At 61.6% G+C, this 57671-nt stretch carries 44 protein-coding genes and 1 tRNA gene; 34 read left to right on the top strand and 11 right to left on the bottom strand.

From position 1 onward, the window contains the following. The first annotated feature begins 263 nt into the window (after nucleotides 1–263). From nadA to ACQRAP_RS06055, 4 genes are read left to right on the top strand one after another with little or no spacing between them, the layout of a single operon-like run. Nucleotides 264–1289, top strand: a complete 1026-nt coding sequence (gene nadA, locus ACQRAP_RS06070) for a quinolinate synthase NadA (protein WP_427795146.1) — start codon at nucleotides 264–266, stop codon at nucleotides 1287–1289. A gap of 56 nt (nucleotides 1290–1345) precedes the next feature. Then, nucleotides 1346–2722 carry an L-aspartate oxidase gene (locus ACQRAP_RS06065; protein ID WP_427795145.1) on the top strand — a complete coding sequence of 459 codons (1377 nt, stop codon included), beginning with the start codon at nucleotides 1346–1348 and terminating at the stop codon, nucleotides 2720–2722. Nucleotides 2723–2725: 3 nt separating this feature from the next. After that, nucleotides 2726–3586 carry a carboxylating nicotinate-nucleotide diphosphorylase gene (gene nadC / locus ACQRAP_RS06060; RefSeq protein WP_427719300.1) on the top strand — a complete coding sequence of 287 codons (861 nt, stop codon included), beginning with the start codon at nucleotides 2726–2728 and terminating at the stop codon, nucleotides 3584–3586. Continuing rightward, a complete protein-coding gene (locus ACQRAP_RS06055; protein WP_427795144.1) occupies nucleotides 3586–4131 on the top strand; it encodes a transcription repressor NadR in 546 nt (181 codons plus the stop codon). The genes nadC and ACQRAP_RS06055 overlap by 1 nt, the downstream gene beginning before the upstream one ends. Before the next feature lie 236 nt (nucleotides 4132–4367). On the opposite strand, the gene ACQRAP_RS06050 is transcribed toward ACQRAP_RS06055, so the two are convergent. Then, entirely contained in the window at nucleotides 4368–4619 is a 252-nt protein-coding gene (locus ACQRAP_RS06050) for an indolepyruvate ferredoxin oxidoreductase subunit alpha (RefSeq protein ID WP_158564522.1), read from the bottom strand. A gap of 590 nt (nucleotides 4620–5209) precedes the next feature. Here ACQRAP_RS06050 and dnaK point away from each other — a divergent pair. From dnaK to ACQRAP_RS06015, 7 genes are all read left to right on the top strand, one after another. Beyond that, complete coding sequence (gene dnaK / locus ACQRAP_RS06045) at nucleotides 5210–7102, top strand: molecular chaperone DnaK (RefSeq protein ID WP_154518137.1); 1893 nt, start codon at nucleotides 5210–5212, stop codon at nucleotides 7100–7102. Nucleotides 7103–7104: 2 nt separating this feature from the next. After that, entirely contained in the window at nucleotides 7105–7947 is an 843-nt protein-coding gene (locus tag ACQRAP_RS06040) for a nucleotide exchange factor GrpE (protein ID WP_427795143.1), read from the top strand. Between the two features lie 107 nt (nucleotides 7948–8054). Further along, the gene (locus ACQRAP_RS06035) at nucleotides 8055–9020 is read left to right on the top strand and encodes a DnaJ C-terminal domain-containing protein (protein ID WP_154518131.1); all 966 of its coding nucleotides are present in this window, start codon (nucleotides 8055–8057) and stop codon (nucleotides 9018–9020) included. Between the two features lie 72 nt (nucleotides 9021–9092). After that, nucleotides 9093–9509 carry a heat shock protein transcriptional repressor HspR gene (locus ACQRAP_RS06030; RefSeq protein WP_427719306.1) on the top strand — a complete coding sequence of 139 codons (417 nt, stop codon included), beginning with the start codon at nucleotides 9093–9095 and terminating at the stop codon, nucleotides 9507–9509. Nucleotides 9510–10043: 534 nt separating this feature from the next. Next, nucleotides 10044–12344 carry a hydratase gene (locus ACQRAP_RS06025; RefSeq protein ID WP_427795142.1) on the top strand — a complete coding sequence of 767 codons (2301 nt, stop codon included), beginning with the start codon at nucleotides 10044–10046 and terminating at the stop codon, nucleotides 12342–12344. A gap of 621 nt (nucleotides 12345–12965) precedes the next feature. Then, on the top strand, nucleotides 12966–15593 hold the full coding sequence (clpB, locus tag ACQRAP_RS06020; protein WP_427727353.1) for an ATP-dependent chaperone ClpB: 2628 nt from the start codon (nucleotides 12966–12968) through the stop codon (nucleotides 15591–15593). A gap of 133 nt (nucleotides 15594–15726) precedes the next feature. Continuing rightward, nucleotides 15727–15921, top strand: a complete 195-nt coding sequence (locus ACQRAP_RS06015) for a hypothetical protein (RefSeq protein ID WP_229770727.1) — start codon at nucleotides 15727–15729, stop codon at nucleotides 15919–15921. Nucleotides 15922–16052: 131 nt separating this feature from the next. On the opposite strand, the gene ACQRAP_RS06010 is transcribed toward ACQRAP_RS06015, so the two are convergent. From ACQRAP_RS06010 to ACQRAP_RS06000, 3 genes are all read right to left on the bottom strand, one after another. Beyond that, nucleotides 16053–17540: a hypothetical protein gene (locus ACQRAP_RS06010; RefSeq protein ID WP_427795141.1), complete on the bottom strand. Its 1488-nt coding sequence runs from the start codon at nucleotides 17538–17540 to the stop codon at nucleotides 16053–16055. Nucleotides 17541–17772: 232 nt separating this feature from the next. Continuing rightward, nucleotides 17773–18780: a DUF5692 family protein gene (locus ACQRAP_RS06005; RefSeq protein ID WP_154518417.1), complete on the bottom strand. Its 1008-nt coding sequence runs from the start codon at nucleotides 18778–18780 to the stop codon at nucleotides 17773–17775. 62 nt (nucleotides 18781–18842) lie between these two features. Beyond that, complete coding sequence (locus ACQRAP_RS06000; RefSeq protein ID WP_427795140.1) at nucleotides 18843–19505, bottom strand: TetR/AcrR family transcriptional regulator; 663 nt, start codon at nucleotides 19503–19505, stop codon at nucleotides 18843–18845. A gap of 189 nt (nucleotides 19506–19694) precedes the next feature. Here ACQRAP_RS06000 and ACQRAP_RS05995 point away from each other — a divergent pair, with 189 nt between their 5' ends. The 16 genes from ACQRAP_RS05995 (at nucleotide 19695) to ACQRAP_RS05920 (ending at nucleotide 34662) form a co-directional block, all read left to right on the top strand. After that, complete coding sequence (locus ACQRAP_RS05995; RefSeq protein WP_427795139.1) at nucleotides 19695–22472, top strand: FAD-dependent oxidoreductase; 2778 nt, start codon at nucleotides 19695–19697, stop codon at nucleotides 22470–22472. A gap of 198 nt (nucleotides 22473–22670) precedes the next feature. Beyond that, nucleotides 22671–23099: a hydrogenase maturation nickel metallochaperone HypA gene (locus ACQRAP_RS05990; RefSeq protein ID WP_427719316.1), complete on the top strand. Its 429-nt coding sequence runs from the start codon at nucleotides 22671–22673 to the stop codon at nucleotides 23097–23099. 403 nt (nucleotides 23100–23502) lie between these two features. Next, the gene (locus ACQRAP_RS05985) at nucleotides 23503–24492 is read left to right on the top strand and encodes a PTS sugar transporter subunit IIB (RefSeq protein WP_154518426.1); all 990 of its coding nucleotides are present in this window, start codon (nucleotides 23503–23505) and stop codon (nucleotides 24490–24492) included. An 18-nt stretch (nucleotides 24493–24510) separates the two neighbouring features. Then, nucleotides 24511–25329: a PTS mannose/fructose/sorbose transporter subunit IIC gene (locus tag ACQRAP_RS05980; protein ID WP_055285302.1), complete on the top strand. Its 819-nt coding sequence runs from the start codon at nucleotides 24511–24513 to the stop codon at nucleotides 25327–25329. A 16-nt stretch (nucleotides 25330–25345) separates the two neighbouring features. Further along, nucleotides 25346–26266: a PTS system mannose/fructose/sorbose family transporter subunit IID gene (locus tag ACQRAP_RS05975; protein ID WP_154518429.1), complete on the top strand. Its 921-nt coding sequence runs from the start codon at nucleotides 25346–25348 to the stop codon at nucleotides 26264–26266. Nucleotides 26267–26386: 120 nt separating this feature from the next. After that, the gene (locus ACQRAP_RS05970) at nucleotides 26387–26785 is read left to right on the top strand and encodes a DUF956 family protein (protein WP_427795138.1); all 399 of its coding nucleotides are present in this window, start codon (nucleotides 26387–26389) and stop codon (nucleotides 26783–26785) included. Nucleotides 26786–27116: 331 nt separating this feature from the next. Continuing rightward, nucleotides 27117–27192: transfer RNA gene (locus ACQRAP_RS05965), tRNA-Arg, on the top strand. A 478-nt stretch (nucleotides 27193–27670) separates the two neighbouring features. Next, the gene (locus tag ACQRAP_RS05960) at nucleotides 27671–28369 is read left to right on the top strand and encodes a GntR family transcriptional regulator (protein ID WP_427727365.1); all 699 of its coding nucleotides are present in this window, start codon (nucleotides 27671–27673) and stop codon (nucleotides 28367–28369) included. A gap of 216 nt (nucleotides 28370–28585) precedes the next feature. Then, complete coding sequence (locus ACQRAP_RS05955) at nucleotides 28586–29290, top strand: triose-phosphate isomerase (protein ID WP_427727367.1); 705 nt, start codon at nucleotides 28586–28588, stop codon at nucleotides 29288–29290. A 3-nt stretch (nucleotides 29291–29293) separates the two neighbouring features. Then, nucleotides 29294–29815, top strand: a complete 522-nt coding sequence (locus tag ACQRAP_RS05950) for a YjbQ family protein (protein WP_427727369.1) — start codon at nucleotides 29294–29296, stop codon at nucleotides 29813–29815. Between the two features lie 135 nt (nucleotides 29816–29950). Beyond that, the gene (locus ACQRAP_RS05945) at nucleotides 29951–30235 is read left to right on the top strand and encodes a PTS sugar transporter subunit IIB (protein ID WP_427727371.1); all 285 of its coding nucleotides are present in this window, start codon (nucleotides 29951–29953) and stop codon (nucleotides 30233–30235) included. Between the two features lie 102 nt (nucleotides 30236–30337). Then, a complete protein-coding gene (locus ACQRAP_RS05940; RefSeq protein WP_427727373.1) occupies nucleotides 30338–31741 on the top strand; it encodes a PTS galactitol transporter subunit IIC in 1404 nt (467 codons plus the stop codon). Nucleotides 31742–31839: 98 nt separating this feature from the next. Continuing rightward, nucleotides 31840–32388, top strand: coding sequence for a hypothetical protein (locus tag ACQRAP_RS05935; RefSeq protein ID WP_427727375.1), 549 nt, complete (start codon nucleotides 31840–31842; stop codon nucleotides 32386–32388). A gap of 75 nt (nucleotides 32389–32463) precedes the next feature. Continuing rightward, nucleotides 32464–33123: a class II aldolase/adducin family protein gene (locus ACQRAP_RS05930; protein ID WP_427727377.1), complete on the top strand. Its 660-nt coding sequence runs from the start codon at nucleotides 32464–32466 to the stop codon at nucleotides 33121–33123. Between the two features lie 54 nt (nucleotides 33124–33177). Then, nucleotides 33178–34071: a class II fructose-bisphosphate aldolase gene (locus tag ACQRAP_RS05925; RefSeq protein ID WP_427727380.1), complete on the top strand. Its 894-nt coding sequence runs from the start codon at nucleotides 33178–33180 to the stop codon at nucleotides 34069–34071. 117 nt (nucleotides 34072–34188) lie between these two features. Further along, entirely contained in the window at nucleotides 34189–34662 is a 474-nt protein-coding gene (locus ACQRAP_RS05920) for a PTS sugar transporter subunit IIA (RefSeq protein WP_427727382.1), read from the top strand. A gap of 177 nt (nucleotides 34663–34839) precedes the next feature. Here the strand turns inward: ACQRAP_RS05920 and pknB are convergent, their stop codons facing one another. The 7 genes from pknB to ACQRAP_RS05885 form a co-directional block, all read right to left on the bottom strand. Further along, entirely contained in the window at nucleotides 34840–36789 is a 1950-nt protein-coding gene (gene pknB, locus ACQRAP_RS05915; protein ID WP_427795137.1) for a Stk1 family PASTA domain-containing Ser/Thr kinase, read from the bottom strand. 133 nt (nucleotides 36790–36922) lie between these two features. After that, the gene (locus ACQRAP_RS05910; protein WP_427795136.1) at nucleotides 36923–39793 is read right to left on the bottom strand and encodes an FtsW/RodA/SpoVE family cell cycle protein; all 2871 of its coding nucleotides are present in this window, start codon (nucleotides 39791–39793) and stop codon (nucleotides 36923–36925) included. A gap of 16 nt (nucleotides 39794–39809) precedes the next feature. Then, nucleotides 39810–41747, bottom strand: a complete 1938-nt coding sequence (locus tag ACQRAP_RS05905; RefSeq protein WP_427795135.1) for a Stp1/IreP family PP2C-type Ser/Thr phosphatase — start codon at nucleotides 41745–41747, stop codon at nucleotides 39810–39812. After that, nucleotides 41744–42160 (bottom strand): FHA domain-containing protein, encoded by a 417-nt coding sequence (locus ACQRAP_RS05900; protein WP_055250779.1) that lies wholly within the window; start codon nucleotides 42158–42160, stop codon nucleotides 41744–41746. The genes ACQRAP_RS05905 and ACQRAP_RS05900 overlap by 4 nt, the downstream gene beginning before the upstream one ends. Before the next feature lie 6 nt (nucleotides 42161–42166). Further along, nucleotides 42167–43174: an FhaA domain-containing protein gene (locus tag ACQRAP_RS05895; protein WP_427795134.1), complete on the bottom strand. Its 1008-nt coding sequence runs from the start codon at nucleotides 43172–43174 to the stop codon at nucleotides 42167–42169. Continuing rightward, nucleotides 43171–45024 (bottom strand): serine/threonine-protein kinase, encoded by a 1854-nt coding sequence (locus ACQRAP_RS05890; RefSeq protein WP_427795133.1) that lies wholly within the window; start codon nucleotides 45022–45024, stop codon nucleotides 43171–43173. Before ACQRAP_RS05890 ends, ACQRAP_RS05895 begins: the two co-directional genes overlap by 4 nt. A gap of 144 nt (nucleotides 45025–45168) precedes the next feature. Beyond that, the gene (locus ACQRAP_RS05885) at nucleotides 45169–45894 is read right to left on the bottom strand and encodes a hypothetical protein (RefSeq protein ID WP_427719328.1); all 726 of its coding nucleotides are present in this window, start codon (nucleotides 45892–45894) and stop codon (nucleotides 45169–45171) included. 115 nt (nucleotides 45895–46009) lie between these two features. Here ACQRAP_RS05885 and dnaX point away from each other — a divergent pair, with 115 nt between their 5' ends. From dnaX to nifJ, 7 genes are all read left to right on the top strand, one after another. Beyond that, nucleotides 46010–48505, top strand: coding sequence for a DNA polymerase III subunit gamma/tau (gene dnaX / locus ACQRAP_RS05880; protein WP_427795132.1), 2496 nt, complete (start codon nucleotides 46010–46012; stop codon nucleotides 48503–48505). 221 nt (nucleotides 48506–48726) lie between these two features. Next, nucleotides 48727–49047 (top strand): YbaB/EbfC family nucleoid-associated protein, encoded by a 321-nt coding sequence (locus tag ACQRAP_RS05875; RefSeq protein ID WP_427719331.1) that lies wholly within the window; start codon nucleotides 48727–48729, stop codon nucleotides 49045–49047. Between the two features lie 13 nt (nucleotides 49048–49060). Next, nucleotides 49061–49657, top strand: coding sequence for a recombination mediator RecR (gene recR / locus ACQRAP_RS05870; RefSeq protein ID WP_099432550.1), 597 nt, complete (start codon nucleotides 49061–49063; stop codon nucleotides 49655–49657). Nucleotides 49658–49900: 243 nt separating this feature from the next. Further along, on the top strand, nucleotides 49901–50803 hold the full coding sequence (locus ACQRAP_RS05865; RefSeq protein ID WP_427727397.1) for a hypothetical protein: 903 nt from the start codon (nucleotides 49901–49903) through the stop codon (nucleotides 50801–50803). Further along, complete coding sequence (locus ACQRAP_RS05860; protein WP_427795131.1) at nucleotides 50800–52641, top strand: serine/threonine protein kinase; 1842 nt, start codon at nucleotides 50800–50802, stop codon at nucleotides 52639–52641. The genes ACQRAP_RS05865 and ACQRAP_RS05860 overlap by 4 nt, the downstream gene beginning before the upstream one ends. A gap of 3 nt (nucleotides 52642–52644) precedes the next feature. Next, nucleotides 52645–53583, top strand: coding sequence for an FHA domain-containing protein (locus ACQRAP_RS05855; RefSeq protein WP_154518466.1), 939 nt, complete (start codon nucleotides 52645–52647; stop codon nucleotides 53581–53583). Between the two features lie 476 nt (nucleotides 53584–54059). Then, a complete protein-coding gene (gene nifJ, locus ACQRAP_RS05850) occupies nucleotides 54060–57599 on the top strand; it encodes a pyruvate:ferredoxin (flavodoxin) oxidoreductase (RefSeq protein WP_427795130.1) in 3540 nt (1179 codons plus the stop codon). The last annotated feature ends 72 nt before the right edge of the window (nucleotides 57600–57671 follow it).

Genomic DNA, 57671 nt, shown 5'->3' with positions numbered 1-57671 from the left:
GCGCACCAGCTCCCAGCGGGTCCGGATCGAGCGATCCGGACCCGCTTTTATGCCCACCGCCTCTCGGACCAAGATAAAACGGGTCGCTCGAACCGTGTGGCAGATCCATTTTCGACTGTCCTCAGCTTGCCAGTTCGAAAATGGACCCGCCCCAAGATTGAATCCTTATTTCAACTTTACACCTGGCTTTACAGCTGTCTTGTCAGCTGTAAAGCCAGGTGTCATACTAAAGCCCCAAGATTCGCCAAAAGAGAGGGGCCTTGATGGCACAGAGCGCGAACATGGATGCATCGGAGCTTGCACGCGATATCGCGGCCGGCCTGGCATCGGCAACGACGGCAACGGAGCGCGCGGCACTGGTGCCCGCAGAGCTCGTCGAGGCCATTCATCAGCTAAAAACCCAACGTGACGCAGTGATCCTGGCGCACTATTATGTGGCGCCCGAGGTCCAGGCCGTGGCCGATTTCGTCGGCGACAGCTTCTACCTGGCAAAGCTCGCCAAGAGCCTGCCGCAGCAGACTATCGTGCTGTGCGGCGTGGAGTTTATGGGCGAGAGCGCCAAGCTGCTCAATCCCACCAAGACCGTGCTGCTGCCCGAGCCGGGCGCGGACTGTCCCATGGCGCACATGGTCAAGCACGAGACGGTCGACGCGGCGCGCGCCGAATATGGCGACGACCTGGCCGTGGTGTGTTACGTCAACTCGACGGTCGAGATCAAGAGCTGGAGTAACGTGTGCGTTACCAGCTCTAACGCCGTCAAGATCGTCTCCGAGCTGCCGCAGCAGCACATCTTGTTCATTCCCGACCAGAACCTGGGCCGCTTTGTGGCCGAGCAGGTGCCCCAAAAGCACGTCATCCTCAACAACGGCTACTGCCCGCGCCATCACATCATCACCGTCGAGCAGATCGTCGACGCACAGGAGGCGCACCCCGATGCGCTCGTGCTGGCGCACCCCGAGTGCAAGGCCGACGTCCTGGCCGAGGCCGACTACATCGGCTCCACTGCCGGCATCATCAAGTATGCCGAGGAGTCGGACGCGAGCGAGTTTATCATCGTGACGGTCCGCGGCGTGCTCTACGAGCTCGAGCGGCGCTGCCAGGGCACCGGCAAAAAGTTCTACTTCCCCGCGGTGCAGCCCACCTGCGTCAACATGGATCTCATCACGCTCGAAAAGCTCGTGCGCTGCCTGGAGACGGGCGAGGGCGAGGTGCAGATCGGCGTGTCGGATGAGGCCGCCGACCAGGCCAAGCTCACGCTCGACCGCATGCTCGAATACGCGGCGCGCTAAGCCAATGTGACATGAGGGACCATCCCTTATGCCACATTACAAGGGAGAGGATTCCTGTGGAAACCAAACAATGCCCCGACATGGAGTGCGACGTCGTCATTGCCGGTTGCGGCGTGGCGGGCCTATACGCGGCCCTCAATCTGCCGACGAGCACGCGCGTGATCATGCTCTCCAAGGGCGCTGTCGACGAGTGCGATTCGATGCTCGCGCAGGGCGGTATCTGCGTGCTTCCCGAAGGCTCTGACTACGACGCCTTCTTTGAGGACACTATGCACGCCGGCCACTACGATAACCGCCGCGAGAGCGTCGACATCATGATCCGCTCGAGCCGCTCGGTCATCAACGACCTGCTGGCCATGGGCGTGGACTTTGAGCGCAAGGCCGACGGCAGCCTCAACTTTACCCGCGAGGGTGCGCACAGCCGCCCGCGCATCGCCTTCCATGCCGACATTACGGGCAAGGAGATCACGACCAAGCTCCTCCAGGCCGTTCGCAAGCTGGATAACGTGCAGATTTTGGAGCACGTGGCCATGACCGACATCCTGACGGGCGAGCGTGATGGCGCCACGGCGTGCCTCGGCGTCGTCGCCGTTCCCGTGGATGAGGACAACTCGGTTCGCCCCGCCGACGAGCTGGCAAATGCCGCCGACGGAGTGCATGCCGGCGAGCCGTTTAAGATCCATGCCCGCCACACGCTGTGGGCGACAGGCGGCATCGGCGGCGTGTACGACCACTCGACCAACTACCCGCAGCTCACGGGCGATGCCTGCTACATCGCCCAGGAGCATGGCATTAAGATGGAGCACCTGGACTACGTGCAGATTCACCCCACGGGACTGTTCTCGCCGCAGCCGGGCCGCACCTTCCTGATCAGCGAGAGCTGCCGCGGCGAGGGCGCGATTTTGCTCAACGCCGCCGGCGAGCGCTTTACCGATGAGCTTCAGCCGCGCGATGTGGTCGCCGCCGCTATTCGCGAGCAGATGAAGCAGGATGGTACCGAGCACGAGTGGCTGAGCTTTGCCCCCGTTGAGCGCGACGTGGTGACCGGACACTTTGCCAACATTCGCGCACGCTGCCTGGAGGACGGCCGCGACATCTTGGACGAGCCCATCCCCGTCACACCCACGCAGCACTACTTTATGGGCGGCGTGTGGGTCGACAAGGACGGCCGCACCTCGATGCCCGAGCTCTACGCCGCCGGCGAGACGGCCTGCAACGGCGTTCACGGCAAGAACCGCCTTGCATCAAACAGCCTGCTCGAGGCGCTGGTCTGGGGTCGTCGCGCCGCGTGGCACATGCGTACCGGCCAGTCGCTCGCCGTGGAGCAGGCGGGCGAGCCCGCGCTCGATGGCCGTCATCGCGCCCTGAGCGCCGACACCCTGGCAATCGATGATTTGGCCCGTGCCGCCGGCACGCAGGCCGTGGAGGAGTAGACCATGAACCCCATTACCATGAAGCTCGTCGTCGATGATCTGATTCTGCAGGCTCTGCGCGAGGACATTACGTTTGAGGACGTGAGCACGGCGAGCGTGTGCCCCACGGCGCGTCCCGCCACGGTGGAGCTCATCGCCAAGGCCGATGGCATCATCGCGGGCCTGGATGTGTTCGCTCGCACCTTTGAGCTGCTGGATTCGCAGAGCTCGGTGCTGTTTGACGTTGCCGATGGCGACGAGGTGCACGCCGGCGACCATGTGGGCCAGGTACGCGGCGATGCGCGCGTGCTGCTTTCGGGCGAGCGCGTGGCGCTCAACTACCTGCAGCGCATGAGCGGTATCGCTACCTATACGCACCAGATGGCTGCGGCGCTCGAGGGCACCAAGACCGTGCTCGTCGACACGCGCAAGACCACGCCGGGTATGCGCGTCTTCGAGAAGGCCGCGGTCGAGATCGGCGGCGGCAGCAACCACCGCTACAATCTGTCGACGGCCGTCATGCTCAAGGACAACCACATCGACGCCGCCGGCGGCGTGACGCGTGCGATCGAGATGGCGCGCGCCCATGCATCGTTTACCGCGACGGTCGAGATCGAGTGCGAGAACCTGGACATGGTGCGCGAGGCCGTGGAGGCCGGCGCCGACATCATCATGCTCGACAACATGACCCACGATGACATGGCTGCCGCGATTGAGCTTATTGCCGGTCGCGCCAAGACCGAGTGTTCGGGCAACGTGGATGCCAGCAATATCCGTGCGCTTGCCGACCTGGGCGTTGACTTTATTAGCTCGGGAGCGTTGACGCACTCTGCGCCGATTCTCGACCTCTCGCTTAAGCACCTGCGTCTGCTGGACGGTAAATAATGGACGCCCGCGAGCGTCGCCGTTCCATCATGGGCGTGCTCGAGCGAGCCAAAGACCCCGTCTCCGGCAGTACGCTTGCTCGCGAGGTGGGTGTGAGCCGCCAGGTTGTCGTGCAAGACATCGCCCTGCTGCGCGCCGATGGGCACGATATCGTGGCGACCAATCGCGGCTACGTGCTGCAGGAGGCCCCCAGCAGCCCCGCCGTGCCCACACGCCTGGTCAAGGTTCGCCATAGCGTGGAGCAGGCAGGCGATGAGCTCACGAGTATCGTCGACGCCGGAGGCGCCGTGCTCAACGTGATCGTCAATCACCGCGTGTACGGTAAGATCACGGCCGACCTGGACATCCGCAATCGTCGCGATGTTGAGCGCTACCTGCACGATATCGAGAGCGGCAAGAGCTTTCCGCTACTAACGGTGACGAGCGGCTATCACTTCCATCGCATCGCGGCAGAGGATGAGCAAACCCTCGACGAGATCGAGGCTATGCTCAAGGAGAAGGGCTATCTGGCAGACCTGATGCCCTACGAAGACGATCTATCGTAGCCGACGCTGCAAACGCCCCTAAGCGGCAATCTGACGTTCAATCGTCGGTCGCGTACAAAAGTACGCTTCCCTCCTCTTTCACGTCACCTTGCTCGCTTGGGGGCGTTTTCGCTGACTTATGCTCAACCTGCGACGGTGCCAAATTAGCTATCCGCACAAAAAAGAGGCCTCTGCGGCGATGCGGAGGCCTCCTTTTTGTGCACGGTGTACTTGTGAGTGTGCAAGTGGGGGAGTTGTTACTCCTCGACGATCTCGGTGATCGCGCCGGCGGGGCAAGCGTCCTGGCAAGCGCCACAGGCGACGCAGGAGTCCTCGTCAGCAACGGTAGCGACGTCCTGGAGCTCCAGAACGCCAGCGGGGCAGGAGTCGACGCAAACGCCACAAGCGATGCACTCGTCGGCATCAATTACGGGATGAGCCATGGTAGTTTCCTCTCTGTTGACCGACGCTACAGGCGATGCGCGCCGGTTTGATTCGGGCAAAAACATACCACGTGAGCGACCGTTTGCAATACCCTCTGGCCGGCATCTTCATACCATTCGCCGAGTATGCCACGGCTTACTAAGAAACGCACAGGTGAGGCTGGTGAGCTGTGCAGATGTTAGCTAAAGGTGACTCGAATTATTGAGCAATTGAGTGGGCTTTCGGAAAGCGCATCCCGTTATCTGGTCGAAAAACGGGTCGCAGTTTCCGGTTGGGCCCGCTAGCGGAAACTACGACCCGGTATCAGCTCTCAAAACGGGATATTGTTTCCGGTTGAGCCTTCAGACGGAAACTACGACCCGGAATCCACACTCAAACCGGGACGAGCTTTCCGTAAAGCAGCCCCAGGCACCCCCGGCCCAAACCTCAGCCATCTCTACATAGATCTCGATAGATTTGCCGAGAACTCAATCAGCGCATCTACCTGCGTATTCGAGAACCTAAACTCTAAGTGATAAGAAATCTTATATGAATTGACTTAGATTTTGTATATTCCGGTCCATAAGGGGATACACTACATCCTGAAAGACAAACCGAAAGACCGCTTGGCAGACCGCCGAGTCGGTGCAAACGCACAAGAGAGAGGGAATTTCTAATGGGCAAGATTCTTGGTATCGACCTTGGTACTACTAACTCCGCAATGGCCGTTCTCGAGGGCGGTTCTCCGACCATCATCGTGAACGCCGAGGGCGACCGCACCACCCCGTCTGTCGTGGGCTTCCGTGCCGACGGCGACCGCGTCGTGGGCAAGGCCGCTAAGAACCAGGCGGTCACCAACCCCAAGAACACCGTGTTCTCCATCAAGCGCTTCATGGGCCGCAAGTACTCCGAGTGCACCTCCGAGCTCAAGACCGTGCCGTATGAGGTCAAGGAGGGCCAGGGTGGCCGTGCCGTCGTCGACATCGAGGGCAAGGAATACACCGCCGAGCAGGTGAGCGCCATGACGCTCGCAAAGATGAAGGCCGACGCCGAGAAGTATCTGGGCGAGACCGTCACCGACGCCGTCATCACCGTCCCGGCCTACTTCAACGACGCCCAGCGTCAGGCCACCAAGGACGCCGGTAAGATCGCCGGCCTCAACGTTAAGCGTATCGTCAACGAGCCGACCGCTGCCGCTTTGGCCTATGGCCTGGACAAGCAGGGCTCCGACCAGCGCATCCTGGTCTTCGACCTGGGCGGCGGTACCTTCGACGTCTCCATCCTCGACCTCGCCGACGGCGTGTTTGAGGTTCTGTCCACCTCGGGCGACAACCACCTGGGCGGCGACGACTGGGATCAGCGCGTCATCGACTGGATGGCCGATAAGTTCCAGCAGGAGAACGGTGTCGACTTGCGTCAGGACCCCATGGCCCTGCAGCGTCTGAAGGAGGCCGCCGAGAACGCCAAGAAGGAGCTCTCCGCCGCCCAGCAGTCCACTATCAACCTGCCGTTCATCACCATGAACCAGTCCGGCCCGCTGCACCTCAACTACACGCTGACCCGCGCCGAGTTCGAGAAGATCACCCGCGACCTGCTCGAGCGCTGCAAGCAGCCTGTCACCAACGCCCTGCGCGACGCTAACCTTAAGCTCTCCGATCTGACCGAGGTCATCCTCGTCGGCGGCTCCACCCGTATGCCCGCCGTCCAGGAGCTCGTCAAGACCATGACCGGCAAGCAGCCCAACATGTCCGTGAACCCCGACGAGGTCGTTGCCGACGGCGCTGCCGTCCAGGGCGGCGTGCTCACCGGCGACGTCGAGGGCATCCTGCTGCTCGACGTTACCCCGCTGTCGCTGGGCGTCGAGACCATGGGCGGCATCATGACCAAGATGATCGACCGCAACACCACGATTCCGACCTCCAAGACCGAGGTCTACTCCACCGCTGCCGACAACCAGACCAGCGTCGAGATCAACGTGCTCCAGGGCGAGCGCGAGCTTGCCCGCGACAACAAGTCGCTCGGTAAGTTCCAGCTGACCGGTATCCCGGCTGCCCGCCGCGGCGTGCCGCAGATCGAGGTCACCTTCGACATCGACGCCAACGGCATCGTCAAGGTCTCCGCTAAGGACAAGGGCACCGGCAAGGAGCAGCAGATCACCATTTCCGGCTCCACCGCTCTGTCCGACGAAGAAGTCGATCGTATGGTCAAGGACGCCGAGGCTCATGCCGAGGAGGACAAGAAGCAGAAGGAAGAGGTCGAGGTCCGCAACCAGACCGACAGCCTGTGCTACTCCACCGAGCAGACCCTCAACGAGCTGGGCGACAAGGTTTCCGCCGACGTGAAGTCCAAGGCCGAGGCCGCTATCGCCGATGCCAAGAAGGCGCTCGAGGGCTCTGACGTCGAGGCCATCAAGGCCGCTGGCGAGTCCCTGCAGTCCGTGGCCTACGAGCTGGCTCAGGTTGTCTACGCCGACGCTCAGCAGCAGACCGACGGTGCCGCCGGCGCCCAGCCTGCCGACGATGACGTCGTCGACGCCGACTACGAGGTTGTGGACGACGAGGACAAGTAATCATGTCCGCCCGTAAAGCTCGCACGGAGGCGGCTGCCGTTGGAGCCGCCCCCGTTGACTCTGAGGAGAAGGACGTGAAGATTCCCGTAGAGGCCGTCGACGATACCGAGGCCAACGAGGCCGAGGCCGCCGAGGCTGTCGAGAACCAGGTAGAGGATTCCAACAAGGAGGCGACGATGACCGAGGACGAGATGGTGGAAGCCGCTATCCGCGCCGGTGAGGAAGCCGCCGACAACGACTTTAAGCTCAAGTTCGAGCAGGCCCAGAAGGAGCTTGCCGACGTGCGCAATGAGCTCGATGCTGCGGCAGAGGCTCAGAAGGCTGCCGAGGACAAGGCGAAGGACGCCACCGAGCGCACCGCCCGTCTGCAGGCCGACTGGGAGAACTTCCGTCGCCGCACCGCCAGCGAGCGTATCGCCGAGCGTGAGCGCGCGACAGAGAAGCTTGTCACTGCGCTGCTGCCGGTGGTCGACGATATCGAGCGTGCGATCGACCATGCCCGCAGCCAAGAGCTTGCCGACGACTTTAAGCAGTTCGTCGACGGCGTCGACGCGGTACATGCCAAGCTACTCGATGTGTTTGCGCACGAGGGCGTTGAACCCATCGACCCCAAGGGCGAGGCGTTCGATCCGCTCGAGCATCAGGCCGTGGGTCGCGTCGAGGACGCATCGCAGTACGACGAGACCGTCAACGACGTGTACCAGAAGGGCTACCGCATGGCGGACCGCATCCTGCGTTCCGCGATGGTGACGGTGACCTACGGTGGCGAAAAGCGCCCCGCACCGGAGCCCGAAGCGGCGCCCGAGGATGCTGCGGCCGATACGGCCGAGAGCACCGAGGAGTAATTGAGAAGGGCCCCGGGGCAACACCCGGGGCCCTTTCTGGCCTAGTGCCATATGAAAGCATGAACCGCCGCCCGCTGGGCGACGGATAAAACAGGAGAGGAGCTACGATGGCTGCAGGCAAAACCTTCTATGACATCCTGGGCGTATCCAAGAGCGCCTCCGACAAAGAGATCAAGAGCGCGTTTCGCAAGCTCGCGCAAAAATATCACCCCGACGCCGGCGGCGACGAGGCCAAGTTCAAGGAGATCAGCGAGGCCTACGAGACGCTTTCGGACGAGAAGAAGCGCAAAGAGTACGACCAGATGCTCATGTTTGGCGGCATGCCGGGCGCAGGCGGCGCGTATGGCGGCGGCTACGGTGCCGGCGCGGGTGCCAGCGGCTGGGGAGACATCTTCGACAGCATCTTTAGCGGCAACGGCGCCTGGGGCAGCGATTGGGGCTCGGGCTTTGCCGGGGCTGCGGGCGCTGCCGGTGCCGGCGCGGGTCGCAGCCGCGCTCGCAAGGGCGGCGACCTGTCGCTGACCGTCGATGTGACGGCCGAGGACGCGTTTCGCGGCGTGACGCACAAGGTCACCTATCGCATTCCCTCGACAGGCGAGCAGCAGACCATTACGGTCTCGGTGCCCGCGGGCGCGGTCGACGGCGGCAAGCTACGCTACAAGCGTCGCGGCGAGTATGGCGTCGCCGGTGGCGAGCGCGGCGACCTGGTCGTGACCACGCATGTGGAGGAGCACCCGCTGTTTAAGCGCAAAGGCGCCGACGTGACCATGGAGGTACCGGTCTCGGTCTACGAGGCGGCGCTCGGCTGCACGGTGGACGTGCCCACGCCCGGCGGTGCGACGGTTCGTTTGAAAGTGCCTGCGGGTACCCAGACGGGCAAGAAGTTCCGCTTTAAGGAGATGGGGGCGCCCGACGTTAAGCACCGTGGCCGTACGGGCGCGCTGCTCGTCGAGATCAAGGTGCAGGTTCCCACGAACCTATCCGATGACGAGCGCGATGCCATGACCAAGCTGCGCGAGGCCGACACGCGCGACTACCGCGAGAAAGTTAACCGTTACAAGGCGACGTTCTAGGGCGGTCGCGGTGCACGCCCACGCCCGCGGGCTTATGATGGACGATAACGAGACGGAAAGGGGTCAGGTAGCATGGCCGAGGACAATAGGAACAAACCGCTGTACATGATCAGCGTGGCGGCCGAGCTGACCGGCATGCATCCGCAGACTCTGCGCGTCTACGAGTCCAAGGGTCTGGTGAACCCCCAGCGCTCGGGCGGCAACACGCGCCTGTATTCGCGTGCCGATATCGAGCGCCTGGAGCTCATCAACCAGCTGACCGACGAGGGCATCAACCTTGCCGGCGTGGTGCGTATCCTCGATATGAAGGAGCGTGCCGAGGAGCGCGAGCGCGAGAACGAAAAGCTCCGCGCCCGCATGCGCCAGCTCGAGGACGAGCTGCACGAGTACAAGATGCAGAAGAAGATCACCTCCCTGGCCCCGCGCGATGGCTCGGTTAATCCCGAACAGGTCATGCGCAAGCTACTGGGAGCCGGCGGGGATCTCTAGGTTCCGCCGTTCTAACGAACGGCGGACCGGCCGACGCTGCGCGCCGCCCAGAGCGACAATTTGTCATTCAAAAGGCAAGGCATGACCAGAAGGTCTATGCCTTGCCTTTTTCATGCCAACTTGTTCGCTCTGGACGTCGCTCGCTGTCCGTCCTCTACCTGCGGCGTTGCCTTGCTCCGAATGCGGCACTTGGGGACGTTCCTCACTTTGGAAATGCGGCCCGCTCGCTGTCCATCCTCTACCTGCGGCGTTGCCTTGCTCCGAATGCGGTAGTCGTTGGTAGTCATTGGGGCCCGCTCGCTGTCGTTGCCAAAACATCGGTGTTGCCGGAGTAGTCATTGGGGACGTTCTTAAATGACTAGTCGTAAGGGACGCTCTTGCACCAAATCTGCTGACCCACATCGGGCTCGTCCTGTACTTTACCAAGATAAAGTGAACGTGCAGATTCGTAACCCATTCGCAACCGTTCTATGGCACGATATTGAACGAATGCATGCTATGCGCCCAAATTTTTTGGGCAGAGTGGGAGACAGTATGGTCAAGCTGTACGAGGACGGCATCTACCTGCGCGGCGGCAGCGAGGTTGTGCCTGCGGCCGAGGCTGCCGAGCGCGGTATTACGCAGACGCCCGAGGATGCCAAGCGCGGCACCATCGCGTATTCGATCCTCCAGGCACACAATACGTCCGGCGACCCCGAGGCGCTCAAGATTCGCTTCGATGCCATGGCGAGCCACGACATCACCTTCGTCGGCATCATCCAGACGGCGCGCGCCTCGGGCATGGAGCAGTTCCCGCTGCCCTACGTGCTCACCAACTGCCATAACTCGCTGTGCGCCGTGGGCGGCACCATCAACGAGGACGACCACGTCTTTGGCCTTTCCGCGGCTAAGAAGTACGGCGGCATCTTCGTCCCGCCGCACATCGCCGTCATCCACTCCTTTATGCGCGAGAACTTCGCCGGTTGCGGCAAGATGATCCTGGGCTCCGACTCGCACACCCGCTATGGCGCCCTGGGCACCATGGCCGTGGGCGAGGGCGGCGGCGAGCTGGCAAAGCAGTTGCTGCGCGACACCTACGACGTTGCCTATCCCGGCGTCGTCGCTATCTACCTCACGGGCGCCCCGCGTCCCGGCGTCGGCCCGCACGACGTGGCGCTCGCCATCATCCGTGCCGTCTTTGCCAAGGGCTATGTCAAGAACAAGGTCATGGAGTTTGTGGGCCCGGGTATCGCGAGCATGACGACCGATTACCGCAACGGCGTCGACGTCATGACCACCGAGACCACCTGCCTGTCGAGCATCTGGGCCACCGACGAGGACACGCACGCGTTTTTGGCCATGCACGGTCGCGGCGACGACTACCGCGAGCTCAAGCCCGCCGATGTCGCCTACTACGACGGTTGCGTCGAGGTCGATCTGTCGAGCATCAAGCCCATGATCGCGCTGCCATTCCATCCTTCCAACGGCTTTGAGATCGAGGAGCTCAACGAGAACCTCGAGGACATCCTGCATGAGGTGGAGCTCGAGGCCGCCAAGATCGGCGAGGGCAAGACGCACTTTAGCCTGCTCGACAAGATCGTCGACGGCAAGCTTCGCGTGCAACAGGGCGTTATCGCCGGCTGCTCGGGCGGCAACTACGACTCCGTGGTCCAGGCTGCCCGCGTGCTCAAGGGCGCCAACACCGGCTGCGGCGAGTTCTCGCTGTCGGTCTATCCCACGAGCCAGCCCGTGGCGCTCGAACTTACGCGCCGTGGCTATATCTACGACCTTATGGAGGCCGGCGCGATCGTGCGCACGGCGTTCTGCGGTCCGTGCTTTGGCGCCGGCGACACGCCTGCCAACAACGGCCTGTCCATCCGCCACACCACGCGCAACTTCCCCAACCGCGAGGGTTCCAAGCCGGGCAATGGTCAGCTGAGCGCCGTGGCCCTAATGGACGCTCGCTCCATTGCGGCGACGGCCGCCAACGGAGGCGTCCTGACGCCGGCGACCGACCTGCCCGAGGAGACTTGGGACGAGGCCTGCGAGTACACCTTTGACGACGCGCCGTACAAAAAGCGCGTGTACTGGGGCTTTGGCAAGGCAGAGCCTGCCGACGAGCTGGTCGAAGGCCCCAACATCAAGCCATGGCCCGCGATGGAGCCTCTCGGCGACGATATCCTGCTCAAGGTGTGCTCCAAGATCATGGACCCGGTCACCACGACCGACGAGCTCATTCCCTCGGGCGAGACGAGCTCCTTCCGCTCCAACCCGCTGGGCCTGGCAGAGTTTACGCTCAGCCGCCGCGATCCGGCCTACGTGGGTCGTTCCAAGGAGGTCGACGCCGTGGAGAAGCGCCGCGTTGCCGGCGAGGCGGCGGGCGATCTGGCGGCACTCGATGCCGAGCTTGCCGGTGTGTTTGAAGCGCTGGCCGGCGCCGGCGTCGCGGCAGATGCCAAGGCGACCGAGTACGGCTCCATGCTCTATGCCAAGAAGCCCGGTGACGGTTCTGCCCGCGAGCAGGCCGCGAGCTGCCAGCGCGTGATTGGCGGTCTGGCCAACATCGTCCACGAGTACGCCACCAAGCGCTATCGCTCCAACGTGATGAACTGGGGCATGGTGCCCTTCCAGATGGAGGCCGAGCCCAACTTTGAGGTGGGCGACTACGTCTTCGTGCCGGGTATCCGTGCCGCGCTCGACGGCGATCTGCAGAACATCGCCGCCTACGTGGTGCGCGCCGATGGTGCGGTCGAGCAGATTGAGCTCTACATTGCCGATATGACGGCTGAGGAGCGTGCCATCGTCAAGGCCGGCTGCCTGATCAACTACAACAAGTTCAAGGCCGCTGTCGAGTAACGCACTTAATTGTCCGCCCGGGGCTTATCCTTTCCCGCCCGCTCACGCGCTTCGCGAGGGTCGCCCGAGGGAAAGGTGTGGCAGGGGCTACCGCGACGTTCTCGTTGGGTCTTGAGGGACGCTAATAAATAGACTTGCTTGATGCCGCCTCTGTTAATGGGGCGGCTTCTTTTTTGTCGAAAACCGCCACAAAGGGGACAGGCACCTTTGTGGCGGTTCTCGGTTTGTCTCGATCTGTAACATCTTGGCTGCTAAAAGTGGGCCTGGTGTTACAGATTTAGATTTTCGATTCGGGTGTCTTCTGTTCGTCTCGATTTGTAACAGATAGAGCTCTATTTGCCGAGTAGATGTTACAGATTGAGACAAACGGGTGCCGCTGGCCATTTCATCTTGATTTGTAACATCTGGAGCCATAAACAGTCGCTAGATGTTACAGATTGAGATAGTAAGGGGACAAGTCCGCAGCGGGTGAGCGTGCCTGCTCCCTATCGCTTAATCACTCAGAAAATCTTATATATAGAGACTTAGATTTGTGTATAAGATCGTACAAAGCTGGCAACAATACTTCTCGGACAACGTGAAGCCGCCCCGTAGGGCGGCCGCCCCAAGAGAGGTGATTCCATGAGAATCGATAAGCTAGCAATGACGTCGCGCGAGGCGTTGCAGACCGCCATGAGCACGGCTGCCGACGCGCAGGCCGGCGCGGTGGAGCCGATTCACCTGCTGTCCGCCCTGCTCGGTGCCGGCGAGCGCAATATCTCCGTGATTATCGAGCGCATCGGCGCCGACGCAGCCCAGCTTGCACACTCCACGCAAGATGCCATCGACCGCGCACCCAAGGTTTCGGGCGAGGGCCAGCAGATGGGCCTGTCCAACGAGCTCGTCCGTGTCATCGAGAAGGCCGAGAAAAAGGCCACCAAGATGGGCGACAGCTTTGTAGTGACCGAGCATCTGCTGATGGCGCTTGCCGAGGACAAAGGTGAGGCGGGCCGCGTGCTGCGCGATGCCGGCGTTACCAAGGAGCGTATCGAGCAGGTCTACGAGGAGCTGCGCGGCGATGACCGCGTGACGTCCGCCGAGGACAAGACCCAGTTTGAGGCACTGGAGCAGTACGGCCGCAACATCTGCGACCTGGCCCGTGCCGGCAAGCTCGATCCGGTTATCGGCCGTACCGACGAGATCCGTCGTACTATCCAGGTCCTGTCCCGTCGCACCAAGAACAACCCTGTGCTCATCGGTGAGCCGGGTGTCGGTAAAACGGCCATCGTCGAGGGCATCGCCCAGCGTATCGTGGCCGGCGACGTGCCGAGCACGCTGCGCGACCGCGACCTCATCGAGCTCGACATGAGCGCGCTGGTCGCCGGTGCCAAGTACCGCGGCGAGTTCGAGGACCGCTTGAAGGCCGTGCTCAAGGAAGTGCAGAAGTCCGAAGGCAAGGTCATCCTGTTCATCGATGAGCTCCACACCATTGTGGGCGCGGGTGCCACCGAGGGCTCCATGGACGCCGGCAACATCCTCAAACCGGCGCTCGCCCGCGGCGACCTGCACGCGATCGGTGCGACCACGCTCGACGAATACCGCAAGTACATCGAGAAGGACGCAGCGCTCGCCCGTCGTTTCCAGACCGTGATGGTCTCCGAGCCTACCGTCGAGGACACCATCTCGATTCTGCGTGGCCTCAAGGAGAAGTACGAGATCTTCCACGGCGTGCACATTACCGATAGCGCGCTCGTGGCCGCCGCCGATCTTTCCGATCGTTACATCGCCGACCGCTTCCTGCCCGACAAGGCCATCGACCTGGTCGATGAGGCCGCAAGCCGCCTGCGCATGGAGCTCGACAGCATGCCGGTCGAGATCGACGCCACCACGCGTCAGCTCACCCAGCTGCAGATCGAGGAACAGGCGCTCATGAAGGAGACCGACGACGCCTCCAAGGAGCGTCTGGAGACCCTGCGCCAGGAGATTGCCGAGGTTCAAGAAAAGCTCAACGTGCAAAAGGCCGGTTGGCTCAACCAAAAGAACGCCATCGACCATGTGCAGGAGCTCAAGGGCCAGCTCGATGAGGCCAAGAGCGAAGAGGAACGTGCGACGCGCAACGGAGACTTGGGCCGTGCGTCCGAGCTGCGTTACTCCGTGATTCCGGGTCTGCAACAGCAGATTCAGGATTCCGAGGCCGCGCTCGAGGCACAAAAGCAGCAGGACGGTGAAGGCCTCAACGAGCAGGTGACCTCCGACGAGATCGCCGAGGTCGTGAGCGCCTGGACCGGTGTGCCCGTCTCCAAGATGATGCAGGGTGAGCTCGACAAGCTGAAGGGCTTGGAAGGCGAGCTGCATAAGCGCGTCATCGGCCAGGATGAGGCCGTCTCCGCCGTCGCCGCGGCCGTGCGCCGTAGCCGTGCGGGCCTCTCCGATCCGGACAAGCCCATCGGCAGCTTCTTCTTCCTGGGCCCCACCGGTGTGGGCAAGACCGAACTCGCCAAGGCGCTGGCCGAGTGCCTGTTCGATGACGAGCGCGCGCTCGTGCGTATCGACATGTCCGAGTACATGGAGAAGTTCAGCGTTCAGCGTCTGATCGGTGCGCCCCCGGGATACGTGGGCTACGACGAGGGCGGACAGCTCACCGAGGCCGTGCGCCGTCGTCCGTACTCCGTGATCTTGCTCGACGAGATGGAGAAGGCTCATCCGGATGTCTTCAACGTGCTGCTGCAGGTGCTCGACGACGGTCGTCTGACCGATGGTCAGGGTCGTCAGGTGTCCTTCAAGAACACGATCATCATCATGACGTCCAACGTGGGCTCCAAGGCTATCGCCGATCTTTCGGGCAAGGACGAGGAGGAGATGCGCCATCAGGTTGACGCGGCCATGGCTCAGACTTTCCGTCCCGAGTTCCTCAACCGTATCGACGATATCGTGGTGTTCCATCCGCTCGGCATGGCGCAGATCGAAAAGATCGTCGATATTCAGCTCGCCGACGTCCGCGCACGTCTGGCCAAGGAGCGCATGACGCTTGCCATCACCCCGGCGGCCAAGCAGATGCTCGCCGTGGGCGGTCTGGACCCGGTCTTTGGTGCCCGTCCGCTCAAGCGTCTGGTGCAGCGCGAGGTCGTGGACGCCATCGCCGCCGCTATCATCGACGGTACGGTGCGCGAGGGCGATCAGGTGACGGTTGACGTCGACAAGGACGGTGCCTTTACCGTCGTGTGCGATAACACGCCGTCTGCCACCTACGAGGTGCCCGACGCCGAGTAGATTGTTGGGCCATGCCTTAAAATCTACCTTTTGAGCCAAACGCCAAGGGCGGCGGATCCAATTGGGTCCGCCGCCCTTTTTCGTGCGACAATCGATGATGTTGAACGTGAGTACATGGCAAGGAGCTATGCAGATGAAAGACGAGAACGAGACGAACGCACCGGCGCCTGAGTCAGCGCCCGCCGCACCCAAGCCTGCGCCTAAGCCGGCACCCAAGCCGCGCGACCCCTACATCCGTGCCGAGAACGAGGACGACGACGGCTACGATCCCTACAGCGATCGCCGCCCCGAGCGCGAGCCGATGTTCGAAGCCGATCCGTGGCGCTAACTCCTGCAGGGTAGCTAATTTGGGACGGGGCTTTTTTAGCTGCCCCGGCTGGTAATGTGCCGGTTTAGTCGATTAACGGTCGGGGCAGCTAAAAAGCCCCGTCCCAAATTAGCTACCCTCGCTGCGGCCGGCTAGTCTTGGGCCTTGATGCTTGGCATCAGAATCTGGGCGAGGTAGTCGGTCTCGAGTTTGGTGGCAGCGTCGGCCTTGCCGTCTTTGCCGACCAGTACGTTCTTGATCTGGCTATAGGTATAGCGGTTGCCGGTTGTAAGCTCGACAAGATCGATGGCCGTGTCCATGGGGTAGGTCGACACGGGGTCTTGCGTGCGCCCGTTGATGGTCTGGGGCACCACATACGGATAGACGGGGCCGCTGGCGTAGACCGTGTAGCCGTTGCCAAGGCTTGCCGCACCCAAAACCGTATCGCCCTTATCGGGCGTAAAGCTCTCGCCGTCGCGCACTGCGACAAGCGTCACGATCGGTGTATTGCTGTCGCTGGCAAGATAGATGCACAGCGTATTGCCGTTTTGCCAAGTCGCGACTTTGCCGTACCACTCAACGGGAATATCGAGCTGATACAGGTTCGTTGCCTTATGCCGAGCATCGGCGTCGCGGGCCGCCTGCGCCTCGCGGGAACTCATGGCATTGACGGCGGCGTCACGGCGCGCGGTTGCCGCCTGCTGGAGCACCTTTGCGACCGCGGCAGAGCTCGCGCCGCCCTCCTCGGCGTACTTGGCCGCGGCATCGATCTGGTCGTCGGTCACCGTGTCTGCCGAAGGTACCTTAAGCTTAAAGGATGCCTGAGCGCTCAGGTCCTGCCCGTCGCTCTTTACGCTAACCTGCGCCTTGGTGGTCGGCACGGTGTAAATGGTGCCGTCGGCTGCGATGGGGGACCCAGCGATGGAGAGCGTATAGTCGCCAGGCAGCAGCTTAATACCGCGACCGTGCTCGTCAACGTAGAGCGTTTCGCTCACGGAGGAGCCGTCAGAGTCTTGCCCGCTCACCTGCACGGGAATCTTGGAGCCGGTGGAACAGTCGAGCCCTGCGGCATGTACGCCAATCTGCACCGACATCATGGTGTGGGCGTTGACGGCAGCGACGGCGGCCTGTTCTTGTTGGTATCCGTTCCAAGCGGCATAGCCCGCGCCGCCGGCAACAAGCGCGGCGGCAACGACGCCGGCAACCATCAAATTGCGTCGCTTGGGCGACATCTTGTGATGGCGAGCCTTGGCTTCGCGTGCCGAGGGAACGGACGGCAGGGGAATATCGCCCATGGCGATGGTCTCGTCGACGGCCGGCGCAGAACCCAGGCCAGGAAGCTCGCGGGTGAGCGAGTCATCGGCAGGCAAGCTGCCAAGCAGGGCGGTCTCTTCTCCCGAGGCAGATTCCGACTGGACGTCGTCCTTGCTATCGTCCTCTTCGGCTTCGGCCTCGTCAGAAGCGTCTTTGGCGTCGCTGCCTTCGTCCTCAGTGCCTTCGCGCACCTCGTCCTGCGCGTCGACGGCCAAATCGCTCAACGAGAGCTCGTCTAGCGCAATCCGGTCAAGGCTCTCCAGGGCCTCGGCACATGCTTCCGCATCCTGGGCCGCATCCTCGCGGCCACGTGTCTCATCGCTCATATATCCCCCAATGCAATATCGGCTCAACACTGTACCCAAAAATGGAGCCATATAAAGCGCATTCGAAATATAAGATCCGATTTAACCCGAGCGTATCGTTCAGCCGCATCCTCGCGGCAGCAAAAGGCCCCCGGAACGCGAACGAATCACGTTTTGGGGGCTCTGCAGTGCGTTGAGTTGCGCGGAGCCGGCTATGCCGCTTCGTGCTCAAGCGATGTTTGCGTCAGGCGCGTTACTCGGCGTGCGCGTAATCAACCTTGGCACGACGGGCAGTGGCCTTCTCCCAATCGCTGGTGCCCTCAAAGACATCCTGCTTGTAGGGGTTGCGGCCGAGCTTCTTGGCACGGTAGGCGACGTAGATGATCGCGGCGATGTTGGCGACCAGTGCGACGATCGAGACCGCGGTGGCGGCGCCGGGGTCGAGCGTGGAGTGCGTCACAAAGATGGACTCCTCCTGGAAGTAGGGGAACACCTGGGCAAACATGCACCAAATGGCCAGCGTAAAGGCGCGGTTCTGGATCCAGCCGCCCTTGTTCCAGATAAAGGCGGCGACGGTGGGCGCCAGCAGCAGCGCAAAGCCGCAGAACCAGGAGTGGGTGGGCAGGCAGTTGTAGGTGTAGCAGAAGTTCCAGATATCGTAGGCGATGATGTAGACCCAGGTCATGTCGGGCCACAGCATGTCGGTCTTGTCCTCGGAGGCGTAGACGCTCCACCAACCGGTCATGCAGAAGATGTTGATGATGCCCGCGATGCCGTTGAACACGTTGTTCCAGCCGGCCAGCTGCGTAGCACCTTCGGAGGTGACCCAGGTGGACTCGCCCAGGACAAAGAAGTGATAGGCGCTCTCAAAGTCGGACACGACGGCGATCAAGATGTTGATGGCGACGATCACAAACGGCCATGCGCGGAACCAATGCGCCTTGCCGATCTTGCCCCACTGGTACTTAATGGCAATGAAGCCCCAGCAGCCGGCCAGCGCCGCGTATACCTTGGCGTAATGGAACCAGCTGTTCTGGTATACATGGGTGGGGTTGGTGAGCGCCCACTCGGCACCCTGCGAAACGCCGACGGCGATGGCGATGCAGTAGATGGTCATGGCCAGCGGAGCCACGCCAAAGATGATGGCCGCGCCGAGCTTGGTACGGCGGCCGACCTCGTTGAGTACGATCAAGCCGATAAAGACCATCGCCCAGCCGGCCCAGTGGATAAGGGTATCGCTACCCCAAACATCGAACAGCATGCTGCTCTCCTTTCATACGCCCGCGGCCCCTCTTCCGTCGCGGGCAGTTTGGCCAAATGTCATCAGTTCCTGGGCTTGCGCTCGGAATACTTGGCGGTGTAGCCCTCGATGTGGAGTATCGAGGCGATAATCTCCTTAACCGTCTCGTCGGGCACATCGGGGTGCGTGCGGATGTACATCAACAGCCCCATGATGAGGGTGTAAAACGTCTCGTAGACATGGTCGATGCGCAGGTCATGATGGGCGACAAAGTCCACCACGGTGGTGTCGCAGATGTATTGCGCCACGCGCTGGACCACGTTGTGCAGAAAGCCGCCGTAGAGCGCGCCGCTGCTCGAGGTGAGCGTGCTCGGCAGCTCGTGGCCGCTCACAACCAGGCGCTTAAAGAGCGGGGCGACGGTGTCGAGCGCGCCCTCGATATCACCGACGATGCGGCTGGCATTCCACTGCTCGAGCTCGGAGATAAAACCGTCGATTGCCTCGTCCATGACGGCGGTGACGGCGGCGTCCATGTCGACGAAGTAGTGGTAGAACAGCGAGCGCGTGCAGCCGGCTCGCTTGGTCACGGCCGAGACGGATAGATGGGACACGCCCAGCTCGGAGCTCACGGCGCGCACGGCGGCGAGAATCTCGCGACGGCGCTCGTCACCTGTCAGGCGCTTTGCCGCGCTGTCGGGCGTGGGGACGGCGTCGGCCACAGGGGTGTTCGCTGCGTTATCGCTCATGCGCTTGCCGCCTTTCATCCGTTTGGGCCCGACCGTTCGCCTAATAGTCTTGAATAGTGTTGACGGTTCGTCAATACTATTTTTGACATAATGTCAACAATGGCGGGTGAACGGCATGGGGGCATGCCCGGCCTGCAAAAAAGAGGGGCGCTGCGGCCTCGTCGGGCTGCGGCAAGAGAAGGGACAACCATGATTCTCAACGGACCGGGAATTAGCTACACCGAGCCCGACATCGGTTCGGAGTTCGTGCCGCCGCTGCCGGAGCATCCGCGCGAGGCCATTGTCAAGCTGTGCGAGCATTGCACCAACCGTCTGCTGCATCGCGACGAGCTGCTGGGCTACGAGTACTGGTCGTTTGCCGAGGCCGCAACCGACGAGCAGGCCGAAGTGCTCTGCAAGATGAAGATGCGCCGTCCCTATACGCTGCCCGAGATGGTCAAGCTCACCGGCATGCCCGAGGCCCAGATCGAGAAGATGCTCGACGACATGAGCTACACGGGTCTGCTCGAGTACAACTGGGAAAATCCCGAGCGCGCCAAGCAGTGGGTGCTGCCCATGCTGGTACCGGGTTCCGCCGAGTTCCTCAACATGCGCGTGAACCAGCTCGAGGAGCATCCGGTCTATGCCAAGTTCTTTGAGCAGGCGTCCAAGGGGCCGCTGTCCAAAGCCACGCCGATGGTGCCGCCCGGAGGCGCCGGCATCGGCATGCACGTCATTCCGGTCGAGAAGGCTATCGATGCTTCGAGCACCTCGGTGCCGATCGAGCATATCGAGCATTGGCTCGACAAATACGAGGGCAAATATGCCGCCAGCACCTGCAGCTGCCGCGCGAGCCGTCGTGTGATGGGCGAGGGCTGTGCCGACGACCCCGCCGACTGGTGCATTGCCGTGGGCGATATGGCCGACTATGTGGTTGAGACCGACCGCGGCCATTATGTGACGCGTGAGGAGGTCTATGACATCTTGCGCCAGGCCGAGGACAACGGCTTTGTGCACCAGATCACCAATATCGACGGCGAGAACAAGATCTTCGCCATCTGCAACTGCAACGTCAACGTGTGCTACGCCCTGCGCACCTCGCAGCTGTTCAACACGCCCAACCTGTCGCGCTCGGCCTATGTCGCCAAGGTCGAGAAGGACAAGTGCGTAGCCTGCGGTCGCTGCGTTGAGGTGTGCCCGGCTGGTGCCGTCAAGCTCGGCCAGAAGCTCTGCAGCAAAAAGGCCGGCGGACAGGTGCCCGAGTATCCGCGCCAGGAGCTGCCTGATGCCACCAAGTGGGACCACACCAAGTGGTCGCCCAACTACCGCAACGACAACCGCATCGAGACACACGATTCCGGCACCGCGCCCTGCAAGACGGCCTGCCCCGCGCACATTGCCGTTCAGGGTTATCTGAAGCTCGCGGCGCAGGGCCGCTATGACGAGGCGCTAGCGCTCATCAAGCGCGAGAACCCGCTGCCCGCTATCTGCGGCCGTGTGTGCAATCGCCGCTGCGAGGATGCCTGCACCCGCGGTCGCGTGGACGAGGCCGTGGCCATCGACGAGGTCAAGAAGTTTATCGCCCAGCGCGATCTGGATGCCGCGACCCGCTATGTCCCACCTGTGGTGACCCCGACGCGCGCCGGCGGCTTCGACCAGAAGATCGCCATCATCGGTGCCGGTCCGGCCGGCCTGTCCTGCGCTTTCTACCTGGCCGAGAAGGGCTACAAGCCCGTCGTGTTCGAGAAGAATGAGCGCCCGGGCGGCATGCTCACCTATGGCATTCCCAGCTTTAAGCTGCAGAAGGATGTTATCGAGGCCGAGGTCGAGGTCATTCGCCTGATGGGCGCCGAGTTCCGCTATGGCGTGGAGGTCGGTCGCGATGTGACGCTCGACGAGCTGCGCGAGCAGGGCTTTAAGGCCTTTTATGTTGCCATTGGCTGCCAGGGCGGCCGCCTCGCCGGTATTCCGGGCGAGGATGCCGAGGACGTGACCGTGGCCGTCGACTTTTTGCGCAAGGTCAACAGTGGCAAGATCGACGCGCTGTCCGGCCGCACCATCGTGGTGGGCGGCGGCAACGTGGCTATAGACGTCGCGCGCAACGCCTGCCGTCTGGGTTCCGAGCACGTTGAGATGTTCTGCCTGGAGAGCGAGGCCCAGATGCCCGCCAGCGAGGAGGAGCGTCGCGAGGCCGTTGAGGACGGCGCCCACATCAGCTGCGGCTGGGGCCCCAAGGAGGTCCATCTGGACGAGGCCGGTCGTGTGTGCGGTATCACCTTCAAGCGCTGCACGCGTGTCTTTGACGACGAGGGCCGTTTTGCGCCCGAGTACGACGAGAACGACCTGCGTCGTGTCGACGCCGACCGCGTGGTCATGTCGATCGGTCAGTCCATCGTGTGGGGCGACCTGCTGGCTGGCTCCAAGGTGGAGCTTGGCCGCGGCCAGGGTGCCCTTGCCGATCCTCAGACCTACCAGACCGCTGAGCCCGACATCTTTGTGGGCGGCGACGTCTACACCGGTCCGAGCTTTGCCATCAACGCCATCGCTGCCGGTCACGAGGCCGCCGTGTCCATCCACCGCTTTGTGCAACCGGGCTCCACGCTCACCATCGGCCGTAACCAGCGCCGCTACATCGCGCTCGACCGCGACGATGTCGTGATCGAGAGCTATGACAACGCGAGCCGCGAGGTGGCACATGTCGACCGCGAGCGCGAGAAGGCCGCGCCGTTTAGCGAGTACGTCGAGACCTTTACCGAGGAGCAGGTGCGCGCCGAGACCGCCCGTTGTCTGGGTTGCGGTGCCTCGATCGTCGACCCCAACAAGTGCATCGGCTGCGGTCTGTGCACCACCAAGTGCGCGTTCGACGCCATCCATCTGAATCGCGACCGCCCCGAGTGCTCCACGATGGTCAAATACGAGCAAAAGCTCCCCAGCTTGGGCAAGTACGCGCTCAAGCGTGCCATCAAGATCAAATTCGGGAAGAAGTAATGAGGTGCCGCCGTTCTAACGAACGGCGGCACTGCCGACGCTGCGCGGCGCCCAGATACCCCATCTTGCCCCTCAACTGCGGCGCCGCGGGCAAAAAGCCCAGCGGACGCCTTGTTTCGGGGCAACCTGGGGCACCTGGATCGCCGCTCGCTGACGTTTGGCTGACATCGCATCAACCGTTGCTGAAAGGTTTCTACCTTGCATGAATTGGGAATCGTCTATCACATTATTCGCGATGTCGAGAACGTGGCGCGCGCCAATGGCGTGAGTCGCGTTTCGAGCGTCACGCTGCTGCTGGGCGAGGTCTCGGGCGTCGTTCCCGACTTGCTGCTCGACGCTTGGCGCTGGGCGGCAGATAAAAAGCCTATCACCGAGGGCGCGGAGCTTATCGTGGAGCCTGTCGAGGCCGTGACGCATTGCGAGGCGTGCGGCCGCGACTATGCGACGGTCGAGCACGGCAAGATCTGCCCCCATTGCGGTAGCGGCGAGACATACCTGCTGCAGGGCCAGGAGGTCATGATCAAGCAGATTGAGACCCCCGACGAGGACCCGCCAGATGCTGCTCCCGACGGCCTCTCCGACGCCCCCGATGCCGTCGACGCTGCCAACCCCCTCCACATCGTCTAGCCCCTAGTCGTTGGGGACGTTCTTGTTTGACTAGTCGTTTAAGAACGTCCCCAATGACTACTTGTAAGAACGTCCCCAATGACTACTTACGTTAGTGCATAAGTCACGCTAATAGTCAAGTTATGTCTGTTTAAACAAAATAACTGCAGTACAAGCGCATTCGCGCTTGCCTAAAATCGATATTAATGACCATCCTGCTTGTATCTGTAAAATGAATGGCTTGATAAGTGACGCCTTGGCGTGTAATCCGTCAAAAAGCAGTAACGTAATCAACTTGTAACAAACCTAGACGTTTAAACAAATTATCCAATCATTCGCATTTTTTTCTATAATTTTACAGGACGAACAGGTATACTCCTTTCATGTCGTGTAGGAAATACGTAGACAAAGAGGAGGTTATGTGATGGTAAGTATTGTTCTTGCTAGCCACGGGGACTTGGCAGCCGGAATCAAGCAGACGGGCTCGATGGTCTTTGGCGATCAGCCGTCTGTGGCCGTGGTCTCGCTCGAGCCGAGCATGGGCCCCGACGACTTCCGTGCCAAGGTCGAGGAAGCAATCGCTTCCTTCGAGGACCAGGAGCAGGTGCTCTTCCTCGTTGATCTGTGGGGCGGCACGCCGTTCAACCAGATCAGCGGTCTCATCGAGGGCCACGATTCCTGGGCTATCGTCACCGGTGTCAACCTGCCTATGCTCATCGAGGCATATTCGCAGCGCTTTGACGCAAAGAACACTGCACATGCGATCGCAAAACATCTCGTGACTGAGGCTAAGGCTGGCGTGCGCGTCAAGCCCGAGTCTCTGGAGCCCGAGGAGAAGAAGCCGGCCACGGCCGCCGCTGCTCCTGCAGGCGCCATCCCTCCGGGAACGGTCATCGGCGATGGGCACATCAAGATCGCCCACGTCCGTATCGACACCCGTCTGCTGCATGGTCAGGTGGCCACCACGTGGACCAAGCAGATCAACCCCAACCGCATCATCGTGGTTTCCGACGGCGTTGCTCACGACGAGCTCCGCAAGACCATGATCGAGCAGGCTGCCCCTCCGGGAGTCCATGCCAACGTCGTGCCCATCAAGAAGATGGCCGAGGTTGTCAAGGACACGCGCTTTGGTGACACCAAGGCCATGCTGCTCTTTGAGAACCCGCAGGATCTGCTCAAGGCTATCGAGGCCGGCGTCGACATCAAGGAAGTCAACATCGGTTCCATGGCTCACTCCAAGGGCAAGGTCGTCGTCACCAACGCCGTCGCTATGGGCGATGACGACGTTAAGACTCTCGAGGCCCTCAAGGCCAAGGGCGTCAAGTTCGAGGTCCGCAAGGTTCCTTCGGATTCCTCCGAGGATCTCGACGCCATGTTGAAGAAAGCTAAGGCCGAACTGGCCGCTCAAGCATAGTAAAGGAGGGTCCGATACATGTCTGCAATCACTATTCTGCTTGTTGCGATTGTCGCGTTGCTTGCCGGTATGGAAGGCATTCTGGATGAGTTCCAGTTCCATCAGCCGCTCGTGGCATGCACGCTTATCGGTCTCGTAACCGGTCACCTTCAGGAGGGCATCCTCCTGGGCGGTTCGCTCCAGATGATGGCCCTTGGCTGGGCTAACGTCGGCGCTGCCGTCGCGCCTGACGCCGCTCTGGCCTCGGTCGCTTCTTCGATTATCATGGTGCTCGCCCTCAACGGTGGCGCCACCGATTCGGCCAAGGCCGTTACCGCCGCCATCGCCGTCGCAGTCCCGCTGTCGGTCGCTGGTCTGTTCCTGACCATGATCTGCCGTACCCTGGCTACCGCTATCGCTCACGCCATGGACGGTTGCGCCGAGAAGGGCGACTTCTCCGGCATCGAGCGCTGGCAGTACGCCGCCATCCTCATGCAGGGCCTTCGTATCGCCATCCCGGCAGTACTTCTGTGCATCATCCCGGCCGAGGCGGTTACCAACGCGCTTAACGCTATGCCCGACTGGCTGTCCGGCGGCATGGCTGTCGGCGGCGGCATGGTCGCTTCCGTCGGTTACGCCATGGTCATCAACATGATGGCCACCAAGGAGACCTGGCCGTTCTTCATCCTCGGCTTTGTCCTTGCTGCCATCCCTCAGCTCACGCTGATCGCTCTTGGCCTCATCGGCATCTCCCTTGCCCTCATCTACCTTGGCCTCAAGGATCTGGCCAAGCAGGGTGGCGGCATGGGCGGTGGCTCCGGTGATCCGCTCGGCGACATTCTGAACGATTACGAGTAGGAGGGGAGTGATACATATGGCAGAGAACAAGATTCAGCTCACCAAGGCTGACCGCAAGAAGGTTTGCTTCCGTCATCAGTTCCTTCAGGGCTCGTGGAACTACGAGCGTATGCAGAATGGCGGCTGGTGCTTCGCAATGATCCCTGCGATCAAGAAGCTCTACACCAGCAAGGACGACCAGATTTCCGCGCTTAAGCGCCACCTGGAGTTCTATAACACCCATCCCTATGTTTCCGCCCCCGTCATTGGTGTTACCCTCGCTCTTGAGGAGGAGCGCGCCAACGGTGCACCGATCGATGACGTCGCCATTCAGGGCGTCAAGGTCGGTATGATGGGCCCGCTCGCCGGCGTCGGCGACCCCGCCTTCTGGTTCACCCTTCGCCCGATCCTGGGCGCTCTGGGCGCTTCCCTGGCCCTGTCCGGCAGCATCGCCGGTCCGCTGCTGTTCTTCTTCGCGTGGAACATCATCCGTTACGCCTTCCTGTGGTACACGCAGGAGTTTGGCTATAAGGTCGGCTCCTCCATCGCCAAGGACCTCTCCGGCGGTCTGATGGGCAAGGTCACCGAGGGTGCTTCCATCCTGGGTATGTTCATCATCGGCGCCCTGGTCGAGCGCTGGGTGTCCATCTCCTTCACCCCGGTCGTCTCCAAGGTCACGCAGTCTGCCGGCGCCTTCATTGACTGGGCTAACCTGCCTTCCGGTGCCGAGGGCATCAAGGAAGCGCTGACGATGTACAACTCCGTCGGTGCTACCGCCCTTGATCAGGTGAAGGTCACCACGCTTCAGGCTAACCTCGATCAGCTCATCCCCGGCCTTGCTGCCGTGTGCCTGACGCTGTTCGTCTGCAAGCTGCTCAAGAAGAAGGTCAGCCCGATCGTCATCATCCTGGCTCTCTTCGCCGTCGGTATCATCGGTCGCGTTTGCGGCTTCATGTAATCGCGCTTCGGCTTAAGACCGAGAGTTGCTAGGCAAGGGCTTTTGAGCCATTGAAACGGACCGCACCCGGTGGGTACACTGGATGCGGTCCGATTGTTTTATTTGGAGGGCGAGGCGCGCATGGCGCAATCTCAGAACAGCACGGTCGATCTGGCAACACCGGCAACCTGCCTGATGGGCCTTACCAGCCACGGTAACGTGATGGTGGGCAATAAGGCGTTCGAGTATTACAACGAGCGCAATCCCGAGGATTTTATTCAAATTCCGTGGGACGAGGTCGACTATATTGCCGCCGAGGTTTTGCGCGGCACTAAGAAGATCACGCGTTTTGCTATCTTTACCAAGGATAACGGCCACTTTACGTTTTCGACGCGCGACGACAAAGAGACGCTTCGTGCAGTTCGCAAGTACGTCGACGAGGATAAGCTCGTGCGTTCGCCCGACTTTATCGATGTGACGGCCAAGGGCGCCAAGAGCATCCCCTCCGTTATCAAAGGCCTTTTCCACAAAGGCAGCTAGTCGCCTGCGACGTTCTTATACGACTAGTCATTTAAGAACGTCCCCAATGACTACCTGTAGCTCTTCGCGGGATTCGCTGGGGAAATATCATCCCAGTTTGAGCGCCTATTCTGGGATGCAGTTTCCGGAACAGGCTCATTTGGGAAACCATATCCCGTTTCGAGCTCAAATTTCGGGTCGTAGTTTCCTAGAGAGGCCCCATCCGGAAAGCCCGTCCCAGAATTCGTCTGGATAGTGGGACACGCTTTCCGGAAGGCTGTTCCACCGTAACTTCGAAGAGTGGCTATGCGCTGCATGGCAGTGGCGCAAATCTGCTACACTAGTACAACATGCCTCCGTAGCTCAGGGGATAGAGCACCGCTCTCCTAAAGCGGGTGTCGACGGTTCGAATCCGCCCGGGGGCACCAGAGCAATATCGAGCCCGGTACCGCTGCGGTACCGGGCTCTTCTGGTTTAAAGGCCGGATTCGGGCCGTCGACACCCGCGTCACCGATTTCCCCGCGGGGGGAGTTTTCGAATCCGCCCGGGGGCACCAGAGCAATATCGAGCCCGGTACCACCACGGTACCGGGCTCTTCTGGTCTAAGGGCCGGATTCGGGCCGTCGACACCCGCGTCACCATCTAACAAGCCATTCTTACCCACTCTTTGCCCGCTAAAATAACGGTGGGCGAACGGTTTCGTCCGTTCTTCGATTTCTCGGCACGTTATGCAACGCCATGCGTTATGTTGTACAAGAAGTAGACAACTGGGAGGCGATCAAACTGGCTGCAAATTTTGACGTTCATGAAACCGTTGCAAGCGGTCCTGCGCTGGTTCATGCGCAGCACGGAGCGCCGAGAAATTCGATTGACCTTGCCATACTCAAGTCGAAAGATCCTATCTATTTGCAGCTTGCCGAGATTATGCGAGAGCGGATATTTACCAAGCAGTGGACCGCCGGAAGCAAGATTCCTTCGGAACACGAGCTTATGAGCGTGTTTGGGGTTGCGCGCGGTACGGTGCGCAAGGCGCTGAAATCGCTTGTCGAGGAAGGTCTGCTGGTCCAGGTGCGTGGCAGCGGAACGTATGTTGCCGAACCAGGCATTTCGCATCCGGCCGGTGTTCGCCCGCTCTCGTTTGCCGATTCGCTACGCGAGCAGGGCAAGGAGTTCGAGACGCATGTTCTCGAGCAGCGCGTGACCCCGGCAAGTGCCGAAGTGGCGGCGGAGCTGGGTATCGAGCCCGGCGTTGAGTCCATGTTTATGCGCCGCGTGCGCACGGTGGACGGCGAGCCCATCATGTGCCAAGAGAGCTGGCTGAATCTACCGGAGTGCCCGGGACTGTTGGATATCGACTACACCCAGGAATCGCTCTTCAACGCCGTTCAGCAGTGTTCAGGGCGCAAAATCAAAATCTCGCATATGCGTTACAGCGCGCGGACTGCCGGCATCGAATACGGCGAGCTACTTGGCTGCAGCGAGTCGGCCGCGCTGCTGTTGCTAGAACAAAACATCTGCCTGGAAGATGGGGTCTGCATCGAATGGACCTATACGTGGTTTAAGCCGGGGCAGCATATCGTAGGAACGGCCGAACAGGCCGACTAGCCGGTCTAAGGCAAGATGCTCCCGTGCTGCCTGTATTTACTGACTCCGCCGTTCGTGGGAAATAATCGACCGTTCAAAGAGCGCAACTCCATATCAGGTACATAAAGCTGTTCATTCTGGTATACAACTAGATGTACACAGTGAAGTGTACAACTAGTCTATTAGTTGTCCATCGCTACGGGGCTGCGAGGACAGAGAGTAGAGAGGCTTGATGCTATGGAGAAAACTCAGCTCAGGACGCCGTTTTTTGTGGTGAATCCTAAGTCGTACCTGTACGGCGAGGATATCTATGCGCTCGCAAAAAAGACCGATGAGCTGGCGGCCAAGTACGACTTTGACGTGCTGTTCACCGCGCAGCTGATCGACCTTCCGCACATCATCGAGACCTGCCCGCACCTGATTCCGTGTGCGCAGCACATGGAGAGCCTCAAGCCCGGTCGCGGCATGGGCCATGTGCTTCCCGAGGCCCTTGCTGCCGCAGGCGTCAAGGCGACGTTCCTCAACCATGCAGAGAACCCCTGTACCGTTCACGAGCTCGCTTCCACCATTGCGCGTGCCAACGAGGTGGGCATCCTTACCGTCGTGTGCGCCGACTCCGTGGAGGAGGGCGAGTGGATCGCCGGCCTGCACCCCGATGTCATGGTGTGCGAGCTGACGAGCCTTATCGGCACCGGTCAGGTCGCAGGTGAGGACTACATGCGCGAGTCGACCGAGGCCGTCAAGGCGGTTTCCCCTCAGACCAAGGTACTTCAGGCAGCTGGTATTTCCACTGGCCAGAACGTTTACGACGCCATCAAGTACGGCGCCGACGCAACGGGTGGCACCTCTGGCATCGTTGCCGCCGAGGATCCGTTTGCAACGCTTGACGAGATGTTCGAGGCACTCGATCGTGCTCGTACCGATTTTTGCAAGGAGGCGTAAAACATGGCTGTCTACAAAGAGACCCTAAAGACGGACACGCTCGCTGGCAAGCCGACGTATGTCGATATTACCGACGGCGTTGCCGCTGCCGTCGAGAACTCCGGCATCAAGGAGGGCACCGTCACGGTGATTTCCTGCCACACCACCTGCGCGGTCTTCTCCGAGGAGTTCGATCACGACTACACGCCCGCGGGCGACACGTATCTCCAGGCCGACCTGAATGCCGGCCTCGAGCGTATTTTCCCGGAGCAGCACGACTGGAATACCTACCGCTATCCCGGCCTGCGCCACTTTGAGGAGGTAGAGTCCTGGCCCAACCTGGAGGCTTGGCTGCCGGGCGGTGACCGCACCATGCTGTGGAACGGCGACGCGCACCTGCGTTCCACGCTGGTCGGCAGCAACCAGACGTTCGAGGTTGCCGAGGGCAAACTCGAGATGAACGGTCTGGCGAGCATCTACCTCGTTGATTACGACCGCACCCGCGAGCGCACGCGCAAGGTGAAGGTCGTGGTGATGGGCGATTAGCCTTCCACCATCCGGTGACGGATAAACTGGTAGCCGTGGAGCCGGAGCCAGCGAACCGCCATATATAAATTGACGGGCAGTTCTGGTTCTAGTGGGTTACTTTTAGTAATACGTTAATTCCGAAAGGAGAAAGATATGAAGAAGATTCTGTTGGCCTGTGGTTCTGGTATCTGCACTTCTACTGCCGTTCACAAGAAGGTCGAGGAGATGCTCATCTCCAAGGGCTATGCCGGACAGTTCGAGATCACCCAGTGCAAGGTTTCCGAGGCCCCTTCAAAGTCCCCCAACTTTGACTTCCTGATCGCCACGACCATGGCCCCTGCTGGTCTTCAGTGCCCCTACGTCAACGGCATTCCCTATCTTACCGGTGTTGGCACTGCCGCTGCTGAGGAGCAGATCCTGGCCCTGATGGCTGAGTAGTCCCTGCCGAAAAGGGATCACCCGGCTAAAAACTAGCGTTGTATTGGAAGGGACATACGTCCCCAGGATAACTTTGTCTATTTTGAAAGGGGATAGAACGCGATGGACGCAATTCTTGGCTTTTTCTCGTTCATTAACTCGCTGGGCGTATCTGTGGTTATGCCCATCGTCATTACGATTCTCGGCTGCGTGCTCGGTGCGGGCTTTGGTAAGAGCTTGCGCGCCGGCCTGACGGTCGGTATTGGCTTTATTGGCCTCAACCTCGTCATCAATAGCCTGCTTGGCACGACGCTCGCTCCTGCCGTTCAGGAAATGATCGAGCGCTTTGGTTTCAGTCTGTCCGTTATCGATGTCGGTTGGCCCGCTGCCGCCGCCATCGCGATGGGCTCGGTCGTCGGTACCATCATCATTCCGCTCGGTCTCATCGTTAACATCGTCATGCTCTTGACGAACACCACTCAGACCGTCGACGTTGACATCTGGGATTATTGGCACTTCGCCTTTACGGGCGCCCTCGTCGCGATTGTTACGGACAACATCGCCATGGGTGTTATCGCTGCTGTCCTGAACATGATTATCATCATGGTTCTGGGCGACTACACTGCTCCGCAGGTCGAGAAGTCTCTGGGTATGCCCGGTGTCTCCCTGCCGCATGGCTTCACTACCGCCTATGCACCGATCGCCATGCTCTTTAACTGGATTATCGATCACATCCCTGGCCTCAGGGACATCGACATCAACGTTGACGATCTTCAGCAGAAGTTCGGCATCTTCGGTGAGCCCATGATTATCGGTTCCGTTATCGGTCTCGTTATCGGCTCTCTTGCATACTGGAACGGCGCAGACATCCAGACCTCTCTGGCCAGCGTGCTCACCACCGGCGTTTCCCTCGGCGCTGTTCTGGTTCTCATCCCGAAGATGGCAGCCCTGCTCATGGAGGGCCTGATCCCCATCAGCGATTCCGCTTCCGAGTTCGTTCAGAAGCGTTTTAAGAACCGTGGCAAGATTTACATCGGTCTCGATTCTGCCGTGGGCGTCGGTCATCCGACCACCCTCACCATCGCTTATATTCTGGTTCCCCTGATGATCGTTCTGGCCGTCGTGCTGCCGGGTAACAAGGTTCTGCCCTTTGCTGACCTTGCAGTTGTGCCTTGGATGTTCGTTCTCATCACCCCGATCGTTGAGAACAACGGCTTCCGTGGCATCCTGATCGGTATCATTGTCCTCGCCGTTGGCCTGTACATCGCTACTGACCTTGCTCCGCTCATCACCACGGCTGCCAACAACGTTGGATTTGACATCGCCGGTGCTACCGGTGCTGCTGACACCATGATTTCCTCCATTTGCGACGGCGCTAACCCGCTCACTTGGGTCATCACTCGCCTGAATGGCTGGCTCGGCTACATCGGTGCCGCTATCGTCGCCGTGGTCGCTATCGGTATGGCTGTCTGGAACCGCGCTCGCATCCTCAAGGAGGCCAAGGCCATGCATGAGGTCGAGGCGTAAGTTATCCTACTAAGCTAGTTTAATGCAGGGCTGATTTAATCGGATAGGACCTGGCGTGTACGGTGTGTGTGCGCCAGGTCTTTTTGAAACGGGGCACTATGAAGACGACCTACAGCTATCTCAAACGCTATTTCTTTATCGAGGTTACTCTAACGGGGATAGTGTGCCTGGCGGCCCTCCTCGTGTGTCCCTATCTCGCCTATAAGGGTATTGTCCCCGGCATCATGATCGTCTTGATGGTTCCGGCCGCTTATCAGGTATGGAACACGTTCGTGGCAATTGCCAACCCGCAGACGGTTGAGATTGACGATGAGGCGATCGCTTTTTCTGCGTGGGGTAGGACCGACCGATATCTGTGGAATGACGTGACGTCCTTCCGCGTTAGAGAGTTCCCCTCCGCTGGAAAGATTTATATCAGAGTTAACAACAGTGGGCTTTTGAGGGGTCGTTATTGGCTCCAAACGCGTGTCATGACTGACGGTCGTGAGCTGTTCCAGAGGATTTGTGACCTGGAGTACAAGATTCATCCGGATACGCTTAAGGCGCGCGCCCGCAGGGTCAACTCCGAGTACCTGGAAGCAGAGAAAGCTTCCGATGATGAAAAACCAAAAAGCCGCCGTCATGACCGTAAGGGCAAAAAGCACTAATAAAGAAATCAATGCAGCGATTTTGCCTTTTCGATTTGGCGGGGCCGAAGGATTCGAGAACCGCGAGGTAAAGAAATGTTTGATACACAGAAGCAGGAAGTTCTGAACGCTGCTCTCAAACTCGATCGCTACGGCCTTATTGCGTTGTCGGGCGGTAACGTGAGTTGGCGAATGGACTCTGGTGAGGTTCTTGTCACGCCTTCGGGCATGATTTACGACGACATGGTCCCCGAGGACATTCTTGTTGTTGATCTCGATGGAAATATCATCGAGGGAGAGCGCAAAGCGTCTGTGGATACCGAGGCGCTGCTGTACATCTATAAGAACATGCCGCAAGTTAACGCCGTAATCCATACGCATCAGCCATATGCGACTGGTCTGGGACTTGTCATGGACGAGCTTCCCTGCAATTTGTCCACGATGGCAAATGCGACTGAAGGACCGGTTGCCGTGGCGGAATACGGTGATCCGGGCAGTCTGTCTATGGGCGTTGAGGCCGTTAAGGCGATTGGCGATCGACTTGCGGTCGTTTTGAAGCATCACGGCGTCATTGCGGTGGGTCGCGATCTTCGTCAGGCACTCTTCTCTTGCGTCTATCTCGAGGAGGCGGCAAAAACTGTTTCCGTGGCTCTGTCGACGGGGATGCCTATGGCGACCATGACTCAAGAGCAGATAGATGAGGCCGTTGCGGTATTCCACCGTTACGGGCAAAAGCCCATCGACCAAGACGCGTAAAGCTTCATTTGGCAACTCCATCTCAAATTACTAACTCGATAGGAAGGAACTACCATGCTTGTCAATCTTCGTGATATCTGTGGTATCGCCGAGCAGAACAACATGGCTATCGCGGCGTTTAACACGCCGAGCCTCGAGGCCGTCCGTGCTGCGATCGACGCCGCCGAGGCAACGGGGTATCCCGTGATCATCCAGCACGCCGAGTGCCACGACGACATTACGCCGCTCGATGTCATGGGCCCTGCAATGGTCGCGCTTGCCGAGCGTTCTACCGCGCAGGTGTGCGTACATCTCGATCATTGCGAGAACCTGTCCTACATGCGTCGCGCGCTCGAGATGGGCTTCAACGGCGCGATGTTCGATGGATCTGCGCTTCCTTACGAGCAGAATATCGCTAACTCCAGCCGCGCCGCCGCCATGTGCGCAAGCTTCGATTGCGGCCTTGAGTGCGAGCTGGGCAGCCTGGGAGCTCGTGAGGGCGATATTCTCGAGGACGGCTCCGCTGCTCCCGAGGGCGGTTCCGGTGCAACCTACACCGATCCCGACCAGGCGCTCGATTTTGTCGCCTCCACCGGCCTCGATATCCTTGCCTGCTCCTTCGGAACCGTGCACGGCCTGTATCGCGGCGAGCCCCAGCTTTCCTTTGAGGTGCTCGACCAGATTCGCAATCGCGTCGAGATTCCGCTGGTCATGCATGGCGGCTCCGGCGTATCCGATGAGGATTACCACAAGGCCATCGACGCCGGCATCCGTAAGATCAACTACTACACCTACGGCGTAAAGTATGCCGGCGAGACAGTCTGCGACCTTGTCCAGTCGCGTCGCGCCAACGACAGCAATGCCGTAGTGTACTGGCATGATATGACCACTGCTGCCTACGAGCGCCTGCTCGAGGATTTCACGCAGGTCATTCGCGTCTTTGCCAACGGCGCCGAGCCGCTCGCCTAGTAGCCCCCTGGGATCGCGGGGGCGGAAGGTCCGTCTCCGCGATCTGTTTTAATTCTTCATTGAGCTATATGTGCCCTCGTTGTTTTCAAAGGGTGCGATGTATCTGAAAGGAACGCCATGTCTGCTGTTGACACCAGTCTTTTTAAGCCGGAGCTCGTTTTCTTTGATTTTGAGGCCACTGATCGTGTGGACTTCTTTAAAAAGCTTGGCGAGGAGCTCAGCTCTCGTGGTTACGTTAAGGACTCGTGGTTCGATGCCATTATGGAGCGCGAGACCAATTACCCCACCGGTCTTGGCTGCCAGGCCATCAACGTCGCGATTCCGCACGTCGACCCCGAGCATCTCGTAAAGCCCTACATTGCCATCATCAAGCCCAAGACTCCCATTGAGTTTGAGGCTATGGGCGGTATGGGCGATCCCGTCCCCGCCGAGTTTATTGTGAACCTGGGCCTGCTTGCCCACGCCGAGGGCCAGGTGTTTATTCTCCAGGCGCTGATGGGCATCTTTATGGATGATAACTCCTGTGCCGAGATCCTGGCTCAGGATACTCCTGAGTCCATGGTCGAGACCATGGTGAAGTTCTGCGGCTAGCAATTACTGTATCACATATCTGTTGTCACCTGGGAGGCTCGCTTCGGCGGGCCTCTTTGCGTTGCTATGGAGCCTTGGTCTGTCGATAAAGAAAGCGCCCGCTTGCTGGGGGAGCAAGCGGGCGCCTGTGAGCGAATATGTTTGCGGCATCAGCCGCTGTGGGCAATGTCTCGATGACTAGTTGGTCGTGCCGGAATCGTCGCCTGAATCGGTGCCAGAGCCAGAAATCGAAACCGTCAGCGTGATCGTGCTGTCGGTGGACTGCTTGCCAGTGGGGGAGACGCCCGTCACGGTGGCGTTTTCGTTACCACTCACGGGGTTGCCGTTCTGATCGCAGAATGCGATGTTGTAGAATCCGGCGTTGTTGAGCGCGGTGACGGCGGAGGAGATACTCTTGCCGTACAGGTTGCCCGGAACGTTTGCCTTGCCGGACTTCTTGGCGATGACGACGGTAATCGTGGCGCCGGGCTTTTGCTTACCGCTGGGGTTCCAGCTAATGACGGTGCCCTCGGTGACGGAATCGTTCTCCTGGTAGGTCACATCGACGCCGAAGCCGGCCATATCGAGGGCGTTGCGTGCCTGAGCCTCGGTCATGTCGGTCAGATCGGGGACGGAGGTGGTGTCGGGTCCACTCGAGACTTTGTACGAGATGGTCGTGCCCTTCTCGACTTCCTTGCCCGCATCGGTGCCCTGTTCAAAGACTTCGCCCTTTTCGGCCTCGTTGGCTTCCTCGGTGGCATTGCCCTTAAGGCCGACGCTTGCCAGCGCTGCCTCTGCCTGGTCCTTGGTCAGACCAACGAGCTGCGGGACATCAACCTTCTCGGAGGGCTTGGGACCCTTGGAGATTACCAGATTCACCTTGGTGCCCTTGGGCTTCTTGGTGTGACCGTTAGGAGTCTGCTCGACAACCTTTCCCTCGTCGACGTCGTCGTTGTAGCTCTGGTCAATGGTTCCGACGTCAAGGCCGGCATCCTTAATCAGTTCGACGGCGGTCTCCTGGTCCTTACCCAACACATCGGGAACCGGGACCTGCTCGCCGCCAAAGAGTCCGGTGGCAAAGGCCACGATGACGCCGATTACGGCTACCGCAGCAACTACGGCGGCGATGATCTTGTTCTTGTTGGATTTGGGCTGCTCGGTGGCGTAAGAGCCGGTTGAACCCGAGACGGAGCTGCGAGCGTTATTTTGTCCGCTCACGCCCGAGACGGGGCGTACCATGGCGCGCGTCTGGTCGGATAGCTCTCGGGTCTTGGTGGCACCCAGGTCGCCAACGGCGCCGATAACGCGCGTAGGCTCCGGAACGTTGACGGCGCGACCAGACAGGTAGCTGTTGAGCACCTGACGCAGCTCGTCGGCCGTCTGGAAACGGTTAGCCGGATCTTTTTCCATGCACTTGAGGATAATGCGCTCAAGATCGGCATCGACACCGGAGTTGATCTGGCTCGGCGGCACGGGCAGCTCGTTGACCTGCTTGAGTGCGACCGAGATGGCATCGTCGCCGTCGAAAGGCACGCGGCCGGTGGCGCACTCGTACATCACGACGCCCAGCGAGTAAATGTCCGAGGTGGGGCCTAGATCCTGCCCGCGGGTCTGCTCGGGACTTACGTAGTGGGCGGTGCCCAAAACGTTGTTGTCCTGCGTAAGGTGGCTGTTCTTGGCGCGCGCGATGCCAAAGTCCATGACCTTGATGTTGCCGTCGGGCAGCACCATGATGTTCTGCGGCTTAATATCGCGGTGGATGATCTCGTGCTTGTGGGCGACCGAAAGTGCGGAGCTGATCTGCGAGCCGATCTGAGCGACCTTTTTGGGGTCAAGGGCGCCGTGGCTCTTGATGCCGCTCTTAAGGTCGGTGCCGCGCAGGTATTCCATGACGATGTAATAGGTGTCGCCGTCCTTGCCCCAATCGTAGACGCCGACGATATAGGGGGAGGAGAGGCCGGCGGCTGCCTGGGCCTCCTGCTTAAAGCGTGCGGCAAAGGTGGCGTCGCCGGCATATTGCGGCAGCATGATTTTGATAGCTACCGTGCGGTCGAGGACCTGGTCCTGTGCACGGTAGACGGTCGCCATGCCGCCTGTCCCTACCTTATCCTTGAGGAGGTATCTTCCCCCGAGGACCCTCTGTTCCATTCCTGCTCCTAACATGACTATTCGCTCAACGATGTGTGTAGTACCAAATTTGAGGCCGCTGGGGCCGTGTGGCGCATTGCCGCTAGCGTTATCGGCCGCGGCACGCCCCATGCTTGCGCATCAATCACGGGCATCACGCTCCCTGGGCGGCAAGCGCCGCGGTCAGGACGATGCCGGCGATCTTTGCCGCCTCGACATCGTGCTTGTCGTAATCCTCCAAGGCTACCGAGATGGCGACCGTGGGTGAATCGTAAGGCGCAAAACCGACGAACATCGAGTTGACTTTGGTACCGACGGTCTCGGCAGAGCCGGTCTTGCCGGCAACCTTGACGCCCGGAATCTGGGCATCGGTGCCGGTGCCGGATTGAACGACGTCGAGCATGGCCTGTTTGACCTGTTCGGCCGTGGTGGCGCTGACGGCCTGGCCCAGTGAGCGGGACTGCGTGGTCTTGACCACGGTTCCGTCTGGGGCGAGCACCTGGGCAACGAAGAACGGGTCCATGACGACGCCGCTGTTGGCGATGGCCGCCGCGATAACGGCGTTCTGCATGACGGTGGTCTGCGGACCCGGCGTGTGGTCCATGCCGACGGGCTGGCCGGCGCCGGCCCAGGCGATTTCCCACTCGGTCATGAGCGAGGGGTCGGCCATGATGGACGCCGCGGCGGTTAGGTCCTGACCGAGCTTTTGGCCATAGCCAAAGGCGTTGGCGAACTGTACGAGTGAGCTGGCGCCGACCTCGTTTGCCACCTGACCAAAGACGACGTTGGACGACACGGCAAAGGCCTGCTGCAGGCTAATCGTGCCGTAGCTCTCATTGGCGGAGTTGGTGACCGGTGCATTGCCGATATCCATGGAACCGGGCGCCTGATAAGTGCTCGAAAGGCTTGCGGTGCCGGTCTCGAGTGCCGCCGAAAGCGTGACGACCTTAAACGTGGAGCCCGGAGTATAGAGGGCGTCCATGGCGCGGTCGTACATAGAACCGTCCTCACCGCCGCCCGATTGCAGCAGGGCGTCGATGTTGGTGTTGTCGTAGGTGGGCGAGCTGGCGCATGCGAGCACCGCGCCAGTGCGCGGGTCCATGACCACGACGGCGCCCTTAAAGCCCTTGAGAGCCTGTTCGGCGGCCGTCTGGATGCGGGAGTCGATGGTGAGTTTGGCGGTGTTGCCCGGCTGGTTTTGGCCCGCGAGCGACGCGATGGCGTTGTTCCAGCTGGAGTAATCCTTGGAACCGGTGAGCGTGTCGTTCATCACGCTCTCGATGCCGGCGGTGCCGTACTGCTGGCTCACATAGCCAACCACATGGGCGGCCAGGTTGCCGTTAGGGTAGGAGCGTACGTAGGTGCCGTCCTCCTGTTGCAGCGATTCGGCCAGCGTCACGCCGTCGGACGTGATGATGGAGCCGCGCTGGATGTACTTGGAACGGGCGATGGTGTGATTGTTGGTCGGCATATCCTGGTAATCCTTGGCCTTGATGACCTGGACATAGGTGAGGTTGCCGATGAGGATGGCGAACAGGGCCGTAAAGGCAAACACCGCGCGGGTTAGGCGGTTAGCGAGCGCCACGCGGCCGAGCACGCCAGATTCGGGCGTATCGAGCAGGCGACGACGCATGCGCGAGCCGGTGGAGTGGCTGCCACGGCCGTAGGAAGACGAAGAAGCGAAGCGCGTGCCGGCATGCGCCGCGGCAGAAGCGACCTGGTCGTCAGAGATAGCGGCCATGGTGCCGGTACCGGTGAGCTCGGCTTCGCGACCGGTGGCCTCATCGCCGGCGCGCAGCAAAAGCGCGACAATGATAAAGCTCGCCAGCAGCGAGGAGCCGCCCTGGCTCATAAAGGGCAGGGTGACGCCGGTCAGCGGAATCAGGCGGGTAACGCCGCCAACGATCAAGAAGGCCTGGAAGCTAATGGCGGCCGTGAGGCCCGTGGCGCTAAATGCGGCAAGGTCGGACTTAGCGCGGGCGGCCGTGGTCAGGCCTCGCACGGCAAAGAGCATAAACAGGACGAGTACGGCGCCGCCGCCCAAAAGGCCCATTTCCTCGCCGATGGCCGAGAAAATGAAGTCGGACTCGACGACGGGGATGTTATTGGCCATGCCATTACCGATGCCAACGCCGATAAGACCGCCGTCAGCCAACGAGAAAAGGGATTGCACAATCTGGTAGCCCTGGCCCTGGGCATCCTTAAAGGGGTCGGCCCAGATCTGGAAACGTACCTGGACATGCGGCAGGAACTTGTAGGCGCCCACGGCACCCACTGCCAAAAGCGCAAGGCCGATGACGACATACGAGAAACGTCCCGTGGCGACGTAGAGCATCAGCAAGAAGATGGTGTAGAACAGCACGGCGGAGCCCAAGTCGCGCTCGAAGACAACGACCAGAAGGCATACACCCCACACAGCGAACAGCGGTAGCAGCAGGCGCAGGCGCGGGACCTTGAGGCCCAAGATCTTGCGATTGGAGATGGAGAGTAGCTCGCGGTTCTCGGCTAGGTATCCGGCCAAGAACAATACGATAAAAATCTTGGCGAACTCGCCGGGCTGGATGGTGAAGCCGGCGATGCGAATCCACAGCTTGGAGCCCGAGATGGTGGTGCCGATAAAGATGGGCAGCATCAGCAAGATGATGCCGATGATGCCAAAGGTGTACTTGTAGCGCATGACCACATCGAGATTCTTGATCATCGCGAGCGTGCCCACCATCAGTGCCACCGAGACAAACAGAATGACGAGCTGCGAGATGGCGAGGGCGGGTGCCAGACGCGTTACGAACGTGATGCCGATGCCCGAAAGCACAAAGACGATGGGCAGGATGGCCGGATCGGCACCGGGCGCCAGGATGCGCACGGCGATATGCGCCGCGGCGAAGGCGGCAAAGAGACCGATCGGCACGGCGAGCGTTTCAAACGAGATGGAAGCGCCTGCGGTGAGCACGTACATCGCATACAGCAGGATGACGGGGAACGCCGAGGCGATGAGCAAGAGCATTTCGGTGTTGCGGCGACTCATAAGCGGCACTCCCTTTCTAATTCTTATCGGAGGCTTCGGCCTCGGCGGACTGTTCGGCGGTTTTTTCGGAATTCGATTTGGAAGTCGATTCCTGGTCGGTGTTGTCGCGAATCGTTTGCGCGTCGATCACCTGGCGGGTCTGTTCCTCATCGATCTGATGACGGTACTTGGAGATAGTGTCCTGCGCGTCGTCGACACTCGTTTGCGGAATGCCTGCTTTCAGACGATTCTGCGTGTCTTCGGGTAGGTCGGATAGCTTGATGGCGGTCGTGCTCTCGAGCCAGTGCAGCTTAAGGCCGAGCGGCTTGCCGGGAATGCCCCGGTAGACCGCGACGGTGTCCTTGTAGGTGCCCAGGTAATACGAGCCGGTGACGCCCGCGTAGGCCCAGATGGCTGCCGCCAGCACAAAAGCGATGCCCAGGATGGCGGCAATGGTGACGTTGCGGCGGCGAACACGCTTCGCCTCGCGCATGACGCCGTCGTCGACCAGGTCCACAACGACTACCGTCACGTTGTCGTGGCCGCCGGCAGCGAGCGCGGCGTCCACCAGGTTGTCGACGCAAATCTGCGCCGTAGACGATTGCGTGGCGATGTTTTCGATTTCGCTATCGGGAATCATGCTCGAAAGGCCGTCCGAGCACAGGATCAGGCGGTCGCCCTCTTCGATGTGCAGGGTAAAGTGGTCGGCATACATGGCGGGGTCCGAACCCAGCGCACGTGTGATAACCGAGCGGTTGGGATGGACGCGCGCCTCGTCGGCCGTAATTTCGCCAGCGTCCACGAGCTCCTCCACATAGGAGTGGTCGCGGGTCACGCGGATGAGCGTGCCCTCGTGGAGCAGGTAGGCGCGCGAGTCGCCCACGTGGGCGATGGCGAGCATGTCGTTTTCGATATAGGCGCAGGTCGCCGTGCAGCCCATACCGGGCTTGCCCAGGCCGTTGAGTGCGGCCTCGATGACGGCGGCGTTGGCAGCTTCGACGGCTGCGGCTAGGCGCGCGGCGTCGGCAGCCTGTGGCGCCGTCTTGGCGATGGTCTCGACCGCGATGGAGGAGGCTACCTCGCCGGCGGCGTGACCACCCATGCCGTCGCACACGCAAAAGAGCGGCGACTGTACCAGGTAGGAGTCCTCGTTGTGCGGACGCACGCAGCCAACATCGGAGCGGGCGCCCCACATGAGTTGCGTGGTGGTGCCGGCATCGTAGGTCGAATCGGTCTCGATGCGCTCGTCGGTCAGCGGCTCAAAACTCATGGTCGAACCAGGGTCCTTAAGCTTGGCCTCCACGGCGGCGACATCAATCTCGGCCGTGTCGCCGGGCGAGACGGCGTTGGCCTCGTTGCTCGGGTCGTCGACTTTAGACGTGGCGGGCACTTCGGTTGTGTGGTCGGCAGGCTCTTCGTCTTGCGGGGCGACGGCTGCGGGCTCGGGTGCCGCGAAGTGCGCGGGCGCGGGCGTGCTGTGGGGCTGAGAGGCGTCCTCCGTCGCTGCGACGGGTATCTCTTCGGCCGTAGGCTGCACGGCCTCGGGCGCCGATGTGGCCGCGGGGGAGGATGCCGCCGCGGGTGCCGGTGTAGATGCGGGCTCGGGCGCTGCGGTGGGTGCTGGAACTACGGGAAACACCGGTGCCGTGGGCTCGGGGGCCAAAAACACCGCGGCGCTCTCATCGATTGCCGCGGCGACAGACTCGGCAAAGTGGGCCGGCGCAGGTGTAGTTTCCGGTGCCGAAGGTTGATCGGCAACGGCGTGCGCGCCGATGGGGGCATCGGTGGAATTATCTTCATCCTGGCCATCGGTGGGCATCGGATGGTCTTGCGTTACATGCGAAAGAGGCAGGGAGAACACGGTGTCCTCGGGCTCCACGGGCGCAGGGCCCGCCGGGGCGGCATGAGCCGGCACGGCCGCGGGGGCAGCCAGCGCCTCGGACATGGTTGCGGACTTGTTCTCCTCGTCGATCATCGACGGTTCACCTTCATGACCACGTCGCCAATCTGGACTTCGTCGCCCTCGCGCAGCGTTGCGGGCTCCACCAGCTGGCGGCCGTTAACAAGGGTGCCGTTGAGCGAGTTGAGGTCCTCGATAATAAGTGCCGGGCCCTGCAGCGAAAAACGCGCATGCGAGGCAGAGACAAACGGCTCGTTGATGCAGATGTCAGATGACGGCGAACGACCGACGATGACGGGGCCAAGCATATCCACGTGAATACCGCGAATGCCGCGCGGGCCCTTGTCCACATCGATCGTCCAGATGGCAGAGTCGCGGCGCTGGCCGCGCACGAGCCCCACGCCGGTCTTCATGACGGCGAACAAGAAGATATAAAGCAAGACGACCAGTACGATGCGGCCTGCAAAAAGGACGATATCGATGTTCATAAGCGATTAACCCCTAAATTCAAAGGTGCTCAGGCCAAACGTTAGCAGATCGCCGTTGCGCAGCGGGCAGCGCGTGATGCGGCGGTTGTTGACGAGCGTGCCGTTGGTGGAGTTGAGGTCCTCGATCGACCAGTCAGAGCCGGTAAAGGTGAGCTGGGCATGACGGCGCGACACGTTGGGGTCGCGCAGGGCGATGTCGGATACCGAGCGCTCACGACCGATGGTCACCTGCGCGGAGGTGATGTTGTGGCTCTCGCCGCTCACGACGTCGACGAGTTGGGCGAGCGGACGCTGCGGGGCGCGGGGGCTTGCCATGTTGGAGGCGATGCTGGTCGCAGCGCCAAGGCCCACGGCGGCGCCAGTGGCAGCCGCTCCGCCCATACCGGCAAGTGCGTCGCGCGAGACGGTTTGCGGCACAGGGATGGGGGCTGCGGGATCGGGGACATTGGGTGCAAAGGGGTCGGCCACAGCGAGCGGGTCGGGAGTGGCAGCGCGGGGTGTCGGCTGCTGCTGGGGCATGGCGGCCGGGTGTAGCTGCGGCGATGCAAACTGCTGCTGACCGGCGCGGGGGGCGCTTGCGGCACGGCTTGTGGCCGAGCTGTTCTGTCCCAGGCCATTTTGATAGGCGCGCTCTTCCTCGTACAGACGGCCGAGCGTGGGAGCGTCGACGTTCTCGGCAAAGACCGAGAACTTGCCGGCGCGCAGCTGAGGGTCGATCATAAAGCGAACAAGGGGCTCGCCGACAAAGACGTAGCGGCGTTTTTCGGCCTGCGCCTTCACAAACTCGCGCACCTCGCGCGAAAGCTCGGGATAGAACGGGGCAAGCATGGGATCGTCATCGGTGGCGATCAGGATGGTATAGAGCGCCGGCGCGGTGTTGACGCCGTTGATCACCAGAGTTTGATCCTCCATGTCGCGAGCAGCCTGCTTGGCAAGCTTCTTAAAGGAGAACGGGGCACGGGTGGCACCGAAGATGCCGGCCACGTGGTCCTCGAAGATGTTCAGGAAGTTCACGAAAGATCACTCTCCGTATAGGTTCTTTGGTATCCGAGCAAATACAGGCATATCCCAACGATTATAGAGGATAGGATTCCCGCAACCGCCGCCTTGGCGACGACCGTGCCCGCAAGGCTGGCAATTTCCATATGGTGTGCAAGACAAAACGATACGGCCGAGCCGATACCGGCGACGGCAATTGCGACGATGGCGGCGAGGTTTGACCCCTGCTCGGCGCGCTTGGCATGGGCATTGAGCAGCAGCGACGTTGCCGCGGCTGCTGCTGCGATCAGTGCGAAGGCGGCCCAGAGGAACGCGTCGCCCAGCGCTGCGGCGACATTGCCAAGCCCCAGCACGCCTCCCGTAGGGAGGGCAGCTGCGGCCAGGCGGGCAAAAAGCGCGCCTATACCCGTGGCGGCAGCGGCGCTTGCCGGGCCGAGCCAAAACGCCGCGAAGCCCGCGGCGGCCCCGGCGGCAAGGATGGCGTCGCCGGTTAGACAACCTAGCGCAAGCGCGCAGGTGAGTGCCGCGCTCGCGGCCGCTTCGGTGCGTCCCCAGGCAATCCACCATCCGGACATGGCGGCGGCAAAAATGACCGCGACCGGCAGCATCGACAGGATGCCCTGCGCCTGCATGGTGGCGTTGGCCATGAGCACCAAAAAGCCCACGGCCGAGATAGCCGAGCCGATCTGCGGTGCCAAGCCTGCCGCCGCGCCAATAGCGATGGCCGCGGCGACCAGCCCGGGAAGCGCCGCGACGCCCGCTGTCTGCATAAGCAAAAAGCTGAAGGTTGCACACGTTAGCGCCGAGATACCGCGCATGGTGTAATCGCGCGCGCAGCTCCAGCGCGTGCCCGCCCAACCGAGCGCGGGGTCGACTTCGATGGCGTTATCCTCGTAAGGCAGCGACTCCATATCGTCTGCCGCGTGCTCGTCGTCCGAAAGCTCGCTTACCATCTGCTCCAAGCTGCGACGGCCTTCGCGCACGCTCCCCAAGCCGGCAAGGAGTTGGTCGCAGAATACCTCGATGCTATCGGGGCGGTCTTGCGGCATAGGGGAGAGGGCGCTCATGAGCGCTGCCTCGGCTCCCGGGGGAAAGTGCGGGATCAGCTCGCTGGGGTAGGTGGCGCCGCCGATGATGCGGTCGAGCGAGTCGGCAGGCGTTGCCGCCATAAAGGGGGCTCTGCCGCACAGGCCCTCGTAGATTACGCAGGCAAGGGCAAAGACATCGGCGCGCTCGTCGACCGTGCCGGTCTCGATATCGAGCTGTTCGGGCGGCATGTAGCCGATGGTGCCGCCGCGCGATCCGCCAAAGCCGCCGGCAGATGACAGCCGCGCCATGCCAAAGTCGGTGAGCTTTACATTGCCCGAGTGGTCAATGAGCACATTGGCGGGCTTTATGTCCAGATGAAGCACGCCGTTTGCATGGGCAAAGGTGAGCGCCTGACCCAACGCGTCGGCAATGGTCGCTGCCTCGTCAAAGGTGAGCGAGTGGCCGTCCACGCGATGCAAAAACTCGGCCAGCGACATGCCGTCGACATACTCCATGACCAGGTAGGCATAGGCGGTGTCATGCGTAAAGTCGATAACCTGCACGATATTGGGATGTTGAAGCATGGCGGCGGTATGTGCCTCGCGCAGTACATCCATGATGTCGCTGGCGGGCATGCCGGAGCCGTTGATAAGAGGGATGCGCTTAATGGCCACGCGACGACGCAGGTGCGTGTCGAGGCAAATCTCGATGGAGCCAAAACCGCCGGTCGCAAGCGTCTCGAGCGGCTGGTACCGCTTGAGCAGCTCGCGAGAGCTGGTGCCCTCCAAAGGGACGTCCGGCGAGAACCGGGCGGTATGTTGCGAGAAAAGCGGCATGGCCAACCCTCGTGCGTTTAAAGTTCGTTTGCGAGCGGCGGGCGCGGGGCCGAGCCATTCGCGGTGGCATAGATGCTGCTAGTGTAGCACGCTCTGGTGCATGGGGAGGATAGCGGGATGCGAGGCTGCCTGTCTGACTTGGCCTTAGCGCTTCTTCTTGCCCTTCTTCTGCTTGCACTGCTTGCCCTTGTTGTCCTGGGGCTTGTCTGCCTTGTCTCCCTGCTTGGCCTCGGCTGCAGCCTTCTCGGCCTTCATTTTCTTCTTCTTGGTCTCAATGCGGAGCTTTTTGTTGATGCGCGCCTTAAGGAAGGAGCCAAACTGCTCGGCGTCGCCGCGAACAAAGGTGTCCTTGGGGATCGTCACGCCCTGGTCTGCGAACATGGCAACAAAGATGCGCTCGCCGTCGAGTACGTGGTCGAGCTTCTCAAACGGGAAGAACTGCGACTTGCCGCTCTTGCCCCATACCATCAAGCCGTCCTCGTTGGCGGCGACGCGGCGATAGCGGCCTCCCATGGACTTGTCGGCCTCGACGGCGTCGATAAAGTCGCGGGCGAGCGTGTGGTGCAGGTTTTTGCTCCACCAGGCCAAAAAGGCGCCGAACACGATCAGGACGACGCCAAACTTGATCCAGTTGCCGCCGGCCACCAACATGCCGATGCCGAGCAGCGCGGCAATTGCCGCGGCGACATACAGCGAGCCGCGACGCCTGGGCGAGGCGACCAAGCGGGCGAAGTCGGTGACGAGGTCGTTTTCGTACTGATACTCGTTGAGGTACAGGATGCCGTCGTCGGCTGCTGCCTGCTTCTCGAGCGCGACCTCGACCTGGTCGGCTGCTTCGGAGGGAACGAGGTTGCTCTCTGCGTCTGCCATGCTCTTTGGACTCCTATCGCGGCGGGCTCGCCGTACGGGTTATTATGAGTGCAGTATGCCGTGCGACCGCATGGCCGTCGCGGCAACAAAACTCAGTATACCCGGGGGAGCACCCATGGAATCGTTGTACCGAAAGTATCGCCCGCTCACCTTCGACTCCGTGGTGGGCCAGCAGCATATCGTCTCGACGCTCGAGCACGCCATCACCGAGGGACGCCTGTCCCACGCGTACCTGTTCTGCGGACCGCGCGGCACGGGCAAGACCACCATGGCGCGCATTCTGGCCAAGGCGCTGCTATGCCGCAATGCCGAGGCGGCGCGCGCCGAGGGCGCAAGCGGCTGCATGCCCGACGGCACTTGCGAAGAGTGCGAGCTCATCGCCGAGGGCAACCACCCCGATGTCTACGAGCTCGATGCCGCAAGCCGTACGGGCGTGGACAATGTGCGCGAGGAGATCATCAACTCCGTTAACTTTGCCCCGGTGCGTGGCAAGTACAAGATCTATATCATCGACGAGGTCCATATGCTCACGACGGCGGCGTTCAACGCGCTGCTCAAGACGCTCGAGGAGCCGCCGGCGCACGTGATCTTTGTGTTGTGCACCACCGATCCGCAAAAGATTCTGGAGACCATCCTCTCGCGCTGCCAGCGCTTCGATTTCCACCGCATCGGCAACGAGGATATCGAGCATCGCCTGTCCTACGTGTGCGAGCAGGAGGGCTTCGATTACGACGACGAGGCGCTGGCCATCGTGGCGCGCCATGCCAAGGGCGGCATGCGCGACGCGCTTTCCACGCTGGAGCAGCTGAGCGTTTTTGGCAACGGCGCCGTGCATGCGGACGATGCCCGCTCGCTTTTGGGCGAGGTTTCGGACCAGATCCTGGGCGAGTTTGCCCGTGCCATCGCCGAGCGTGATATTGCTGGACTCTATGGGCTCATTCGCGCACAGGTCGAGGAGGGCAATGACCTGCTTGAGCTGACGCGCGACCTGGTGGCGCACGTGCGCGACGTGTATGTGGCCTGCGTTGCCGGTACCCGTGGCGAGCTGTTTGAGGGCGGGGCCGAGCAGGCCGAGGCGCTTGCTGCCGAGGCCGCTGCCTTTGGCGGGCATCCGGCCGACCGTCTGGCCCGCGTGCTGACAGTGCTCGACGATGCCGCGTTGGAGATGAGGGGTGCGAGCGACGTGCGCCTGGTGCTCGAGATCGCCTGCACGCGCCTGGCACGTCCCGAGGCCGATCTGACCATTGAGGCCCTGGCCGAGCGCGTGGCACGCTTGGAGGCCATGGTCGCCAACGCCGCGGTGCCGGCGAGCGTGGCTGCTGCTAGTGCTGCGCCTGCGGCTGTCGCGGCTGCACCTGTGGCGACACAACAACCGACGCTGATCTCGGGTGCCCGAGCTGCTGCCCCTGTGGCATCTGCCGCTCCCACTGCTACGCCCGCGCGCCAGGGCGGCATGCCCTGGGATCGCGGCGCCGCCGCTCCGGCGGCCCAGCCCGCGCCGGCCCCCAAGCCCGCTGCGCCTGCGCCTCAGCCTGCCCCGGCTCCGATGCCCCAGCCCACCGCCGCTTCGGCTCCTGCACCTGCCGCTGCGCCGGCGCCTAAGCCCCAGCCCAACATTGCCGCTCAGGTCGCTGCCGCCGGCGCCGCCGAGACCCCTGCGGTCGAGAACGCCGGAGAGCTGCAGCGCAAATGGGCCGAGGTCGTCGAGCGCGTCAAGGCCCAACAACCTTCTTATGCGGCTCTCCTGTTGAACGCTCGCGCTACGGCAGACGATGGTTCTAAGCTCACGGTCTTGTTCCCTACGGCATTTGCTATCAAGATGCTCGGGCGTGCTGATACACAGGCAGTGTTTTTGCCGACAGTCAGTGCGGTCTTCGGTCGTCGCACCGTCGACTATGTCCTGGATGGGGGTGTCAGGCCGGCTCCTCAACATGAGGAGCATTCTCCATCTGCACGGGCTGCGGCATCTGCGGACCCGCAACCCGTGTCCTCGGCGCCCCCTGCATCCTTGAGCGCCAGCGCGACGCAGCCAAAAGCGGCACCGGTAGCGGCACCGATCCCGTCGGTGACTGAACCCGCCGTGTCCAAACCGGCTGCTCCGGTCCCCGCGTCCAAGCCCGCTGCCGCGCCTGCACCAAAGTCATCCGACCTGGCCAAGGCCCCTTGGCTGCGCTCCGACAACCCTGCCGGTGCTCCTGCCACGGGCAAGCTCCCGACCGAGCCCGCGCCCCGAGTGCCCGAGTGCGCGTCTGCTCCCAAGATTCAGCCGTCTGTACAGGCTGCGCCATGGGAATCCGAGCAGGTACCCTACGACGACGCCATGGTCGGCGGCTTCGCCGGCGATGCGAACGGGGAAGATCTTCCTCCGTTCGGCATGCCTGCCGCGGCGCCTGCGCCCAGCCCTGCCGCTTCGGCCGCAGCTCCCGCGGCTGCGACGTCCGCTCCTGCAAGTGACGACGCCCTCGCTGCCCCTTGGGAGTCCAACCCCGGTGCCGGCAGTCCTTTCGGTCACCAGGGCGCAGCCCCGGGCATCCCGCAGACCGAGGACGAGGCCAAAGCCCTCATGCGTAGTGTCTTTGGCCAGTCCACTATCTTCAAGCCGGTGGAGTAACTATGCGGGCGGGTATATACGCCGAGTTGTGAGACCTTGCATAATTCAACCTTGCATAGTCTTGCGCGGCGCGTCACGCTAGAGGACATGTACATCGACTGAGTTAGCGCGACCGCCTCGCTCGTTTGCCCCGCGCCGTGGTACGATTTTTGAGTTTGAAAGTCCCGCCGTGCCCGGCTGCCCTTGCAGCTTGTCGCACGACCACACGTAAAGGAGCCATCATGGCCGGTATGAACATGCAGCAGATGATGAAGCAGGCCCGCAAGATGCAGGAGCAGCTTGCCGCCGCGCAGGAGAACCTCAAGTCCCAGACCGTCGACGCTTCTGCCGGCGGCGGCATGGTCAAGGTGACCGTTAACGGCGAGATGGAGCTCGTCAACCTCACCATCGACCCCGATGCGCTCGATCCCGAGGACGTCGATATGCTGCAGGACATGATTATGGCTGCCGTCAACGAGGCCGTCCGCGGCGTCAACGAGCTCGCCAACAAGCAGATGGGCGCCATCGCCGGCGGCCTCAACATCCCGGGCATGCCGTTCTAAGACGCGCACATATATGAGTGCCAACCATAGTCTGCAAAAACTGCTCGATGAGCTGGGCCGTCTGCCGGGCATTGGCCCCAAATCGGCCCAGCGCATCGCCTACTACCTGCTCGAGGCCGACGCCGAGGAGGCGCGCCGCCTGGCCGAGGCCATTCTAGAGGTTAAGCAGGAAGTGCATTTTTGCAGCCGCTGCTTTAATTACGCCACCGCTGACGAGTGCTCCATCTGCCAAGACTCGATGCGCGACACCACCCGCATCTGCGTGGTGGGTGAGCCGCGCGATGTCCAGGCGATTGAGCGCACGGGCAGCTACCACGGCCTCTACCACGTGCTGGGCGGCGTGATCAGCCCCATGGACAAGATCGGCCCCGAGCAGCTGCACATCCGCGAGTTGCTGGCGCGCTTGGGCCACGAGGACATCCACGAGGTCATTATCGCCACCAACCCCAACATTGAGGGCGAGACCACGGCGAGCTACCTTGCCCGCACCATCAAGCCTCTGGGCGTCGAGGTGTCGCGTCTGGCGAGCGGCCTGCCCGTGGGAGGCGACCTGGAGTATGCTGACGAGCTTACGCTCGGCCGTGCTATCGAGGCCCGTCGTGCGATCTAGGCGGCGTCAGCTCCGCGGCATGTCCCGTCGGCCTGCCGCACGGGGCGCTCATAATTGGGCAGGCGTTCATGCATTTGTTGTACAACAAACCTGCTTTTCATCCGCTTATCGCGTGGATGGGTCCACTCGCACCTCGTATTTGCCCATTCGTTGCACAACCTTTTGGGTTCGCTGATACACTCAAATGTGGATATGAAAGAATGCGCCGCTTTTAAGCGGCGTGTTTTTGTTGGAGGAGAACGCATGCGGCCCGCTAGCACTCAGACAAAGCATGGCGCCGCGGTGCGCATTCGACGCCGGCTGGGCCTGGCGCCTCGGGCGTACGTGCTGCTGTCTTGCTCGCTCGTGCTGGTCATAGCCGGTGTTTCGGCTTATGGCATGACGGTGCCGTCCATGGTACAGGCGCATGCTGCGCGCGAGCTGCATATTGGGCGCAAGGCCAAAAGCGACTTGGGAACGACAACCGGATATGCGTGGGCGAGCGTGGTCTCGCATGTTGTGTTCGGTGGCGACGATGCGGACAGTCCAGAAACATCGGACAACGAGGTCACGCTGGCAAACGGCAAGACCATCGTGCTCACCAACACCAAGGTCATTACGAAGCTTTCCAACAACAGTGTGGCTTCTGTCGTCAATAAGGCCGAGCAGCAGAAGGGGCAGGACGCCCAACAGGCAGGCCAGCCCGGCGGTTCGGGTTCGTCTGGCTCCAGCTCCGATTCGTCGGGCGGCGGTTCCGGTTCGGGCTCCGCCTCTGGCGGTGGATCTTCGAGTGATGGCTCGACGGACGGCGGTGCCGGCGGCGACACGGGCTCGGGTGGTCTCTCGGCTGCCGAGGAGGAGAGTATTCACAGCTGGCTCGTGACCAAATACAACATGCTCGATGGCTATGTCGCCCGCGCCAACAGCGTGGTTTCGACCTATAACGCTACGGGCGATACCGGACCGTGCGACAGCCTGGCCAACGATATGTTTGTCATCCGTGCCGAGTTTGGCCGGCAAACGTTTTCTCCCAAGTCAAAGTGGTATCAGCAATACGCCAACCTATGGGGTTGCTACACCAATCTGTGCCAATGGGTGGGGCATTATGGCGATGACGACGTCGCGCTCAACAACTTCAATACCAAAGTGGCGGCGATCGCCCTATGACGAATAGCCTTGCTTCTGTGGCAACCCAGTCGCTCAGCCGTGATCCCATGGTGGGCCTGCGCCTGGCGCGCGTTGGAGGGTTTGAGCCCGCCATTGCGCTGGGCCCGGACGAGCTTCCCGCCTACCTGCGCCGTTTTACGATGCTGTTTGCCGATGACGCCACCATGCGCCGCGGCGGTATCGGCCGTGTGACGCGTGCCGTCAACGCGCAGGGCGAGGCCGTGGCACTCAAGCAGCTCATCTTACCAACGCGCGACGAATTTGATGACGATGTCGCCCACGAGGCGCTGGTCACCAAGTTCAAGGCGGCGTTTCGCGAGGAATATGAATGCCATCGCGCCCTTTCGGGCCTTAGAGGCTTTCCCCGCCTGTATGGATGGGGCGAGGTTGACGGCGTGCCCGCGATTGTCATGGAGTGGGTCGAGGGCGAGACGCTCGCTCGCCTGCGCTCGCGCCTTGCCGTGGACGATGCCGGGCGTCTGTCGCCGCTCCTGGCGGCGCGCCTGGGTCGCGACCTGTTCGATCTGCTCTGCCGCATGAGCTTGGTAGGCGAGGGGTTCGTCCATCGCGATATCTCGCCCGCTAATATTATGGTGCGCACGGCGCGCCTGCCGCTCGACCGACAGCTTGCCGAAGGCACCTTCGACCTGTGCTTGATCGACTTTGGCTCTTCGCTGGCGCTCGAGCCCGCCTCTGCGGTGGCCGGCACCGGCGGCAAGGCGTCGTTTACCGAGCGCTATGCCACGTTGCGCCGCGCGACGGTGGCCTACGCCCCGCCCGAGATGCTCACCGACGATATCCCCGACCTGCGCATGCTTCGCATGTCGCCGGCAATCGATGTGTATGCAGCGGCGAGTACGGTCTACGAGCTCATCGCCGGTGTCGCGCCGTACGAAGTAGCGCCGGGTGCGTCGGGTACTTCGGGCTCGCGCAAAAAGACGTGCGATATCGCCAGCCCTTATCGCCTCAAGATGGATACGCTGCCCGATTATCCCGTTGGCGCCCACGCGCCCGGCTGCGACTTGACGCAACTGCTGCGACGCGAGCCCGATGTGGCACTTGCCGCGGCCGAACAGGCTCAGCAGCTGGGACTCGATCCAAATTCCGAGGATCTGCGCGATGCGCTGGCGTTTGTCGATGCCCAGTTGTTCGACGTGGTCATGGCCTGCCTGTCCTGCCATCAGGAAGATCGTCCCGAGCCGGCTGCGGTGGAGGCGGCGCTCTCGGCATTTTGCGACCACTATGCGCAAAATGTCGCCCGCTCGCTTCGGGCCGAGCCGCTCATGCCGTGCCCGATGGAGGTATCGGGGCACACGGCCCGGCGTGCGACGATGGTTGGTGCGACGGCGGTATGCGGCGTGCTTTGGGCTGTGGTCGTGGTATCAGCTGCGCTGTTGGCGTCGGGCGCCCATGTGACGCTCGTCGTAGGACCGCTTATGTGGTCCGGGAAGCTGCCGGCCATTATCGCCGCACTGGCGTTGGCACCGCCGGGCATGGTGGGCATCGCTGCCGGCGCCATGGCACACGATCGTCGCACGGGGTTCCTGCAAGGCGTACTGGCGCTTTCTGCCTGCGAGGTTCCGGTGCTGATCGCGGTTGCATGCACCGTGTTTTCCCAGCGCGCCGTAGCGAGCGGCTTCGTTGCCGCCTTAATTGCAACCTATGCGCTCACGTGGTTTTTGCTGGCGATGGGGTTTGCCTTTGAGCTTCCCGTCGTGTCAGCGCGACGTGCGAAAATTTCCATGGCGACGCCGCTTGCCGGCGGAGCCGCGGCTGCTCGCGCCTTTGGCGGGCCGGCCGAAGTATCCGACACTATCTCTGCGACCAAGGAGGGCTAAGCCATGGCTTCTCAAGCTGAGCTCACCCCGTGCGGGGCAATGTTTGACATCTTTAAGCGCGCAGCGCACCTGAGCCATATCGAACTGTGCGGCCTGGTACTCTCGAGCCGCCCGCTCGTCGACGGCCGTAGTCCGCAGAGCCGTGCTGCCGATCGCTCTTGGGTTTCGCGCTTTATCGTGCGCGCGCCGGTCGGCACGCTGCAGGAACGTTATTTTGCCGATTACGGCACCTCGGCCGCGCGCATTATGTCGCAGCTGGCCCTGCGCCGCCGCAATCCCATGGACGCCACGGCCGTGACCAACATGGTGTGCGGCCCCGCTGGCGAGCCCATGGTGCGGGCACTCGAGGAATGCCATCAGGACACGAATCTCTATCGCAATGCGCTCGAGCGCCTGTCGCAGGCGGCTGAGCTCATGCCCGCCGAGCGCGCCGAGGCCATCCTGGTGCTGTTTGTCGCCGTGGGCTGCTCGGCAGATGTCCGCTCGTCGGTGACCTATGCCCTCGACTACGCTCATGCGACCTGTGGCGGCGCCACGTCGACGCCGCGCTCGCTGAGCACCTCGACGGTCACGGGCGAGCACGAGGCGGCGCCTGCGCACCCGTTGGGACTGCTGCGCGTGCAAAACGGCTACGTGGTGAGCGCCCCGCGCTGGATTCAGCCGAGTGAGGAGGGCGTCGAGATCGGCGCGCTGGCGACGGGGGAGGGTGATATCACCGATGTGGGCGATGACGTTTCGGCTCGCCATGCCCACGTGTGGTGCGATGACCAAAATGTCTGGTACGTCGAGGACCTGTCGTCCACCAACGGAACTGTGGTGGTAAACGGCGCGACGAACGTCTGCACCCAGGTCGAGCCCGGCCGCTCCGCTCAGCTGAACCCCGGTGACGAGCTCAGGCTCGGAGAATCCACAACCTACGCCATCCTCCTCGGCGCCCTCTGACTCATCTCCTAAATAAGTTGCGGTGAAATAGGGACTGTTTAAGGCTACGGCCGGCAAAAACAGTCCCTATTTCACCGCAACTGCCATTTGGTCCCTCGGTGACGGAAGGATTATTTTTGCCCTTGATGGTCGCTCGGGGTAAACCTTTACCGCCCGCCTATATTTGTCGAAATTACACTTGACGGCGGGGTACAATAAACCCGCATGCGGATTTCCGTTGCGGGCGCTTCCCATCATCGGGGCGTGCCCGGGAGCATCCGGCATGCGGCCTTTGCGGCGCTCGATCATGTGCAAGACGGGTAGCTGGGCCTGTGGAGCGCGTGCAGCCTCCTCGCCTCGGCATGCCTTCTCTCCACGCCATTTACCTGCTGCTGAGTCCGCCTGTCAGATGACTGGAAGCAACAGCGAAAATCCCATCACGCCAACATCCCGGTAATCGCCGGGGCCTGTATACCTATATGAGAGGAGAGGGGTATATGGCGCGTAAGTTTAAGTCTATGGACGGCAACGAGGCGGCCGCATATGTTTCGTATGCGTACACCGAGGTAGCGGGAATTTATCCCATTACGCCGTCCAGCCCGATGGCCGACCATGTCGACCAGTGGGCGGCCCAGGGTCGCAAGAACATCTTTGGCACCCCGGTCAAGGTCGTCGAGATGGAGTCCGAGGCGGGTGCAGCCGGTACCGTTCACGGTTCGCTGGGCGCCGGTGCTCTGACCACCACCTACACGGCTTCTCAGGGCCTGCTCCTGATGATCCCGAACATGTACAAGATCGCGGGCGAGCAGCTCCCGGGCGTCTTCCACGTCTCCGCGCGTTGCGTCGCTTCCCACGCCCTGAACATCTTTGGCGATCACTCCGACGTCATGGCCTGCCGCCAGACCGGTTTCGCCATGCTCGCCGAGGGCAACGTCCAGGAGGTCATGGACCTCTCGCCGGTGGCTCACCTTGCCGCCATCGAGGGTAAGACCCCGTTCCTCAACTTCTTCGACGGCTTCCGCACCAGCCACGAGATCCAGAAGGTCGCCATGTGGGACTACAAGGATCTTGCCGAGATGTGCGACATGGACGCCGTCCAGGCTTTCCGCGATCACGCGCTCAACCCTGAGCACCCGCACACCCGCGGCAGCCATGAGAACGGCGACATCTTCTTCCAGAACCGCGAGGCCTGCAATAAGGTCTACGACGAGCTCCCTGCCGTCGTCGAGGGCTACATGAAGAAGATCAACGAGAAGCTCGGCACCGATTACGGCCTGTTCAACTACTACGGCGCTCCCGATGCCGATCGCGTCGTCGTGTGCATGGGCTCCTTCTGCGACGTGCTCGAGGAAGTCATCGACTACCTCAACGCTCACGGTGAGAAGGTCGGCCTGGTCAAGGTTCGCCTGTTCCGTCCGTTCTCCATCAAGCACTTCGTGGACGTTCTCCCCGAGACCGTCAAGAAGATCGCCGTCATGGACCGCACCAAGGAGCCGGGTTCCATCGGCGAGCCGCTCTACCAGGACGTCGTCTCCGCTCTCTACGAGGCCGGCAAGACGGGTATCAAGGTCGTCGGCGGCCGTTACGGCCTGGGCAGCAAGGACACGCCTCCCGCGTCCGCGTTTGCCGTCTTCGAGGAGCTCAAGAAGGACGAGCCCAAGCGCGAGTTCACCATCGGCATTGTCGATGACGTGACCAACCTGAGCCTGCCCGAGGCCGAGGATGCGCCCAACACCGCAGCTCCCGGCACCATCGAGTGCAAGTTCTGGGGTCTGGGTGGCGACGGTACCGTCGGCGCCAACAAGAACTCGATCAAGATCATCGGCGACCACACCGACAAGTACGTTCAGGCCTACTTCCAGTACGACTCCAAGAAGACCGGCGGCGTTACCGTCTCGCACCTGCGCTTTGGTGACTCCCCGATCCGCTCGCCGTACTACGTGACCAAGGCCGACTTTGTCGCTTGCCACAACCCCAGCTACATCGTCAAGGGCTTCAAGATGGTCCGCGACGTCAAGCCTGGCGGCACCTTCCTGGTCAACTGCCAGTGGAGCGACGAGGAGTTCGCCGAGCACATGTCCGCCGTGGACAAGCGCTACATCGCGAACAACAACGTCAACGTCTACCTGATCGACGCGATCGACCTGGCCGCCAAGGTTGGCATGGGCAAGCGCACCAACACGGTGCTCCAGTCCGCCTTCTTCGCGCTGGCCAAGGTCCTGCCCGCCGAGGACGCCCTGCAGTACATGAAGGACGCGGCTACCAAGTCCTACATGAAGAAGGGCCAGGCCATCGTCGACGCCAACCACAAGGCCATCGATGCCGGCGCCACCGCCTTCCGTAAGTTCGAGGTTCCGGCCGACTGGGCTACCGCCGAGGACGCCGCTCCTGTCGAGCTTTCCGAGGAGACCAAGTCCGCTATCGCCCAGCAGGTCAAGAACCTGCTCGAGCCCATCGATCGCATGGATGGCGACAGCCTGCCCGTTTCTGCCTTTGTCGATTGTGCCGACGGTCAGTTTGAGCTGGGCGCCTCCGCATACGAGAAGCGCGGCGTCGCCGTGGTCGTTCCTCACTGGGACGAGACCAAGTGCATCCAGTGCAACCAGTGCGCCTATGTGTGCCCGCATGCCACCATCCGTCCGTTCGCGATGACCGAGGACGAGGCTGCCGCCGCGCCCGAGGCTACCCGTACGCTCGACGCCATGGGTCCCAAGGCCAAGGGCATGAAGTTCACCATGGCCGTGTCCCCGCTCGACTGCATGGGCTGCACCAACTGCGCCAAGGTCTGCCCCAAGGGCGCCCTCGAGATGGTTCCCACCGAGCAGGAGATGGATCAGCAGCCCGTTTGGGACTACATGGTCAAGAACGTCTCCGAGAAGAAGGAACTCATCGCGGCCAACGTCAAGGGCAGCCAGTTTAAGCAGCCCTACCTGGAGTTCTCCGGCTCCTGCGCCGGCTGCGCCGAGACCGCTTATGCACGTCTGGTGACCCAGGTCGCCGGCGACCGCATGTTCATCTCCAACGCCACCGGCTGCTCCTCCATTTGGGGCAACCCCGCTGCCACCGCTCCTTACTGCAAGGACAAGGACGGTCACGGCCCGGCGTGGAACAACTCCCTGTTCGAGGACAATGCTGAGCACGGTCTGGGCATGGCCATCGGTTACGAGGCCGTCCAGAATAAGCTGATCGCCGCCACCCAGGAGCTCATCGCCGCCGACGGTCCGTCCGACGAGCTCAAGGCCGCCGGTCAGGCTTGGATCGACTCCGTCAACGACGTCGAGGCCTCCAAGACTGCTGCTGCCGCCTACGTTGCCGAGCTCGAGAAGTGCGGCTGCGACGCTTCCAAGGCGATCCTCGCCGACAAGGCTTACCTCACCAAGAAGTCCTTCTGGATCTTCGGTGGCGACGGTTGGGCCTACGACATCGGCTTCGGTGGTCTGGACCACGTCCTGGCTTCTGGCCACAACGTCAACGTCTTCGTCTTCGACACCGAGGTCTACTCCAACACCGGCGGTCAGGCCTCCAAGGCTTCGAACCTGGGCCAGGTTGCTCAGTTCGCCGCTGCCGGCAAGGTGACCAAGAAGAAGTCTCTGGCCGAGATCGCTATGAGCTATGGTTACGTCTACGTGGCGCAGGTCGCCATGGGCGCCAACCCGGCTCAGACTCTCAAGGCCATCCACGAGGCCGAGGCCTATGACGGCCCGTCCCTCATCATCGGCTACAGCCCCTGCGAGATGCACTCCATCAAGAAGGGCGGCATGCAGAACTGCCAGGCCGAGATGAAGAAGGCTGTCGAGTGCGGTTACTGGAACCTCTTCCGCTTCAACCCCGAGGCTGCTGCCGGCAAGAAGTTCTCGCTCGATTCCAAGGAGCCCGCGGGCGGCTATCAGGAGTTCCTGATGAACGAGGCCCGTTACGCTTCGCTGACGCGTTCCTTCCCCGAGCGCGCCGAGGAGCTCTTCAAGGAGAACGAGCAGGCCGCTATGGACCGCTACGCTCACCTGCTGAAGCTCAAGACGGTGTACAACGAGGCCTAGGTCTCCCACCGCAGGATCTGAGGGCTAACCTTCGCGGACGTCCTCGGACATGAAAGAACCCCCGCTGCGCAC

It is taken from the genome of Collinsella sp. SGI.180 (genome assembly GCF_050313455.1).
In the GTDB taxonomy this organism is placed as follows: domain Bacteria; phylum Actinomycetota; class Coriobacteriia; order Coriobacteriales; family Coriobacteriaceae; genus Collinsella.
The sequence above is the reverse complement of the archived record's forward strand: the minus strand, read 5'-3'. Positions and strand labels throughout refer to the sequence as shown.

Coding starts and splice junctions, on each gene's coding strand:
- pknB (WP_427795137.1), bottom strand. CDS start 36,789: ATGGAACAGAGGGTCCTCGGGGGAAGATACCTCCTCAAGGATAAGGTA.
- nifJ (WP_427795130.1), top strand. CDS start 54,060: ATGGCGCGTAAGTTTAAGTCTATGGACGGCAACGAGGCGGCCGCATAT.
- ACQRAP_RS05935 (WP_427727375.1), top strand. CDS start 31,840: ATGAAGACGACCTACAGCTATCTCAAACGCTATTTCTTTATCGAGGTT.
- ACQRAP_RS05980 (WP_055285302.1), top strand. CDS start 24,511: ATGTCTGCAATCACTATTCTGCTTGTTGCGATTGTCGCGTTGCTTGCC.
- ACQRAP_RS05865 (WP_427727397.1), top strand. CDS start 49,901: ATGCGGCCCGCTAGCACTCAGACAAAGCATGGCGCCGCGGTGCGCATT.
- ACQRAP_RS05920 (WP_427727382.1), top strand. CDS start 34,189: ATGTCTGCTGTTGACACCAGTCTTTTTAAGCCGGAGCTCGTTTTCTTT.
- ACQRAP_RS05930 (WP_427727377.1), top strand. CDS start 32,464: ATGTTTGATACACAGAAGCAGGAAGTTCTGAACGCTGCTCTCAAACTC.
- nadA (WP_427795146.1), top strand. CDS start 264: ATGGCACAGAGCGCGAACATGGATGCATCGGAGCTTGCACGCGATATC.
- ACQRAP_RS06035 (WP_154518131.1), top strand. CDS start 8,055: ATGGCTGCAGGCAAAACCTTCTATGACATCCTGGGCGTATCCAAGAGC.
- ACQRAP_RS05885 (WP_427719328.1), bottom strand. CDS start 45,894: ATGGCAGACGCAGAGAGCAACCTCGTTCCCTCCGAAGCAGCCGACCAG.
- ACQRAP_RS06015 (WP_229770727.1), top strand. CDS start 15,727: ATGAAAGACGAGAACGAGACGAACGCACCGGCGCCTGAGTCAGCGCCC.
- ACQRAP_RS05855 (WP_154518466.1), top strand. CDS start 52,645: ATGGCTTCTCAAGCTGAGCTCACCCCGTGCGGGGCAATGTTTGACATC.
- ACQRAP_RS06000 (WP_427795140.1), bottom strand. CDS start 19,505: ATGAGCGATAACGCAGCGAACACCCCTGTGGCCGACGCCGTCCCCACG.
- dnaK (WP_154518137.1), top strand. CDS start 5,210: ATGGGCAAGATTCTTGGTATCGACCTTGGTACTACTAACTCCGCAATG.
- ACQRAP_RS05860 (WP_427795131.1), top strand. CDS start 50,800: ATGACGAATAGCCTTGCTTCTGTGGCAACCCAGTCGCTCAGCCGTGAT.
- ACQRAP_RS06050 (WP_158564522.1), bottom strand. CDS start 4,619: ATGTTTTTGCCCGAATCAAACCGGCGCGCATCGCCTGTAGCGTCGGTC.
- ACQRAP_RS06005 (WP_154518417.1), bottom strand. CDS start 18,780: ATGCTGTTCGATGTTTGGGGTAGCGATACCCTTATCCACTGGGCCGGC.
- ACQRAP_RS05890 (WP_427795133.1), bottom strand. CDS start 45,024: ATGCCGCTTTTCTCGCAACATACCGCCCGGTTCTCGCCGGACGTCCCT.
- ACQRAP_RS05945 (WP_427727371.1), top strand. CDS start 29,951: ATGAAGAAGATTCTGTTGGCCTGTGGTTCTGGTATCTGCACTTCTACT.
- nadC (WP_427719300.1), top strand. CDS start 2,726: ATGAACCCCATTACCATGAAGCTCGTCGTCGATGATCTGATTCTGCAG.
- ACQRAP_RS05875 (WP_427719331.1), top strand. CDS start 48,727: ATGGCCGGTATGAACATGCAGCAGATGATGAAGCAGGCCCGCAAGATG.
- ACQRAP_RS05900 (WP_055250779.1), bottom strand. CDS start 42,160: ATGAACATCGATATCGTCCTTTTTGCAGGCCGCATCGTACTGGTCGTC.
- ACQRAP_RS06040 (WP_427795143.1), top strand. CDS start 7,105: ATGTCCGCCCGTAAAGCTCGCACGGAGGCGGCTGCCGTTGGAGCCGCC.
- ACQRAP_RS06055 (WP_427795144.1), top strand. CDS start 3,586: ATGGACGCCCGCGAGCGTCGCCGTTCCATCATGGGCGTGCTCGAGCGA.
- recR (WP_099432550.1), top strand. CDS start 49,061: ATGAGTGCCAACCATAGTCTGCAAAAACTGCTCGATGAGCTGGGCCGT.
- ACQRAP_RS05950 (WP_427727369.1), top strand. CDS start 29,294: ATGGCTGTCTACAAAGAGACCCTAAAGACGGACACGCTCGCTGGCAAG.
- ACQRAP_RS06010 (WP_427795141.1), bottom strand. CDS start 17,540: ATGAGCGATGAGACACGTGGCCGCGAGGATGCGGCCCAGGATGCGGAA.
- ACQRAP_RS06025 (WP_427795142.1), top strand. CDS start 10,044: ATGGTCAAGCTGTACGAGGACGGCATCTACCTGCGCGGCGGCAGCGAG.
- ACQRAP_RS05975 (WP_154518429.1), top strand. CDS start 25,346: ATGGCAGAGAACAAGATTCAGCTCACCAAGGCTGACCGCAAGAAGGTT.
- clpB (WP_427727353.1), top strand. CDS start 12,966: ATGAGAATCGATAAGCTAGCAATGACGTCGCGCGAGGCGTTGCAGACC.
- ACQRAP_RS05955 (WP_427727367.1), top strand. CDS start 28,586: ATGGAGAAAACTCAGCTCAGGACGCCGTTTTTTGTGGTGAATCCTAAG.
- ACQRAP_RS05910 (WP_427795136.1), bottom strand. CDS start 39,793: ATGAGTCGCCGCAACACCGAAATGCTCTTGCTCATCGCCTCGGCGTTC.
- ACQRAP_RS06030 (WP_427719306.1), top strand. CDS start 9,093: ATGGCCGAGGACAATAGGAACAAACCGCTGTACATGATCAGCGTGGCG.
- ACQRAP_RS05905 (WP_427795135.1), bottom strand. CDS start 41,747: ATGATCGACGAGGAGAACAAGTCCGCAACCATGTCCGAGGCGCTGGCT.
- ACQRAP_RS05970 (WP_427795138.1), top strand. CDS start 26,387: ATGGCGCAATCTCAGAACAGCACGGTCGATCTGGCAACACCGGCAACC.
- ACQRAP_RS05985 (WP_154518426.1), top strand. CDS start 23,503: ATGGTAAGTATTGTTCTTGCTAGCCACGGGGACTTGGCAGCCGGAATC.
- dnaX (WP_427795132.1), top strand. CDS start 46,010: ATGGAATCGTTGTACCGAAAGTATCGCCCGCTCACCTTCGACTCCGTG.
- ACQRAP_RS05925 (WP_427727380.1), top strand. CDS start 33,178: ATGCTTGTCAATCTTCGTGATATCTGTGGTATCGCCGAGCAGAACAAC.
- ACQRAP_RS05940 (WP_427727373.1), top strand. CDS start 30,338: ATGGACGCAATTCTTGGCTTTTTCTCGTTCATTAACTCGCTGGGCGTA.
- ACQRAP_RS05995 (WP_427795139.1), top strand. CDS start 19,695: ATGATTCTCAACGGACCGGGAATTAGCTACACCGAGCCCGACATCGGT.